Here is a 55,867-nt window from a genome sequence, read left to right as displayed (position 1 = left end):
AACGATTGTATTGGGAAAACTCTAAAACGGTGACCAATTTTTGTTGACCACTTCACAGATGAGGGTGCTAATGTCTTAGATAGGCAAGTCATGAAGGATTTAAGCTTTATTAATTCCATGTGGGATGGTGTGAGCTTTCATGTTGACCGCAAAACAACATCAAGTTTTACGATAGAAGATGGGCGTATTACGTTATCTGTGATGGTACAGAAAAAACCGTTTGATTTATATTTAAAGAGGCAAGGAGATAAGGCGAGGGGAATTGGTTTTTTTGCGCGTTGTTTGGTTGTGAATATTGATGAAAGTTTGACGACCCAAGGTGCACGCTTTATAAAAAATAACTTTAATCTAAATATGAATATTAATTATTTTCATTGTCGAATAAATGATTTATTAGCTGATAATAATTCAAAGAAAAAAATAGATGGAAAATTATGCTTGTCATTAGAACCATCAGCTAAATATGCATGGGAACAAATTCATAATAGCATAGAGAGGCGGCTTCTACCGGAGGAAGAATATGCTAGCATGAGAGATTTCGCATCTAAATTAGCAAATAATATCGCACGTTTAGCAGCTGTATTTAGTTATTTTCTTGATGGTGATTGCGATATAAAAAAGGAATATATTGATGGTTCATCAGTTATTTGTGAATGGTATATGCAACAAGCTATTCATTTATTTGGGCATGAGGACGGGTATTATGAAGCCTTATTATTATCATGGCTACACCGTGAGTATCATCAAAGTGGTAGAGTGCGGGGTAGTATAAGATTTAATGATATTCGACGATATGGGCCAAATGCATTACGAAAAGGGAAGTTACTGGAAACCGTTATTTCAAACCTAGAAAAAGAAAATGCAGTATATATAAATTATTCGCTACGCGGTGCAAAATTTGTATATGAAGGTGAAAAGCTCAATAACAATATTTTTACAAATCATCCCGCATATTTATTTTATCCATTAGCTACTGCTGCTACTGTAGCAACTAATCGCAGATATTAATGATAAAATTGCATAAAACTAATATCAGAGTGAAATTATCACCATTATAACATTTTAATGAGTTAATAAAGGTCTATGGCTTTTATTTTTATCCAATAATTAAGTTTTACCGTGTCGGTATAGTATTATATGTATTAATGATTATATATTGTTAATATCGGTTATTTTATATATCTAATTATAGATTATAGAGTATTGCTAGCTATATTATTATAAGTATTAAATTAAGATGCTTATCTAGTGTAACTAATGAGTAAGCTATGTCTAAATGATTAATTAATGGGTTGATGTATTATATACTTCATTAGTTTTTATCATAACAAAATTGATAATAAGATAATTGATGTAATCATATACCGATACTTCCTTAAAATTAGTGCTAAGGATTATCAAATTTAAAATGCAACATTACACGTACAATGCTCAATATCAGCAAGCCTTTTCGGATGTTATTAATTATGCCGTACGAGAGTTTCCTCGTACGCTTGCTTTACGCGTGGATCTCCGTTTCCCTTCTAATTATCAATACGGTGATTCAAATAAAGAGATAACACGTTTTATCGAATCATTGAAATGTATGATTCGGGTAGACTGTACAAGAAGAAATCGGCGCTGGAAACGCAAGTATCCTAATCGTTTGCGCTATATTTGGGTTCGTGAGATTGGTGAACGTAATCACCGTAAGCATTATCATGTTCTGCTATTACTGAATAAGGATTTTTATCATTCGGTTGGCCATTATAGTTCGGATACAAGTTTAGGCGCTCTTATTCAAAAAGCATGGTGTAGTGCGTTAAAACTACTTGTAAAGCAGTACGCTAGTTTAGCTCATTTCCCTAAGAATAAATTATTTTACTTAAACCCAAATAGTTCAATTTATATCCAACAGTTGTCTGCATTACAACACCGTATGGATTACTTAGCGAAAGATCATACGAAGCGTTATCACGATGGGTATCGTTCTATTGGAATGAGCCGGAGGTAGGGGGCTGTTTTTATCTTATAGGTAAAAGGGGTTATTTACCGATCGTTATGGTATATTTTTAAATTGAAATATTTAGTAACATAGTTTATTTCTATGTGCATTAGAACTTGCTGAGCTTGTTGTGTTTAGGTGTGTTTTTTGCTCGATGATTATTCTAATATAGTTGATTTTTGGTGCTTTTATTAGAATTATATAGCGATGTTTCAACTAATTTGCGCTAAGCCACTTATCCTGCGGGGATGGGATGAATGGGGTGGGTTTACAGTCCATTCATAAGCTTTTATTACCCTTAAGGCAAATACTACCGTGTGCACTGGTTGAGATGACTTAAATTAAAAGGTAATCATCTTTACTTAACTTAAATATTTTTCAATAAAATTAGTAAAATGCAGATATTAACTTTAAATTAATTTTATTATTAATTATAATTAGAAACAATGATAACTAAATATAGGCATTTTGAGGAAGATATGGTATTTGACACGCTAAATCCATTTTATTTAAAACGTCAAGAATTATTGCAAAAAAAAGTAGTTTTATTCCAAACTCTGGATGATATTCATCATAAAATCATGTGGTATGAAAGTTTCGAATTGAAAGAAAATCTTTTTTCTCTTGATTCTTTGAATACAGAAGTGAAAGTTCAAGAAGAGAAATTAAGTTTCCTTGTAAAAAGCATGAAGAAAAAAACAAAGCGAAGTCGACAGGCGGAGTCAGCAGGAGAAATCAAGTTTTTAGAACCATTAGGTATATTTTCAACGCAGAGAATGAAATACCAAGGTTTGTATGAACGATTGAAAGAACAAGTTGTTAATTTAAATTACGATATAAAAGAATTAGTGATAGATATTGATTCCAAAAAACAAAATGTAAATGTCATTGTTAATGAGTTAAATCAGTATCATAAAACATCAATTGCTAACGAGAATGAAAATAAATTAAATTTAGAAAAGGAAATCGATAGATTAGATAAGAAGATAATTATCAATAATGAGAGACTTGAGTTTATAGAACAAATTATTTTTGAACCAAAAAATAAATTAGTTGAAATCTAAAATAAGAAGAAAAAAATAGAAAATGATATTGCACAAGTGAATGAATTAAAAATGAGGCTTGCGAATGCTCATAGCGGCTATGCGAGGAAATTGATACATGAGGAGTGCGATAATTATTTTGACTGTTCAAGTCCTAATGAAATTATTAAAAACAAAAAAAGAGAATGCGAAAGCATAAGTAGGAATATGAAAAAACTAGAGAGTAGAATAAAAGAACTAGTTAATAGTTCTATGTTTGAAATAAGCACGCTTATCATTGATGGAAATAATTTGTGCTATGAACAAAGTGACTTCATTGGCTTATTAGCATTAAAACCGTTAGTGGAGAAATTATCTGAAAAATATAAAGTAGAATTAATTTTTGATAACGGTATTCAAGGGCTATTAAATAAAACAAACATAGAAATAGCTGATTTATTTTTTGGTTTTGCTAAAGTATATATAGTCAATAATTCTAGAGCAGCAGATGAAACTATCTTAGATCAAGCAAATAGTGGCGATAGCTTTATTATTAGTAATGATAGGTTTCATGATTTCCCAGAGAAAAACGCTTATATAGAAAAGCGTATTATTAATCATGAGATTATAGGTAATAAAGTAAGAATTAGAAATTTACATATAGAGATCACCTTTAAATAAAAATAATGTGTCATTCCAGTAGATTATCTTAAAAAGGAATGACTCATGATGTAATCCTTAGATTTTTATAAAGTATTTAAAAATACGTCAAAAAAAGCTGGCATTGATTAGTAAAGATGGTATCATTCGTTAATTAAGCAATTTACTACACCTATGTTATCCCTCATATCTCCAAAATTAGATTCGTATTGGGGATATTCAGCGGCTCAGACTTTTCTCGTTTCAGGCATTTATTGGGTTTTATATGTAAGTTAACGGTATAATTCGCAATATATATGATAAACCCGCTTGTGGTTTAATCCGCAGTCATTCACACACCGAAAATACAAGAAGCATAAGGCAAAGCCTTAGCGCTGTTACTTCATATTTAAAATAGCAGTTTTTCGCATAGTACCTAATCAATTTGATTTGAACGAGGAACGGACGTTATGCAAGGGCTAACGTCCGTAATAGTTAATACTAGCTGAATAAAGCCATCCTCATTAATACCAGTACAATGTGTTCAGGTAGTAGCTATCTCACGTTGAAGAAGCCATTCATCAAGTTTTGCTTCCATCCAGCCAACGGACTGTTTTCCCAACTTCAGTTGCTTTGGAAAAGTGGGATCGTAGCGCTTTGACTTTGGGTTGAGCCAGTCATATATCGTCGATCGTTTGACGCCAATTTTAGCCATAACAGCAGGGATACGCAGAATTTTCATAGTTTGAGTGTGGGATATCATATTTTTACCTCTTTAAATTCTTACAATTCAAGTTAACGATTGATAACGGCTCTCCGTCATTTCCTACCTGAGCCGATTGGCTGGTATGCGATGGATTGTAATGTAGATTAATAGTGTCTAAAATGGGTAATATCATATTACTTTTTTTGACACTAAATTATGCCATCTTTAACACCTCTACAAAAAGCAGCATTTGATGCGATCGACACGCTTCACTTCGGTCAAGTTGTGATGCATCACATATATAAATACCCTCTCAAAGTCTGGTATTCCCATATTCTTGACCGGCTCAATGAGATACTCCAAAAAGTAGGTGTGATAGGAAAGCAGGCTGAGATAACTAAGCACTATATACTGGCTGCCCTTGAAATATATTTGTCCGTTAATGACAAATATATTTCGGATTCTTTTGAGTTCTGTGAAAAACACAATACTGACGAAAAGACTATTGATCGGGATGACTATAAGAAAGTATTCGATTACGAAAGAAATTTTAGTATTGCTATGCTTATTATACTTGCCGAAAAGAATGGTGTTGACGAAGAATTCTTCTTGCAGATAGTTAATGACGTAATAGATGATAAGGCGCTAGATTTATCATCCATGCCGTACCCTGTTTGTTGTAGACTGACTGAAGGTTGTTATGCATTTGAGTATCCTGATGCACCTCTCGGTTTTTATCGCGAATTGGTTAGCTGCGATATTATTAAATGTGAAAAGTACTCACATAATATTGATAAATATGCGAAGAAACCCAACTCAGAGCTATCGTCGCTGTTCATTCGTGCTGGTTTACTTTTTGAACTTAGGATATTGCAAAGATCGTTGCAGTCAATGATACCTATCGAGCAGGAACAAAAAATTGATATCCTAAACTTTGATTTAAAGATGCCCCGCATAGACCGTAAAAATCTTGCCGATTACTATAAAAGGCTTATTGATGTAAACTTATTAGGGGAAAACCCAAATACATTTATAACTTTTAAATGTAAAGAACATGTTTCGAAAAAAGGTGCTGAAGATTTACTTAAAAGTATGAGCAAGCTTTATTTTCATAAAAGAATGTTTGGGGGCTCACAGGCAAGATGGCTAGGAACCTTAGGGGCCTTTGATATTGAAGCTAGTCTTTGTAAAGAGCCGAATAAGGCGATTTATTATGAGCTTGATAACAGTTTTACAATTTCAGAGAAAATCGAATTAAAGTTTTTGGATCATGGATTTAGTGTGGCGGCAAGAACTTTATATTTGCGACATAAAGAAATTAGAAAAAAAGGTTACCCTAAAATCAATTACTATTATCACTTACTGCTGTATAATTTGCACTCTCCTTGGTATCTTACTGGGGATTTTTATGATGATTTAGTTCTTAAATGTAAAGAAGATAAAAATGAATAGAGGACTTGTTTATTGATGTGACTGTCAAATAGGCTATATGATGGTGATAATTTATATACTCGCTATTCAAGCATCTTGACCTCTGGCTGGGGGCTCGCAAGAACCCAAGCGACTTTGGCTCTGGCGAATTTAGGCTTTGAGCGAAGAGCGGACATCGTGTTTACGGTAAGATCGCTGAACTCAAATGACCACTAAAAACCTATCGTTCAAGTAGGTGTGTGGCAATTCCCCACCTGAGCGCAATGCATTTTCCATCCAAAAAATCGAAAACGGAGTAACTCGCATTGGGGTGAGCGTACCGGGAAAAGTTATCGATAGTCCCTTCTTTAAGTATTGCCAGCCCCCCCTGACTGACATGCCCATGCGAGACGATACATACGCACTGATGTTCTTTGGTGCCTTGCAGGTTTTGTAAGAAACTTATTACTCGTTGAGTTGCCTGTGCTAATGACTCTCCCTCTGGCGGACAATACTCTGCATCAAGTTTGAATAACGCATTTGCATCGTTCGGATGGTGTTGCAGGAGCTGTGCCGTTAACATGCCTTCAAACTGACCAAATGCCTGTTCTTTAAGGGCAGTTTCAGCTACCAATGAGCAACCAAAGCACTCAGATAGGCTCTGTCCCATTTGCCAGGTACGACCAAGTGGAGAAGCGTAAACACGTTCAACCTGATAATCACTTGCGGCAAATGCTGCCAGTAAGGCTGATGTTTGGCGCTCCCCTCGGTGGGTCAACGTACTATCGCTCTGCCCCTGAATAACGCCTCTCACATTCCACTCTGTTTCAGCGTGTCGAACAAAAATCACTTTCATCGTTAGTGCACCATGCATGTTGTTGATTTAAATGTCTTGGACCAAACATACCAGCCTACTGTAGCGGAATGCAAACTGGGATGGCCTGTCTCACGAGGGATGCATCGAACGTAGATAATGTCAGCTCTTGGCACAGGCTGTGTAAAAACTATTGATCACCTTTTGGTCTAAGTGCGATGTACTTATGATCAATTGGTCTTAGCTACCGATCCAATTTCAAAGCAAAGTCCAGTATCATCAGATTGGTAAGCATAATCATGGAGATTCGGACATGTCTCACCATATTACGGGTCAATCAAGGCATCAATCTACGCTCTTTCCAGAACTCATGGACGACTTTGTTAACGAAGATAATCCAGTGCGTGTTATTGATGTCTTTGTTGAACATCTCGATTTACTCGACTTAGGTTTTGAAAGCGTGAATCCCAAGTCAACTGGCCGTCCTAGTTATCACCCTGCCATGATGCTCAAGCTCTATATTTACGGTTATTTAAATCGAATTCAATCATCACGGCGGTTGGAGAAGGAATGCAACCGCAATGTTGAGTTAATGTGGCTGCTTGAGCGTTTATCTCCCGACTTCAAAACGATTGCAAACTTCAGAAAGGATAATGGCAAGGGAATTAAAAACGTTTGCCGTAAATTCGTCGAGTTATGCAGACAACTCAACATGTTTGAAGATGCCGTGTTCGCTATCGATGGGAGTAAATTCAAAGCCGTCAATAATAAATCCAAAAATTATACCCCCAGTAAAGTGCAGTTTCATATCGAGCGAGTTGAAAAAAGCATCGATAAATATTTAAGCCAGATGGATGCCAAGGATGAGAACGAAAAAGAGTCTGATCCGACCGTCGCAGCATCGAAATTAGCTTGGTTAAAGCAGCGCTTAGTTGAACTAAAAGCACTCGAAAAACAAGTTAATGGGCATCCGGACAAACAGATATCACAGACAGATCCTGATGCCCGCTTGATGAAAACACACCACATGGAAAGACAAGTCTGCTATAACGTGCAAACAGCAGTCGATACAAAGCACCATCTCATCGTTTGCCACGATATCGTCATGACAACAGACCGAGGTCAACTGACATTAGTTGCTGAGCAAGTCCAAAAGGTTTTGGGAAAGAAATCTATTACAGTGTTAGCCGACAAAGGCTACTTCAGCCGAAATGATATCAAAAATGCATACGACCAAGGTATCACAGTGAATGTACCACAAACTGATACTTCAGGTTCAAAGAGCAAAGGCATTTTTAACAAATCTCTCTTCAAGAACGACAACGACAGTGATGTATACATTTGCCCTGCAGATAAAGATTTACAAAAGCGAATGAAGGTAATGGAGAAAGGCGTCGAACTGGATGTTTACTTAAATAATTTAGCGTGCAATGAATGTTCAATCCGATCTCAATGCACGACATCAAAGAAAGAGCCGCGCCGCATAAGACGATGGGTACATGAATCGATTATTGATGATATGCAAAAACGGTTGGACGAAAATCCGGAATTCCCAGTGACAAGGAAACAGAGTGTTGAGCATCCGTTTGGCACGATAAAAATGTGGATGGGAGCGACTCACTTTTTGACTAAACGCCTCAAAAATGTGAGCACTGAAATCAGCCTTAGCGTTCTTGCTTACAACCTGAAACGTATGATGACCATACTGGGAACTGTCGGTTTGATGACAGCTATCAATCTAAACTAAGTGATAAAGTCGCTTAGTTTAACCAAAATCTGCCCCTTAACATTCAAGGCACGCTGCTTTTAAAAGGCTTCATATTACAAGTCACCAATCTTAATCAGAATATTATGAATATAATGGGGGCTATTCGGATGCTTAAATGCAACTCAAATTGGTGTTTGTTGGGTGAAATCATGATTTTTACACAGTCTGGGCACAGAGCTGACGTTTGGATGAGGTATAGCTCTGTGCCCTTATAGTCCAGTTCAAATTCAAACCGGCATACATAAGTCGTCACCCAACTAGCGATATCCCTCTTATCCCACCTTTAATAATACTTCCTCTATCTGCTTCCTCAATAAAATCAGCCCACCATTGCATCATGGGGCGTCTTTGCTCTAGGTAATCACTGCGGTTGTATGCACGTCTAACTTCATTTTTATCAACGTGGGCTAGGGCGGCTTCGATAACATCAGGAGGGAAACCCTGTTCATTGAGAGCGGTGCTGGCAATCGAACGTAGGCCGTGTGAAACAAGCACACCACCAAACCCGGCGCGTTTTAATGCAGCATTGACGGTTTGGCTGTTCATTGGTTGGGTAGGCTTGATACGGCTAGGAAAGATAAATTCACGATTACCACTTAATGGCTTCATTAGTTCTAAAATAGCTAAAGCAGCGTCAGATAGCGGAACTATATGTTCACGGTTCATCTTCATTCTGGCAGCAGGTATCTTCCATTCATTGGTCTCAAAGTTGATTTCATCCCAATGGGCTTCAGCGGCTTCGGCAGGGCGGGATATGGTAAGCAGCTGCCACATGAACAAGCATCGAGTCGATAGACTAATACTAGCTGTACGCATTGTCTGCATGAGCTTTGGTAGCTGATCAGGGGAAATACTTGGCATATTCTTTTTCTTGGGCTTTTCAAACGCTTTACCAATATTGATACTTGGTACAGCATCAATTAATCCAGTATTTTGAGCATAGATCATGACTTCGTTAATGCGCTGACAAAGGCGACGAACGGTTTCTAATGCACCTCTAGCTTGAACGGGCTGTATTGCTTGAACCAATATATGGGCTTTGATATCGGTAATACTAATATCACCAATAGCCGGAAATACATCTCGTTCAAGTGAGCGCCAAATATCCTTGCCGTAGTTTTCAGTGACGGTGGACTTCTTCACTTCCCACCAACGTTCAGCGATAAGTTGAAAGGTATTTGACTTAGCTTCTAAGGTGTTACGGACTTGCTCTTTATGGTGATCTTGTGGGTCTATCTGTTTAGCGAGCAAGGTCCTTGCTTCTAGGCGATAGCTACGTGCATCAGCAAGGCTGACGGCAGGGTAAGAGCCAAGGCTCTTTTTAGCTCGCTTTTTAGTGAGAGGGCGAATGTAGCGAAATGACCACAGCTTGCTGCCATTGGATTTAACCAATAGCTCTAATCCATCGCCATCATAGAGGACATAATCACTCTGTTTCGGCTTTGCTGTATCGATCTCTTTTACTGATAAAGGTTTGGTTTGTCTTGCCATTTTGATGTTCCATTGTTTTTAGGCACCTCAAAAACTATAAAGGTTAACGAGGTGCCTATCAAGGTGCCTAAGATGATTGGATTTAATTAGGTGACATCAGACTGCGCAGGACATAAAAAAGCCCGCAACTCATTGAGTTAGCGGGCTTTTCAGTCTTCTTTGGACGTCCTTAGAAGATAATTTGGTGGAGCTGGCGGGAGTTGAACCCGCGTCCGAAATTTCTACATCCTCGGTACTACATGCTTAGTCTAGTCTTTAAATTCATTTGCCAGCTGCGGACAGACACGCCACTAACAAACTATCCTGATTAAGTTTAACGCTGCAACCCCAGGCAAGGCATTCACGCGATCTCTTTTGGTTTTGACCTCTCTTGATCCCCGTCCTAAGAGCGGAGGCTAGGGAGAGAGGGCTCTGAGCAGGTTATTAAGCTGCTAGTGCGTAGTTTTCGTCGTTTGCGACTATTTTTTTACGGCTTTTTACGAGGCCAACCGTCCCTCGGCATGCACCTTGGGTTTCGCAAATCCCGTCGAATCCAGAATCAGCCCCAAGTTGTTGAACGCAGTATAACAGAAAATTACGCTATAAAGCTAGAGGTTAGCGATTAGAATGTTTCATTATACGTGCTTTATCTAACTGCCATTCACGATCTTTGATGTCAGAACGCTTGTCATGTGCTTTTTTACCTTTGGCTACGCCAATTTTAACTTTGCACCACGCATTTTTCCAATATAAGGAAAGTGCGATGACGGTATAACCTTCGCGGTTAACTCTACCATATAGAGTGTCTAATTCACGTTGGTTTAATAATAATTTGCGGCTACGAGTTGGATCGCAAACAACGTGCGATGATGCAACCATTAGTGGTGTAAAGTTTGCACCAAACAAATAAGCTTCACCATCTCGAAGTAAGACGTAGCTATCACTAATGTTGGCTTTGCCCGCACGTAATGATTTAACTTCCCAACCTTGTAGGGACAAACCCGCCTCGAACTCCTCTTCGATAGAATATTCGTGGCGAGCACGTTTGTTCATAGCAATTGTTGCTGAACCGGGTTTATAGGATTTTTTCTTTGTCATAGTTCAATCATTATACTTTAAGCTGAGTTGAAATAAATCTTTCTGTACTTAAATTTTTTTAATTGTGCATTTATTGCCCTATATGGGTTTTGTTTTTTGTTTAACCAATCAATAGTGGTATTATATGCGCAGTTTTTGGGGATAGGAATTGATATGCCACAGATTAGTCGCTCTGCATTGGTCCCTTTTAGTGCAGAACAAATGTATAAACTCGTTAATGATGTTATTTCATACCCTAGTTTTTTACCTGGGTGCGTGGGTAGCCGTATTATTAGCCATCATGATGATGAAATGACTGCTGCTGTCGAGGTGTCGAAAGCGGGGATCAGTAAAACGTTTGTGACCAAAAATATATTGGAAGATAATAAATGTATCCATATGCAATTGGTTGAAGGGCCTTTTAGTAAGCTCTCTGGAGGGTGGCGTTTTATCCCCCTAAGTGCAGATGCCTGTAAAATTGAGTTTCATCTTGATTTTGAATTTACTAATAAATTAATTGAACTGGCTTTTGGTAAAGTTTTTAAGGAACTTGCTAATAATATGGTTCAGGCTTTTACATTAAGAGCTAAGGATGTTTATAGTGTCTGATCTTAATATTGAGGTGGCTTACGCCTTACCCGAAAAGCAGTTTTTATTGCCTGTTAAGGTAGCCAATGGTGCAACTATTGAAGATGTAATTATTGCATCAGGTATTTTATCTCTACGTGCTGATATAGATTTAAAAAAAAATAAAGTGGGTATTTATAGTCGGCCTGCCAAATTAGGTGATTTGGTGCAAGATGGGGATAGAATTGAAATTTATCGACCGTTACTTGCAGATCCGAAAGAATTACGTCGTAAACGCGCTGAAAAATCAAAAGAAACAAAAAAATAGTTCAATTTCAAATGTGTGATTGATAAGCCGAGTTAATGCTCGGTTTTTTTGTTTTTGTGCTTTTTAAACTGAATTGATTTTTTAAAAATCAGATGGATAGACGGAAAAAGCCTAATAGACAATGGAAAACGGGACGATAACGAAAATTTTTAGTTATTAGATATTTGTAACTACCTGCAAAATGCTAATTTTAAGCTTTAACAGGTAGTTACTTGTTCAGAATACGGAAAATAGGTATAGAACAGTATCAGAAGACAGATGACATTAATGTAATGTGTTATTCAGCTGCTTTTGTTTCTGATGCTTTAATTTCTTTATTTTCCATTGATTCTTGTGCTGCAAGATTTTTTTCATTTTTGATTTCGGTAAGGATACCATTACGATCAAAATTGAGAGTTAAAGTTTCTTGCTGAACAGGATCGTGACCAAGTTCTTGGCGGAAAACATAATACCAGGTCTGAGTACCAAACGGGTCGGATAACATTGGTGTGCCCAAAGTATAAGCGACCTGTTGCTGTGTCATTCCTTTTTGGATCTTAGCAACATCTTTCGCGGTTAAGTAGTTACCTTGGTTAATGTCAGGGTGATAGACAAGACGTTCCATCATTGAACAGCCCGTAGACATTAATGCGAGTGATAGTGCAGCAGCAGTTAACAATTTATAACGCATGGATATCTCATTCCTTTTGGAGTCAGAACATCAATGATAATCGACATTGATACAATTTAAAACCTTCCTGATTGACTCTAAGACCACATGAGCGCAAAAAAGTTGTCAAAAATTAGGCTGCAAGCAATTCTTTTGCATTCGCAAGGGTGTTTTTTGTCACTGAAGAACCCGCTAAAAGTCTTGCAAGCTCTTGTAATCTAGATTTTTTATCTAGTAGTTGCATATGTGTTTCAGTTTCGATGCCATTGGTTTCTTTACTGACATAAAAATGATGATGACCGCAACCTGCAACTTGAGGTAAGTGAGTAACGCACATAACTTGGGTCGATTCGCCGAGCTCACGTAATAATTTTCCGACAATTGCTGCAGTAGGGCCACTGATCCCTACATCGACTTCGTCAAAAATAAGTGCCGGCGTATCCATTTTTTTCGCTGTGATAACTTGGATAGCGAGTGCAATTCGTGATAGTTCGCCGCCAGATGCGACTTTTGCAAGAGCTTGGTGTGGCTGTCCTGGATTAGTTGTAACATTAAATTCAACTTTACAAGCACCATCAACTTGTAATTGTTCAGGAACAAATTTGATATCGATAGTAAATTTACCATGCGGCATCGAGAGCTGATGCATACTATCAGTGATTAGATGACTTAACTCTTGTGCATACTGCAAACGAATTTGATGTAAACGTTTTGCGTACTCTAAAGCGATTTGATGATTTGTGACAACTTGTTCATTTAAAGCGACGCAGTCTTCATTTTGGTTTGCTATTAATTCTTGTTCAGCTAAAAATTGTTGAAATAACTCTGGCAATGATTCTGCGGTAACATGATGTTTACGCGCAAGACTGATTTGTTTAGATATTCGTTTTTCAAGTTCAAATAAACGATTTGGGTCTAGTTCAAACTGATCACAATAATGTTTTAATTCATCACTGACTTCACTTACTTGAATCGAGGCCTCTTCAAGCATATCGAGCAACCCTGAGAATTTTGGATTAAGTGAGATTAATTCACTTAATTCATTTTTAGCGGTATTGAGTAAGCTAATAATATTGGTGTCATCATTATCAGACAATATTTGAGTTGTACTTTGACCAATAGAAAGAAATTGTCCGTGGTTAGCGAGTTGATTGTATTCTTGTTCTATTTCTTCAAATTCACCTTGTATTGGCATGAATTCATTTAACTCTTTCAAATGATAACTAAGTAACTGTTGGCGTGATTCACGTTCCTGCATTTGTTTTTGAAAAACAGCAAGTTGTTGGCATGAATTATGCCAGTTTTGCCATGTTTTTTTCATTTGGGCTAATAAATCTTGCTGGTTTGAATATGCATCAAGTAGAAATTTTTGATGGTTGTTATCAAGCAATAACTGGTGAGCGTGTTGACCGTGAATTTGGATGAGTAGGGTGCCCAGTTCTCTTAATTGTGATAAAGGAACTGAAACGCCGTTAATAAAGCCTCTAGAGCGACCGTCAGAGGTAATAGTACGACGTAATAGGCATTCGTTGTAGTTATCAAGTTGGTGTTCTGTGAGCCAATTGGAGGCCATTTGTGCATCAGTAAGTGAAAAGCGGGCGCATAAGTCAGCACGTTGTGCGCTAGGGCGAACCATATTGGCTTCCCCGCGATTACCTAAACACAGTCCAAGAGCATCAATTGCAATAGATTTACCAGCGCCAGTCTCACCTGTAATTGTGGTCATTCCGCTGCGAAAATCAATTTCTAACTCACGAACAATAGCAAAATTATTGATAGTTAATTGGGTTAGCATCTGCGCTCTCCTGTGAAAATTCACAACTGTGTTTTCATACAGTGTAAACTGTTTTTTTATACAGTAAAGAGCCAGAGCATAAAAATTAGAAAGTTTTTTTAGCCCAACCTAACTTTGAGCTTAATGTATTGAAATAGTTATAATCTTTTGGGTGTACTAAATTAAGGCTTTTATTACTACGTTTGATAATAACTTCTTCACCATCTTGAATAGGTAACATTATTTGGCTATCACAACTCACTTCGTAATCAATATTACTTCGTATGAATTTTAAGCGAATACTACTATCGCTACTGATAACGAGTGGTCGTGATGACAGTGTATGAGGAAACATAGGGACTAAAACAATCGCATCTAAATTTGGCATTAAAATAGGCCCACCAGCTGATAAAGAATATGCGGTTGAACCTGTTGGTGTAGCAATGATGAGTCCATCAGAGCGTTGAGAGAAGGCAAATTTATCATCAATGTAAACTTCAAACTCAATCATGTGTGCGACTTTGCCTGGGTGTAAAACTATTTCGTTTATTGCACTGCTTTTACGGGCTTTTTGGTTTGGTTTTATAACTTGGGCCTCTAATAAAAAGCGTTGTTCTTCATGGTATTCCCCTTCAAGTACACGAGAAAGTTGTTGCAGGGCATTATCGGGATCAAGATCAGTTAAAAAACCTAAATTTCCACGGTTAACACCAATAACTTTGTTGTTATAACGCGATAAAATGCGAGCAGCCCCAAGCATATTACCGTCACCACCAACGACAATGACTAAATCAGCTTGTTGTCCTATTTCTGTCAGATTACCAGTATTTGCATTTTTTAAGTTCAAGTCTTTTGCAACTTGCTTATCAATAATGGCATGATAATTTTTAGATATAAGCCAATGATAGATAACTTCATGTGTTGCTAATGCTTCAGGGTGTCTCGGATGTCCGACAATACCGATTGTTTTAAAGTGTGATTGTGGTTTCGTTTTATCCATTTGCATACTTTTTTGGCCTCTCATTGTATGACTTCCCTTGAATCCCTGTTTTAGATCCCCATAATACTCTCATATATGGGATTAATGCTAAATACGCGGAGATATTCATGAGTAGTAAAGAACAAAAGATGCATGAAGAGCAAGCTTCTGAGCAAAATGAATCACAAAAAGTTCAATCAGAGCAGGAAGTCGAAGTTCAACAAGCAGCCGATTTACAAGCAGATGAACAAGCGTTAGCAGCGCGTATTGCTGAGCTTGAGCTACAATTAGAGGCTTCAAAGAAAACAGAACGTGAAGCTATGCTACGTGCTCAGGCTGAGGTTGAAAACATTCGTCGCCGCACTGAGTTAGATATTGAAAAAGCACATAAATTCGCACTTGAGAAGTTTTCAAATGAATTATTGCCAGTGATTGATAACTTAGAGCGTGCAATTGAAGCTGCGGATCATGAAAGCGAAGAATCAAAAGCCATGCTTGAAGGATTAGATTTAACGCTAAAAGCTTTTGAAAGCGCGATTGCTAAATTTGGTATCGAAGTGGTTGGTGAGACAAATGTGCCATTTAACCCTGAAGTTCACCAAGCAATGACGATGATTGAATCTCCTGATCATCAATCAGGACAAGTGATTAATGTGATGCAAAAAGGTTATACGTTAAATAGTCGTTTATTAAGACCTGCAATGGTTATTGTGTCTAAATAAGCTACGTTTTAGACAGTATAGTTAAATAGTGCAAAATGGGATGTTTCGGCATCCCATTTCACGAAATGAAGTTATTCAGAAATGACGGGTTGCCAGTCAATCGGTTTTTGGCCTTGTTGTTTTAGTAATTCGTTAGTTTGTGAAAAATGACCACAACCTAAAAAACCACGATGAGCAGAAAGTGGGGATGGATGGGGGGCTTTTAACACATGATGGCGTTTTGTATCAATGATTTGCCCTTTTTTCTGCGCATGAGCGCCCCATAATAAAAAAACAACCCCTTCAGTATGTTCATTGATCGTCGCGATAATTTTATCGGTAAATGTCTCCCATCCTAAATGGGCATGAGAGTGCGCTTTACCTTGTTCGACAGTCAAAACAGTATTTAGTAATAATACGCCTTGTTGTGCCCAACTTAATAAATAGCCATGGGTAGGGCGTTCAAAACCTATAATATCTTTTTCTAACTCTTTATACATATTGACTAATGATGGTGGCGTTTTAATTCCAGGACGAACTGAAAAAGATAAACCATGAGCTTGACCAGGACCATGATAGGGATCTTGCCCAAGAATAACGACTTTAATATCAGCTAGTTCAGTGTAGTTAAAGGCATTAAATACATCTTCTTGTGGAGGGTAAATAACTTTACCTTTTTGGCGTTCGTTAGCGACATAAGTCAATGTATCTTTTAGGTAAGTTAACTCTTTTTCAGAATTAATAAAGTTGTGCCAAGTTGGGATTGTTGACATGAAATGTCCTATCGAATTGAGTTTATGAGGATTACTTATATCGTTAAGCTTACTGGTTCATGGGAGATAGATAAAGCATTGTTAGTGGTAATTATTTGCTATGTCGTTCAAATTAATTTGAAATATTCAAAAATACTATAAAAACAGCATTTGTTAATTTTGATTTAAATCATGAAGTTGAGGTGATGCGATTGCTTGTAAAACGAAATGATTGATAAATATCAAAGAATGCAGGCTTTTTAGCTGTTATATAATAGATATAAGCACTAGCAAGACTAAATATCTAATAGATAGTTAATGTAGATAGCTAATCTAGATGACAAAATAAATTCCAATCTGATTCGGACGTGGAGGTCGATATGATTACTGGTATTCAAATTACTAAAACTGATAATGCAGCGCTACTTAACTCTTTTTGGTTACTTGATAACGAAAAAAATGAAGCACGCTGTGTGTGCGCTAAAGCGGATTATGATGAAGGCCAAATTGTTGCTAAAGATGCATTAGGTGCTTTCGAGTATCGTGAGGTTCCTTTAGAAGTTAAACCAACAGTTCGTGTCGAAGGTGGACAGCATCTAAATGTTAACGTATTAAGTCGTGAAACATTAGAAGAGGCGGTTAAAAACCCAGAAAAATATCCTCAATTAACTATTCGTGTTTCAGGTTATGCGGTTCGTTTTAATTCATTAACACCAGAACAACAACGCGATGTTATTACGCGTACTTTTACTGAAAGTATGTAATGGATATTAAGTATTAAGTTCCATAGTTAATTTGTGATAAATTATAAAGGCCATTGATACTGATGGCCTTTTTGTTTCCTTCTAATAAATTCCAATATTTCCTCTCTGTGTTATTTGTATTTCAATATTCTTCCAACTTATAACGTTTATTAGGGAGAATCTATGCTTTCAACAAAAACAAAAATGCAGAGCTATTTTGGCCAAAGTGAACTTTCACTTATCAGAGCAAGCTTACAATTATATTTACAAAATAGCTTTATAGAGCCTTGTGGTAATGAAAGTGGTCATGAACATAATCCATGGTCGAATAATATATTAAGAGATGATTTTTTTGGCCGTGATGCGCAGCATCAAGATTATATCTTAGCGCTGTTATCTCACGGGGCGTATTTTAATAACTGGAGTGCAATTAAAGGGGTTAAGCGGCTTAATCGAAAAGAGATTAAGGCACTTGGTATTGACGCTGATTTATTAAAAGATAACTCCACTGGCTTTCAAGCTAATATTTGTCGCTTTAATGATCTGTATATTATTTGTTTTGCTGGCTCTAATGATTTTGTTGATTTTTATGCAAACGTAAGACAAGGTCTTGGATATTATGAGCCTCAGTATTTTCAGGCTGTTGGTTTAACTAATATGTTATTTAATGCGGTTAAAGGTAATGTTATTTGTACGGGACATTCCCTTGGCGGTGGCCTTGCATCAATAGCCGCTTTAGCAAGCCAGTCACCTTGTATCAGCTTCAGTCCAGCGGGACTAGCTCAAAATACAGTGAAACAAATTGGAATTGATTATCAAATTGCTAAAAAAATGGCAAATGATGGGTTGATACGCTTTTATTCTGTTCAATATGATTGGCTTGATACACTTCAAAATACGTTACCAATCCCTTCTGCGTTGGGAAATCAAATTAAAATGGCTTATAGCGAACACAGCTCATGGACGGATTGGCTACCACACCGCTTGTTAACCCGAAGTTTTATTGCACATTCCATGGTGAAAGTTGCGAGGATGATGTGCAAACATAAGCCTTGGAATAGTTGGAGTGCAATAACAGGTGAATTCGAAGATAAGCTAAATACGATGTTGACAGATCTTCCGTCAGTGGAAGAACATGAAGCAACTCATTGGCAGGCTTGTTGTAAGCGTGCGATTAAACACGGTAATGTCGCTGAATTTTCTGAATTACTTAACTCGGAGTATAAGCAGTCAGATATTATATTTGCTGCAAATCAATCAGCATTAGCAATGAATAGTCAGTTCATGCAAGCTTTAATAGAATCATCACATGGCAACTTGATTAAAACATTACAATTGATGGAGCAAGAAAATATCTTACATTTAGCGGCTCGAAGTGGGCGAGTTATTCAATCGCAACTTTTATTAAATAACGGGTTGGCTATTAATACGACGGATAATTTAGGCAATACACCATTACATGATGCATTAAATAGTCATGCATTAGAGGTTGCTGAATTATTATTAGTGAGTGGTGCTGATTGGCGTATGAAAAACAATCAAGGTTATGATTGCCGCGATATTTTGGATAACCATATGTTGAAAATCGATTTATTGACACAGGAAGGGAAAGCGATGCGTGAAAAAATTATTCATATGATGAATTAAGTAACGGGCCGAAGCCCGTTTGTTTACTCTGTTTTATCGCTAGTCGTAGACGCTAAAGGATTTACTGGTGCACGACGTTTACCAATATTTTTCTTATCGCGTTGGCGTACTTTTTCTTTCTTTTTAGCTTGTTCTTCTTTTTTCTTTTCTTTACGTTTTTCTAGCACTTTTTTTGACGGCTTTGGCTTATTTAGCATCGCATCTGAAGGTGCTTTAGTTGTTGGACGTAAAGAGTCTATTACGCGAACCTTAATTGATTCATCAATATAACGACTGATTTTACCAAATAATGGGTAGTCATGCGCTTCGATTAACGAAATTGCAGTACCTTTACGACCTGCACGACCAGTACGGCCAATACGGTGTAAATAAACATCTGCAGTGCGTGGCAAATCAAAGTTAAATACATGACTGACGTTATCAATATCAAGTCCACGAGAAGCGATATCAGTGGCAACTAAAACTTTAACTTGTCCACTAACTAATCTGCGAATAGCTTCAGTCCGCTTAGCTTGAACCATTTCACCTTCAAGATAACAAGGCTCGATACCTGCGCTACGTAGCCATTGAACGACTTCATGTACACGCTCACGCTTACGAACAAATACGATAGATTTAGTGACTTCGTCTTGCTTCAATAGGTGACATAATAGTGCTGTTTTATGCTCAAGTGAGTCAGCACGGTAATGAAATTGTTGGATTTTTTTGCGTTCACGACGAGATGGGTCGGAATCAACTTCAAAAGGATTGTCTAACAGACGTTCTGCAAAGTCACGAATGGCTTCGCCTTCAAGGGTTGCAGAAAATAGCATAGTTTGCTTGCGCCAGCGAGTTTCACCTGCAATGGTTTCAACATCGTTAGCAAACCCCATGTCTAACATGCGATCAGCTTCATCAAGAATTAAGATTTCAACTGCTCTACAGTCAAAATTTTCTTCTAGAATATATTGCAGCAAGCGACCCGTTGTCGCGACAACGATATCTTGATTTTCGCTGAAAACTTCAGCGTGATTCATATAAGCGACACCACCTGTGATGGTTGCAACGTCTAGGTTGTTGTGTGCGCAAAATTCTTTGGCTTGATCTGCAACCTGCATAGCAAGTTCACGAGTTGGTGTAATAATCAGAACGCGTGGCGGTCCTGATTTCTTTCTTGGGAAATCAAGTAAATGTTGGATTGCTGGCAGCAAGAATGCTGCTGTTTTACCTGTTCCCGTTGGTGCTGAACCTAAAACATCGCGTCCATCCATTGCTGGAGGGATAGTCGCTGCCTGAATCGCAGTTGGGCGCTCATAGCCTTTATTTGCTAGCGCTTCGATCAGGGTTTCATCAAGTTCAAGTTCAGAAAAAGTGGATGCAGTCATGATATACCTCTATTTGGGGCGCTGATTATAAACAGGTTAGCAAAAATGTTCACCAGAAAAATCAACTTTGGGTGAAGTGTACCTGTTTTCAAGGGTGACTGGCAGCGATATATCGATGAATTGGTGCTTTACGAGTAAGTAAAGCACCGACTCAAATTAGCTAAGCATATTAATTAGCCATGTGTGATATGGGATACCGACTAAATCAATTAATACCGCACCACTTAATGGCACGATCATAAAGGCTTTCATAGAAACTTGTTTGTAACGTTCGCATACGGATGACATATTTGCCATCGCATTTGGTGTTGCTCCTAAGCCATGGCCCATCAAGCCTGCACACATGACAGCTGCATCATAATTCTTACCGAGTAATCTAAAGATAACGAATACAACTAATAGAATTAAAATGATAACTTGTGCAATTAAAATGGTAAATAGTGGTAGTGCGACGGTTTTGAGTTCCCATATTTTAAGTGACATCATGGCCATAGTTAAAAACAAACCTAAGGACACTTCTGAAATTAAATCAACTGACTTTTGATTAATGCGAAATAGTTCAACTTGATCATTGATATTTCTGATGACGATAGCAATGATCATTGCGCCTACATAGCTTGGCAGTGAAAAACCGGTCGCTTTGGTAAATTGCGCAGAAGCAAACTGACCAATCACCATAATGCCTAAAATAAGGGCTAACATTTTTAAAAAGGCATGTGCGTCAATCGATTCAATTTTACCGGCGATGGTTTCTGGTACTTTAATATTGGTTACATTTTCATCCGCTTTAATCTGAACTTTAAATTTCTTAATTAAAAATGTCGCTACTGGACCACCAAGTAGACTTCCTGTTATCAAGCCAAAGGTTGCTGCTGCAATAGCAGCAACAGTTGCAGATTGGACACCAAGACCTTCAGCCATACCGCCGAACGCAGCTGCACCACCATGACCACCGGTTAATGAAACACCGCCAGCCATGATCCCAATAACGGGTTCAATACCGAGAAGATGAGCAAGCGCCGCACCAAAAGTATCTTGAAAAACAACCACGAACCAACAAATAATCAGGTACATAAAAAGCAAACGTCCGCCGCTTTTTAAAATTCGAAAGCTACCATCAATGCCAATAGTCGTAAAGAAAGCCACCATCAAAAAGGTTTGTAAGCTGGTATCGAAATTGATTTCAGCCAAATTAAACGATTTTAATCCCCAAATAATTAAACTAATCAAAAAACCACCAATAACAGGTGAAGGGATGCAAAAACGTTGAAGCCATTCAATACGTTTCTTTAAATGGATGCCCATGAGTAGGCAAATGACGGTTAGGAGGAGTGTTGTTAGTGTGTCTAGGTGTAAAGTCATATCTTTCCCTTTTTTAAACTTTGTCTTTCAAGCTGTAGCTTTGTTGGCTTCATTCAGTCACGCAAGTTACATACTGATGTCTGCTTCTCGGGATCTCTTCAATTGCCGGCTAGCTGTAACTTAGAGTTTTAACTATTATTTTTCTAAATTCATTCAGGTACTTAATACAACTAAAGTGTTGCTTTGAAATTTAGAAATAAGTTTTAGCCAGTTTGATATAACGCTTTGTGCATATTATTTTTTTTTACACTCGCAGTTATATCGCTACAGATTGGAATATAAAGTTATTGGTTATTAGTCGGTTTGGTGAATTTAAAATAAAAATTGGTAAATAATGTAAGCTGCTAGTTTTGACGTGTGATTATCAATATCAAATTCAGGATTACATTCAGCGATATCTAATAGGGCAATTTTTTTACTGTCTTTAATAATCGAAAATAGCTCGTCAAAAATTTCGGTTGAAATGCCTCTTGCGGCTGGTGCACTGACGCCAGGAGCAATCGCAGCGGAGAAAACATCAAGATCAACCGTGACATAGAGATAATCGACTTGGCTTATAAACTGTTTAATTTGTTCAATAGCCTTGGCTAATAGCGAATGGGTTAATGCCTTGTCACGAATATATTGGCAACCGAGTTTATCCGCGGTATCAAATAAAATTTTAGTATTACCGTGGTCAGCTATACCTAAACATAAATAATGAAAAGGGCGCTGATGCTGTTCGCAAAGTTTTGCTGATTGCAAAAATGGTGTTCCAGAAGTGGCTTCAGATGCTGCACGTAGATCAAAGTGGGCATCAAAATTGATGATACCAATTGATTTACCAGACTCATGCTTTTCTACATAATCAAATAATCCTTGAAAGCTGGCAAATGCGACTTCATGACCACCACCTAATACAATAGGAGTTTGTTTAGTGGCTAAAATAGCGATGAGTTCATCTGATAGACGACGTTGTGCACTTTCCAAATCACCGTCATCGCAGCTAATGGTGCCTGCATCTCTAATTGCTAAGGTTTGGTGCAGAGGAAGCCCTGCAAGTTGACGGCGAATAGCATCGGGTCCTGCTTTAGCACCTTGACGGCCTTTGTTACGCCTTACGCCTTCATCAGATGCAAAGCCCACAAGGGCAAATTGGGCTGGCGTGACTTTATTGATTACTTGATGGATGCGTAAATGCGCTTGTGCTTCGCCATCTATGCGACCTTGCCATTGAAAAGGTTGTGTCATAGTTACTCCAAGTTAATCAGTTTTGTGATGTCATGTGCGGTTTGACATGTATCAGAGATAAGTTCGTTTAGCCTATGGGTCGCACGAAACTCAGGTGCCATAACAGAAACAACTGCTAGTACTTCTTGCCCTTTAAATATGGGCGCTGCAACACCGAAAACGCCTTCATCGATTTCACTAATTGATGTGCCAAAACCTTGCTGACGGATTTGCATTAAATTTTGTTTGAGGTGCTGTATATTTTTAGGTTGTTGCAACTGCTTAGTGTAGATTTCAAAAACAAGCTCTTGGTATTGTTCATCGCGAAAGGCTAGAAGTGTTTTTGCACTTGCGCCTTTAATTAAAGTGTTACCACGGCCAATAATAAAAGAACAACGCAGTGCTTGTTCACTTTCAATCATATCAACACAAATAGTTTCGCTTAGATTTGAGGTGATAATTGCGGCAGTTTCTTGTGTTTTTTTGGCTAGAGATTGTAAGGATGATCGAGAGGCATTCATTAACAAACTATGGTGATAGTATTTTTCTTGAGTTTTGATACTCTGCGCACCAATGGTATAGGTTCCATACTGTTTTGCATAAGTAATAAATTCCCAATTTATGAGAATAGTTAGTAATCGATAAACTGTAGATAGAGGAATATCAAGCGCAGTTGATATCACTTGTGGAGTTACCGGAGATGTGCAACTTGTTATGTAAGATAAGATATCTAAGGTTCGATTAATACTATTCATTGCATCTCCTTTTTTTCGAACTTAGCAGTAAAAATTTTCAGCCTCAAACATTATTCTTATAATATGAGAATAATATTGTAGCAAATATGTGAAATTTACACTTCAACTTTATTAAACTTAAATAAGTTGGATGAATAACCGCAAATTAGAGTATTTAAATGAGTAACCAGCAAAAGAAATATCGTAAAGGTGGTTTTACCTTCAAAAATTTTTTTGTCGCTCATGATCGTTGTGCGATGAAAGTGGGCACTGATGGTGTGTTATTAGGGGCTTGGGCACCTATTGATGGCGTAAATAAAGCACTCGATATTGGTAGTGGGAGTGGCTTGATAGCGCTGATGTTAGCTCAACGAAATGAGAGCTTAACGGTAGATGCGGTTGAGCTAGATGTTGATGCCGCACAACAAGCACAAGACAATTTTGTTGAGTCAAAATGGGCTGCGCGATTGCAGGTAGTGAATCAAAATATTATACAATTTAGTGAACAGGCGAGAAATCAATATGACTTAATTGTTAGCAATCCGCCTTATTTTGAGCCAGCAGTATTATGCCGCGATGAAAAACGTGATCAAGCTCGCTACACTGGCACATTAACGCATGAAATTTTATTAAATTGTGCAAAAAAATGCTTAGCAAAGCAGGGGCTTTTTTGTTTGATATTACCTTATGAAATTGGCGAAAATGTTGAGACGATGGCGCAAAATAGTGGTTGGTTCACCGCTTTTCGAATAAATATTAGCGATAAAGCGAAAACACCGTGTCATCGAATATTGCTCGGGTTTAAGCGTGAACAGGTTGTTACAATGATATCGACGTTAGCGTTAAAAGAAGAAAATGGCCATGATTATACTGAAGATTTTCAACAGTTAATCAGACCATTTTATTTGAAATATTGAAGCCTACATCTGGAACGGAGAGTAGGCTGACAAATTTTGAGTATTAAGGTGTTAGAATGGTTGGGCCTGATAGTTCAAGTAAGTCGGGGTAATCTAAAGTATAGTGTAGACCTCGGCTTTCTTTACGATCTAATGCACAGCGCACCATTAATTCAGCAACTTGAACAAGATTTCTGAGCTCTAATAAATTATTAGAAATGCGGAAGTTTGCATAATAGTCATGAATTTCTTGCTGTAACAGATGAATACGGCGAAGAGCACGTTCAAGTCGTTTGGTACTTCTGACAATCCCCATGTAATCCCACATAAATAGCCTTAATTCGTGCCAGTTATGCTGAATAACAACTTGTTCATCTGAATTATGAACTTGGCTTTCATCCCATTCTGGGAGGATAGGGATCTCATCGATCTGACTGATCGTTTTAATAATATTTTCTGCCGCAGACCAACCATAAACGAGGCATTCTAATAATGAATTAGATGCCATACGATTTGCGCCGTGTAAACCGGTGTAACTTACTTCGCCGATAGCATAAAGGTTAGGGATATCGGTCATGCCAGTTTGGTCAACGATAACGCCGCCACAGGTATAGTGTGCCGCAGGAACAATCGGGATTGGCTCTTTAGTTAGGTCTAACCCAAGGGTCATTAATTTGGCATAAATAGTTGGAAAATGATGTTTAATGAAATCTTCGGGTTTATGACTAATATCGAGATTCATGCAATCGGCACCTAAGCGCTTCATTTCATGATCAATTGCTCTAGCGACAATATCTCGTGGAGCTAATTCATTTCGCTCATCATAATCAGGCATAAAGCGGCTACCATCAGGACGTTTTAAATGAGCGCCTTCACCACGTAGTGCTTCAGTTAGTAAAAAATTACGTGCTTGTGGGTGAAATAAGCACGTTGGATGGAATTGATTAAACTCTAGGTTAGCGACACGACAACCTGCACGCCATGCCATTGCAATACCATCTCCTGATGAAATATCTGGGTTGGTGGTGTATTGATAAACCTTAGCGGCTCCACCTGTTGCAAGAACAATGGTTTTTGCTTGAATAGTTTCAACTTGTTCTTTTTGTCGGTTCCAAACATAAGCACCTATAATACGAGAAGGCGCTGATGAGGTGGTTTCATCTGAAAGAATAAGGTCTACGGCATTATAGCGTTCTTTAATATGAATATTTGGATGTGCGAATGCTAAATCAACCAAGGTGGTTTCGACTTCTTTTCCTGTCGCATCGGCATGATGTAAAATACGTCGATGACTATGACCACCTTCTCGCGTTAAATGGTATTGCGTTTCACCGGTTTGAGTGATTTCTGTATCAAACAACACGCCTTGATCGATTAGCCATTGCACACAGTTTTTTGCGTTCGAAGCAATAAATTCAACTGCGTCTTTTTCGCAAATTCCTGCCCCTGCAATGAGAGTGTCGTTAACATGAGATTCAATACTGTCAGCGTCATCGAAAACAGCGGCAATACCGCCTTGAGCATAATAAGATGCGCCTTCACTGAGGTTACTTTTACTGAGAATAGTGACTTGATGAAATGGTGCGAGCCGTAATGCTGCCGAAAGTCCTGCTACACCACTGCCAATGATTAATATATCAGTGTAATGCTGTGTGGAATCGTTCATATTGTGTTTGCATGCATATAGTATTTATTGAACTTTTTATGTTAGCCTATCGGGCTGCCTAATGCCATTGGCGAATGGATGTTTTGCATTAACGAATCAGCCATTATTTTGTTGGGTTTAGATATAGCATTCATCAGGTGAAGCCCGTATGCTGTATTTATTCTACATGACTGTTTTATGTAAAGTATTAACTGGGATCGTTAGGATCGGTGAAGGGGCAAAACGGATACTTTTGTAAATTTTTGACGATTTTTTTGTATTAAATTGAACTTCGTCTGTTTCTGCTACTCAAAGTTTACGCTTGCTTTAGAAAGGAAGAACATGATCAACTTAATAAATTATCAGACTAAGTTCGGGAGATTGTTCCTAGAATGAGCGAGCAACTGACCGACCAGATATTGGTTGAAAAAGTACAAAAAGGCGATCAACAAGCCTTCAACTTACTGGTGATTAAATATCAGCATAAAGTTGCAAGCTTAGTATCTCGTTATGTACCACAGGCTGATGTGCCTGATGTTGCTCAAGAGTCTTTTATTAAGGCTTATCGAGCCATAGGTTCATTTCGTGGTGACAGTGCTTTTTATACTTGGCTTTATCGTATTGCTGTCAATACGGCAAAAAATTATCTAGTTGCACAAGATAGACGACCGCCCGCAACAGATTTAGAGGCGAGTGATGCAGAAAACTTTGAAAGCGCAGGTGCTTTAAAAGAAATATCGAACCCAGAGAACTTAATGTTGTCTGAAGAGTTAAGAAAGGTAGTTTTCCGGACCATTGAGTCATTGCCTGAAGATTTACGGATGGCAATTACACTTAGAGAGCTTGATGGTCTAAGCTATGAAGAAATCGCAGAAATTATGGATTGCCCTGTTGGCACCGTGCGGTCTCGAATTTTTAGAGCTAGGGAAGCTATTGATAATAAAGTGCAACCATTGATTCAAGAGTATTAATTCAATAGGTTGGCCTATAATTGTGATGCAATTAACTGAAGGTAATTAAGCATGCAAAGAGAGAAACTTTCCGCAATGATGGATGGCGAAGCTCTAGATTTAGAACTTATTAATGCCATTACATGTGATTCAACGTTAAAACAACGTTGGGAGAGCTATCATCTTATTCGTGATACTCTGCGTAATGATACTTCTGATGTCATTCATCTTGATATCGCCAGTAAAGTTGCGGCAGCATTAGAGAGTGAAGCAGTGCGTATTAATCCTCAGGTGGTTGTTGAGTCTCAGCCTGAACCGGCAACATGGGGTAGTTTTCCATTCTGGAATAAAATTCGCCCTTGGGCTAGCCAAATTACCCAAATTGGCGTAGCGGCTTGTGTATCGTTAGCGGTTATTGTTGGTGTACAGCAGTACAACCAAAGTAACTCAGTTGATTCCGTGATTGACGAGCCTGTATTTAATACTATTCCTGTCGGGAGTGGTGCGCCAGTGAGCTTAAATATTTCTGATAGTCAATTATTTGGAAATGAACAGCAAATTCAGCAGGTTGAACAGCAAAATCAGCGTATTAATGCGATGCTTCAACAATATGAACTAGAAAGACGCTCAACGCTTAATCAGCAATCTAATGACAGTAAAAAAGCAACGCCCCCCGCAGGAGCTAAGCTGCAATAATGAATAAATGGTTATCCGTCATCTGCCTGACGGGCAGCCTGATTATCTCTAATCAAGCTTCGGCATCTCAAAAGGATGCCGAAACTCTTTTTAAAGAAATGGGAAGTGCTGCCCAGAACCTATCCTATGAAATGTCTTTTATGACTTTCAGTCCGCAAGTTATCGTACCTGTACGTTATCGCCATGGAATTATTAACGGTGTATCTGTTTCACAAATGATCCAAATGGACTCTTCTCGACGTGAAATTGTGCAAAATGGCGATAAAATCAGCTATTTTGAGCCGGGTTTTGACGCTTTTAGTTTAAATGGCAAAAATATTGTTGATAATTTGCCTTCTGTTTTGTTTGCAGACTATGAAAAAATTCAGCCTTATTATAACTTTATTGATGCAGGGCGTACGCATATCGGTGATAAACCTGCATTAGTGATCCGTATTATCTCTAAAGATAATTCACGGTTTAATTATGTTATTTTAGTTGATGAAGAAACTAAGCTACCTTTGAGAGTTGATTTGCTTGATAGTAATAATCAGACATTAGAACAATTTCGAGTGATATCTACAGTACTTGATAGCAAAACGGTGAGTGATTCATTACTATCTTTGAGTAAGGTGAATCTTCCACCATTACTAATTTATCCTAAAAATACCAGCCCATCATTTAAGTGGCAGGTTGGTATGCTTCCACCTGGATTTGAAGAATCATCACGTTCTTTGCGCAAGCTGGGGGAAAATGATGTCGTTGAAACTGCGATGTTTAGTGATGGCTTATTTACATTCTCAGTCAATGTGACCAAAGCTGATCAAGGTTCACTTCTTGATCAACCACTACAAAATGGTCGCCGTACAATTTACACTACGACTCAGAAGCAAAATGTGATAACGATAATAGGCGAACTACCTTTGTCAGCAGCACAGCTAATTGCAAGCAGTATTCAGTTTCGGGAGTAATATATGGTAAAAGAATGGGCGACAGTTATCCGTTGGCAGAAAGGTAGAGCATTATTGCGCTATGGTTCTTCATCAGGATGTGGAAGCTGTGGTGCACGTGCGACTTGCGGCTCTTATGCACTAAGTAAAATAGGGCCAAATACGGAGCATGAATTAGAGATTGAAATTGAGCAGCCTTTAGTTGCAGGCCAAAAAATTGAGGTTGGTATACCCGAAGGCAGTTTATTGCGTTCAGCGATGTTGGTTTATTTAACACCTCTTTTGGGTTTATTTATTTTTGCAGCTTTTGCTCAGTTTTTCGATTTTGAACAGGTTTGGGTTGCTCTTTTCGGTGTCCTTGGTGGATTTTCTGGATTTTTTGTTGCTCGTAAAATAGCGAGTTATTTACGCTTCGAGACAGCATTCCAACCTGTAGTATTACAAATAGGTTTACCGCCTACTGAGTTTTCAGTCCAAGTTAATTGCTAAATGTACTCGATTTAACTTGATTTGAGTCGCCTGTTATTAACAGGCGATTTTGCTTTAGGTGGTTCTAAATTAATTGAATAACTCATTATACTTATGCAGGTTTACAGTTGTTTTACATTGAATCTTTGTGTTAGACGTATCTTCTATGTAAAATGCTGCTAATTAGCAATCTTGTAATAATCATAGCATTTTAGTTTTGTGGCAAAATTTGCTCAAAACTGATTTTGTAAGGCAATTTAAAAGAAGATATTACCTTGAAAATCAATAACATAAGAAACTTTTCTATCATTGCTCATATCGACCATGGCAAGTCTACTTTATCAGATCGTATTATTCAGATTTGTGGCGGTTTAACTGACCGTGAAATGGCGGCACAAGTTCTAGATTCTATGGATTTAGAACGTGAGCGTGGGATCACCATCAAAGCACAGAGCGTGACGCTTAATTATACAGCAGCAGATGGCGAGACATACTTATTAAACTTTATCGACACCCCAGGACACGTAGACTTCTCTTATGAAGTTTCTCGTTCATTAGCTGCCTGTGAAGGCGCTTTGTTGGTTGTTGATGCAGGTCAGGGGGTTGAAGCTCAAACGCTTGCTAACTGTTACACTGCAATAGAAATGAATTTGGAAGTTGTTCCAATCTTAAATAAAATCGATTTGCCTGCCGCTGACCCTGATCGCGTTGCTGATGAAATTGAAGATATTGTTGGATTAGATGCTCATGATGCTGTTCGTTGCTCAGCTAAAACGGGTATTGGCGTTCAAGATGTTATTGAACGACTAGTTAAAGAGATCCCACCACCAATTGGTGATGCAGATGCACCATTACAAGCACTAATTATTGACTCTTGGTTTGATAACTACTTAGGTGTTGTTTCACTTATCCGTGTTAAAAACGGCACACTGAGGAAAGGCGATAAAATCAAGGTAATGAGTACAGGGCAGGTCTACAACGCCGAGCGTCTGGGTATTTTTACGCCAAAACGAATTGATCGTGAAGTACTCAGTAGCGGAGAAGTAGGCTGGTTGGTCTGCGCAATTAAAGATATTACCGGTGCACCTGTTGGCGATACCTTAACCGGTGCGCGTAACCCGGCAGATAAAGCATTGCCAGGGTTTAAAAAAGTTAAACCACAGGTTTATGCAGGACTATTCCCAGTCAGCTCTGATGACTATGAAGCGTTTCGTGATGCGTTAGGGAAACTTAGTTTAAATGATGCTTCTTTGTTCTATGAACCCGAAACATCAACTGCACTTGGTTTTGGTTTCCGTTGTGGCTTCCTTGGTTTGCTGCACATGGAGATTATTCAAGAGCGTTTAGAGCGTGAATATGATCTTGACTTGATCACTACCGCACCAACAGTGGTATATGAAGTCCGACTGACTAATGGGGATATCGTGCTTGTTGATAGCCCATCTAAATTGCCAGCGCTGAATAATATTGAAGAATTGCGTGAGCCAATTGCAGAATGTCATATGCTAATGCCTAAAGAATATTTAGGTAACGTTATAACGCTGTGTATTGAGAAACGTGGTGTTCAGACCAATATGGTCTATCATGGTAATCAAGTATCATTGACGTATGAAATTCCGATGTCGGAAGTGGTTCTTGATTTCTTTGACCGTTTGAAATCAACTTCTCGTGGTTATGCATCTTTAGATTATGCTTTTAAACGTTTTGAGCCATCTGACATGGTTAGGGTTGATGTTCTTATCAATAATGAACGTGTTGACGCCTTAGCGTTAATCACTCACCGCGCTAACTCGCAGTATCGTGGTCGTGATTTAGTTGAAAAAATGAAAGAGCTTATTCCACGTCAGCAATTTGATATTGCGATCCAAGCGACAATTGGTAACCATATTATTGCTCGTTCTACAGTTAAACAGCTACGTAAAAACGTCCTTGCTAAGTGTTATGGTGGTGATGTTAGCCGTAAGAAAAAACTGTTGCAGAAGCAAAAGGATGGTAAGAAACGCATGAAACAAGTGGGTAATGTTGAATTACCACAAGAAGCGTTCCTTGCTATATTGCACGTCGGTAAAGACAACTAATTGCATGTCGCTAAGACAGCTACACTAACAAGGAGTCTCAATGGCTAACACTTTTGCCTTGATCTTAACACTGGCAACATTAATCACTGGGATTATTTGGTGTTTAGATAAGTTTAAGTTTGCACCAGCACGAAAAGCAAAGCTGAAAAAACTACAAGAAATGACTAGCGGCTCAATGAGTAACGACGAATTAGAAAAAGCGGTTCGTCGTCCTTCATGGCTTGAAACGGGAACTTCTATTTTTCCAGTATTGGCGATTGTGCTTATTGTTCGTTCATTTATTTATGAGCCATTTCAAATACCTTCAGGGTCGATGATGCCAACATTATTGGTTGGTGACTTCATGTTGGTCGAGAAATTTGCTTATGGATTAAAAGATCCAATTACGCAAACAACACTAATTGCAACGGGTAAGCCAAAACGTGGTGATATTGCGGTATTTAAATACCCAAAAGATACCAATGTTGACTTTGTGAAGCGTGTTATTGGCCTGCCTGGCGATAAATTGGTTTATAACCCTGATGCGAAAGAACTAACAATTTACCCTAATTGTGCAGATAACAAGTGCACAGAACAATTACCGATTACTTATGGTCCTTTAGCACCAAGTGAATGGACAATGTTCTTTGATGTGAGCTCTGTTGTTGATAGCCAAAAAGGTAATTTTGAAATTCCGGTTGATCAAGAACTACCACGTAATGCACTTCGTCAGTATCAAAGAAGTGAAACGTTGGGCACTGTTGAACATCAAATCTTAATTATTCGCCAAGCGGTGACTGAGGCTAAATATATTCAGCCAAATATGCCGCGTAATGAATGGATTGTGCCAGAAAAACAGTATTTCATGATGGGTGATAATAGAGACAATAGTTCAGATAGCCGTATGTGGGGCTTTGTTCCTGAGCAGAATTTAGTTGGTCGTGCCGTGTTTATTTGGTTAAGCCTAGATAAACAAGAAAATGAATGGCCAACGGGTATTCGCTTTAGCCGTCTTGGACCACTTTAATTAAGTCATACTAATATGGGTTTTCATTTGAAAACCCATATTATCCGAAGCATTATTATCTTACCCAGTGTACAATATAATTTAATTAATATTATTGGCTCCTCAATTGTTCACTCTTCCTTTTTAAGTCCTTATAACTAATGAAAATTTTTAGTTTTAGCTTTATGGTCTATAAAAAAACAGTGGTATAGGAGTCAGTGCAAACGCAACAGTTTTGTAAAATGATTTATATTACAGGTCTGTTGCGTGTGCTTTTTCTCAAACGAAAAATGGTTGGGCGCACATGAACCCCTCTTTATTAGAAAGATTGCAACGTAAGCTTGGTTATCAATTTCAACAATATGATTTATTGGTCCAAGCTTTGACACATAGAAGTGCAAGTAGCAAACATAATGAACGCTTAGAATTTCTAGGTGATTCAATTTTAAGTTTTGTTGTCGCGAACGATTTGTATCATCGATTCCCTAAAGTGGATGAAGGGGATATGAGCCGTATGCGAGCGACACTTGTACGCGGAAACACATTGGCTGAAATAGCCCGTGAATTTGAACTCGGCGAATGTTTACGTTTAGGCCCGGGTGAACTTAAAAGCGGCGGCTTTCGTCGTGAATCTATTCTTGCTGATACAGTCGAAGCGTTAATAGGCGGAATTTTTCTCGATAGTGATATTCAAACAATAGAGAGAATTATTTTAAGTTGGTATAAAAGCAGACTAGATGAAATCAGTCCGGGTGATAAACAAAAAGACCCGAAAACTAGATTACAAGAATATCTTCAAGGGCGCCATTTACCATTACCTAACTATTTAGTTGTGCTGGTAAAAGGTGAGGCCCATGACCAAGAATTTACGATCCACTGCGAAGTGAGTGGAATTGACCAACCGATAAATGGTATCGGTTCAAGTCGACGTAAAGCAGAGCAAGCCGCTGCAGAACAAGCATTGAAAATTTTGGAGCTTGAATGAGTGAATTACAATCCCACTGTGGCTTTGTTGCTATAGTTGGGCGACCAAATGTGGGTAAGTCTACGCTGTTAAATCAGCTATTAGGGCAAAAAATTTCTATTACCTCTAGAAAGCCGCAAACGACTCGCCACCGTATTATGGGGATCGATACAGAAGATAATTATCAAATTATTTATGTAGATACCCCAGGTTTACATATTGAAGAAAAAAGAGCGATTAACCGCTTAATGAACCGCGCAGCATCAAGCTCGATTGGTGATGTTGAGTTGGTGATTTTTGTAGTCGAAGGAACGAATTGGACTGCTGATGATGAAATGGTTGTCAATAAACTATCGAGCTTACGTTGCCCAGTGATTTTGGCAATTAATAAGATTGATAATGTTACAGATAAAACCATCTTATTACCTCATATTGGCATGATTAGTCAGAAAATGAATTTCTTGGATGTGGTCCCAATTAGTGCAGAAAAAGGCACTGGTGTGGATACAATTGCTAAGATTGTTAAAAAACATATTCCAGAAGCAACCCATCATTTCCCTGAAGATTATATTACTGACCGTTCTCAGCGTTTTATGGCTTCAGAAATTATTCGTGAAAAATTGATGCGTTTCCTTGGGGATGAGCTGCCATATTCTGTTACTGTCGAAATTGAACAGTTTAAAGTGACGGAAAAAGGCTTTCTCCATATCCATGGCTTAATTCTTGTTGAACGTGAAGGTCAAAAGAAAATGGTCATAGGTAACAAGGGCAGCAAATTGAAAACTATCGGTACTGAAGCGCGTATCGATATGGAAAGAATGTTTGAGAACAAAGTGCACCTTGAGCTTTGGGTTAAAGTTAAATCAGGTTGGGCAGATGATGAAAGAGCATTGCGTAGCCTGGGTTATGTTGACGACCTAAAATAGTAGGTGACAAGGTGAGTGGCTGGCAACGTGCATTTGTGCTCCATTCTAGACCCTTTAGTGAAACAAGTTTATTGCTTGATTTTTTCACTGAAGGAGAAGGGAAAATACGATTACTTGCCAAAGGCGCTAGACGTAACCGCTCACCATTAAGAGGCTGCTTGCAGCCTTTTACACCTTTGTTAATCCGTTGGGGAGGCAAAGGTGAAATCAAAACATTGATTAATGCTGATCCTGTATCACTTGCTCTTCCTCTTAGTGGTACAGTCCTCTACAGCGGTTTATATCTAAATGAACTCACGACCCGTGTGCTCGAATTTGGGACACCATACTCCGCTTTATTTTTTGATTATCTGACTTGTTTACAAGTATTGGCAGCAAGTGAAAATACCCCTGAATCGGCTTTACGTCAGTTTGAACTCGCTTTATTGTCATACCTCGGCTATGGGGTTGATTTTCTTCATTGTGCAGGAAGTGGGGAGCCAGTATCAGATACGATGACTTATCGTTATCGTGAAGAAAAAGGCTTCATTGGTAGTTTGGTTATCGACCAATTAAGTTTTACAGGTAAGCAGCTTAAAGCATTAGCCAGTCGTGAGTTTCCAGATGCAGATAGCCTGAAAGCTGCAAAACGTTTTACCCGAGTTGCATTGAAACCGTATTTAGGTGGAAAACCACTAAAAAGTCGTGAGTTATTTCGGCAGTTTACCTATTCGCCGACTGCCCTTAATCGAAAACCTTCCTAGATTTAATCTTAGATTTATACAATTCAATTATGTGCCCGATGATCATTTTTTCGAGCCGTTTCCCAAAATAAAAATTTTTAGACTGAAATACTAACGCCAATTTATAATCTGCTCGCAAGAGTGAGAGATATATTCCCATAACTGAATAAATTGCAGTAGGATATGGCTCATAAAAGAGTTCGTTACTATTTAATGATAGGGAGTTAAGAATGGCTGAGCTTTTGTTAGGTGTAAATATTGACCACATTGCAACAGTAAGAAATGCAAGAGGTACTCAATATCCAGATCCAGTACAAGCTGCATTTGTCGCAGAGCAAGCAGGCGCTGATGGCATTACTGTGCATCTACGAGAAGATCGCCGTCATATTACGGATAGAGACGTTGCTTTACTCAATGAGACTATTCAAACACGAATGAATCTTGAGATGGCCGTGACTGATGAAATGATTGATATAGCTTGTCGTATCAAACCTACTTTTTGTTGTTTAGTGCCTGAAAAACGTGAAGAAGTTACCACTGAAGGTGGGTTGGACGTTGCAGGTCAAAAACAAAAAGTGGCTTATGCTATCAAGCGGTTATCAGAAGCGGGTATTTTGGTTTCCTTATTCATTGATGCGGATCATACGCAAATCGATGCTGCTCAAGAGTGCGGGGCGCCTTTTATTGAAATACATACGGGTGCTTATGCGGATGCTAAAACAGAGCAGGAACAAGAATTAGAGTTTCGTCGTATTCGTGATGGTGTGGCTTATGCCGCGGGTAAAGGAATTAAAGTTAATGCGGGTCATGGCTTAACCTATCACAACGTTCAACGCATCGCACAATTACCAGAAATTTATGAACTCAATATTGGCCATGCCATTATTGGACGTGCACTATTTAGTGGTTTAGCTCAAGCAGTAGCAGATATGAAGAACTTACTGACGGAAGCACGTAAATAATGGCAATTGTAGGTCTAGGTACGGATATCGTTGAAATAGCACGCATTGAGTCAGTCATTGAGCGTACGGCAGACAGCCTAGCAAAAAGAATTTTGACTGATAATGAGTTTATGCAATATCAACAACAGACTAAACCAGCACGTTTTCTGGCAAAGCGGTTTGCAGTCAAAGAAGCCGCCGCTAAAGCTCTGGGAACAGGTATTCGTAATGGTCTTGCATTCAACCAATTTGAAGTCTCTAATGATAAACTCGGTAAACCATTGTTAACATTAAATGGCGAGGCATTAAAGTTAGCGACTAGTTTACATGCGACACATTTTCATGTTTCCATTACTGATGAGCGCCATTATGCATCAGCGACAGTGATTATTGAAAGCTTACAATAATTAAGATGTTTGATTATCAATGAAATAAATCAACATTACAGTTATTATTCATTTAACTGTAATGTTGATTAAAATGTGGGATTAGATTAATTTTCAGGTTAAATTTTGTCTGCGTGGTGGATGGCCACAAATTTATCCCAAAGTTGTTCTTGTGTCTCAACACGTTCAGGATCGGTAATGATAGTATTAGTGATAGGACATACGGATTGGCAAGTTGGCTTGTCATAGTGACCAATACATTCAGTGCATAAATCTGAATCTATCTCATAAATGTCATTGCCCATATAGATTGCATCATTAGGGCATTCGGGCTCACACATATCGCAATTGATACATTTTTTAGTAATTAATAGTGCCATTTTTATCAGTAAAATCTGTTTTTATATTGTCTTATGGCCGCTATTCTACACTGAAATAGAAAAGTTGAATACTTAATTATTAGAATGTAAACAAAAATTGATGGTTAGTAATTAATATTATTTTTCATAATTATATTAAATTGGATTTAACTAAATATTAAATAGTATTTGTAATAATATTATTATGATTATGTGAAAAATAAAGGTTAAGGTAATTCTCAACCTTTACTATTAATTTATTGTAAAAAAATATTATGCTTCAACAAAATTAACTTTATAAATATACCATTCTTTATTATTTTCAGCTTGAATAAAGATATGAAGGATACCACCTGATAGGAACATGGTTGTTGATTTTATAGTGTTTTCAACGGCGAACTCATCACTTAATAATAAAGTAATGCTTGCATTATCAGCTATTTGATAAAATTGAAAAACTTTAGTTTCTAAGTTGTAACCGTATAAAAACTGTTTATTTTGAGTCGTGTCATAAAAAGCTTGCAGATTACTCAAATAAGAAAGTAACTTTCCTTTTTGAATCGGTGCTTTATCATCAATTTTTCCATTATCTGCTAGGGAATAAACAGTATATGATTTATCTTTTGAATGACCTAAGAAGAAGTTTTTTTTAGCTGCCGAGAATGCGAGTGTTGTTGGGTAAAAATCTTCAAAGCCTGATTTTTGGACTGTTGATTTATAAACTACCATTTTATTTTCCTTATATTTAAAATGAATTAACATGATTTTAAAATCACGTTTATCATATTTAAATAATTATATTTTAAAAATAATTTTTATTATTAGCCTCTAATATGAACATTAATAATATAAAAATAATTAATATTATAAATATTCACAAATAATAGTAGTTGTGGTAATAATAACGAAAAAATCATAAGGGTGTTCTATGTTTGAGAATCTAGGGGTGTTAAATTTTTGGACTTACCTAGCAGGGTTAGTTCTTATCATTATTGTACCTGGTCCAAATTCTCTATATGTATTAAAAACAAGTACTTCACATGGTACTAAAGTGGGTTATCGCGCAGCGCTAGGTGTATTTACAGGGGATGCTATGTTGATTTTTCTCTCCTTTATTGGAGTCGCATCATTGATTAAAGCGTCTCCGACACTATTTACCATTGTGCGTTATCTTGGGGCTGCCTACCTTTTATACTTAGGCGGCAAAATTTTATATGCCACGTTTTTCCAAAAAAAGGCACTTACAGCCCACGTGGGTATGGTTGCGGTCAAAACTGAGAAAGTTTTTACTCGGGCATTGGTGCTAAGTTTGACCAACCCAAAAGCAATTTTATTTTATATTTCATTTTTTATTCAATTTATTGATTTTAATTATTCTCACGCTTGGGTTCCCTATCTCGTTTTAGCGACCATTTTAGAAATTGTCAGTTTTTTATATTTAAGCCTTCTTATTTTTAGTGGTTACTTAATTGCCCGCTTCTTACGTGAAAAGAAAGTTTTAGCTAAGTTAGGTAATTGTACTGTTGGCGCTTTTTTTATGGGTTTTGCCGCTAAATTGGCTATTTTTAGTAATTGATATTATAACCGATTAATTTATTAGCATAATTTATTTAAATAAGTCATGAAGAGCTATAATATTTCAAGTTGTGGGCACTCTGACATTTCGTGATAATCTAAGGCTAAATAAGTAGAGCATTGAGGTCAGAGTGACACAAATACAAATAGATGAATATTGGATGGAACAAGCGCTTGAGCTAGCTCAAAATGCACAACAAGCTGGAGAAATCCCTGTTGGCGCATTACTCGTTAAGGATAACCAACTTATAGCTTCAGGATGGAATTGCTCTATCCGCAATCATGATGCTACCGCTCATGCAGAAATGATAGCATTACAGCAAGCAGGACAAGTTCTTAGTAATTATCGTCTGCTTGATACCACGCTCTATGTTACTTTGGAACCTTGTATTATGTGTGCAGGGGCGATGATCCATAGCCGTATCGGGCGTGTCGTTTATGGTGCTAAAGATTTTAAAACAGGAGCTTGTGGCTCTTACATCGATATTATGGGACAGGTAGGTTTAAACCATTATGTGGAAGTCACTGGGGGGATTTTGGCAGAAAGATGCTCATCTATGCTAAGTGCTTTTTTTAAAATGCGCAGGGCGCAGAAAAAGCTGCAAAAGAATCAATCAATTTAGTTCCTTTTTGCACTTTTCTTATTTATTTCTATTTCTAGGTTTGTTTTGTTTACTCATTTTCAATTAGAAATTGCCTCAGTTGATGGGGCGGTTGCGCTATGGTTGGTATCAGTGGGCTGATAAGGGATAGTTGATGCAAATTGCGGTTTTAAAGGTAGTTTAATCTCAGGAGTAAAAAGAGGTGTCTTTTGTGTTGAGTTAACTGACTCAACGTAATGAAGACTGACTTTTTCTTCCGTAGGTATCTGTTTTTCATGTTGAACTGATTCAGTTTCCCCTGTTTTGTTGTTTTCAGATAACTCAGGTGAAATAATATAGGTTAATGATTTTTGTGCGATATCTAATGTACGCTGTTTTTTATCTTTATTTTCCAAGTATCCCACTAAGCTTTGATGATAACGCCTGATATTTTCCACGTATCGGTATGCTTCATGGCCTCGTGCATAACCGTAAGGGAGTTGAGAATAATATTTTTTCTGTGTAAGTAGTGGCAGCCTTGCTTTGACGTCCAGCCAGCGGTTAGGGTCTCCGCCTAACATTTCAGTGAGCTTTCTTACATCCTGCATATGGCCATATCCCATATTATAAGCCGATAAAGCAAACCAAATACGGTCGTCTTCCTCAATGGACTCAGGCAGACGCTCCATAATATATTCAAGATAGGCAGCCCCCCCTTTGATACTTTCTTCTGGATCTAATCTATCGGCGATCCCCATTGTCGCTGCGGTGGGCTTAGTTAGCATCATTAACCCTCTAACACCTGTGGGAGAGGTGGCTAGCGGATCCCAATGAGATTCTTGCCATGCAATGGCGGCAAGTAGCTTCCAATCTAGTGATGTTGCGTATCGTTCGAATAGAGGCTGATATTCAGGTAATTTATTATTGATTGCACTGATAAATGTTAGGGTATCAAAATAATCGAATGTTTTGACATGACTAAAATATTTTTCATTTAGACGAGCAAGTAAGTCAGTTTCGTGGCTTGAATTGAAAAAATCGAGTAATGCCGCATCTAGACTATCATCCTGATTACGGCTCATATACCAAGTGATGGCATGATCGTCGAGTAAATCAAAAGCGACAGCGATTTGCGGATGAATGCGTTGTTGCAGTGCAATGGCAATTGAATCTTCCAATACATAATCAATCTCACCCTCTGCTACCATTTCAAGTAATTGATTTGTAGTGTACTTTGAGCTTTCTTCCCATTTTAGGTTTGGGTATTCTTTAGCGAGCCTTTTTAAAGTACTTGCGTGAGCGGTACCTGACATAACCATCAGTTTGCCGTTGATATCATTAAAAGATCTAGGACGAGTTGAACCTTTGCGGTAAACCAGTTGCTGAGTTACATTTAAATAGCTCGGCCCCGTTTTCATTTTCTGTAGTCTATCTTTGTTATATAACAAGCCAGCTACTGCAATATCTGCGGTGCCATTGTCTAAATCATCAAAAATTTGTTCGAAAGTGGGTCTGATGGTGATTTTTAACTTCACTCCTAAGTACGCAGCAAAGCCTTGAGCAAGCTCATAGTCAAAACCACGAAGCTGTTTTTGCTCATCGATATAGATAAGTGGCGAGCTAACGGCACTAATACGCAATTCCCCTTGAGATAGAATTTTATTGACTTGAGAATCTTGCGTATTTGACCATCGAATGTTGAAGCCGATGATCATAGTAGCCAGTAAAGCAATGACCACGATAATTAAATAGTTAACTTTTAAGTTATTCAAATAGTTATTTCTCGTGCATTAACTGGTGTAGTTGCTGGTGTAGTGATTCAAAAAAAATTTAAAAAAGAAAAAATAATTAAGTAATGGTTATAATTCCAGTGGTTAGGTATTTTGCTCAACTATTATGATCGGTGCAACCTATATTATGCTATTTAGCACATAATAATATTTCACTAATCGCTTTTTTTTTAATCACGCAAACGGTTTCGTATTGATGAACATTGCTTTATAATAGTGTCGGTTTCCCTGCTTTCATGATCAGGGCTGGCGTTTAAAAGAGAGAAATAAAGACGATGGAAATTTTGCGTGGTTCACCTGCTCTATCAGCATTTCGTATTACCCGCCTTTTGGCACTGTTTACTGAAAAACAGCTCCCTGTAACGGATATCTATGCTGAATATATGCACTTTGCTGAATTATCAGCGCCGTTGAGTGATAGTGAGCAAGGAAAACTGAGCAGCCTATTAAATTATGGCCCCTCTCTTGCAGAGCATGAACCATTCGGTAAACTTATTTTAGTAACCCCGCGTCCGGGAACTATCTCTCCTTGGTCTTCAAAAGCGACGGATATTGCACATAACTGTGGCTTAGCGCAGGTCAAACGAATTGAGCGAGGTATTGCTTACTATGTTCAAGCTAATACGTTAACTGAAAAGCAATGGCAAGAAGTCACCGCAATATTGCATGATCGTATGATGGAAAGGGTGTTTACCTCTTTTGATCAAGCTTCTGCACTATTTGTACAGCATCAGCCAGCACCATTGAAAGTGATTGATATCATTAAAGGTGGGCGTTTAGCCTTAGATACTGCAAATAAAGAAATGGGCTTGGCACTTGCTGATGATGAAATTGATTATTTACTCAATGCATTTACGGGCTTAAAACGTAATCCAACCGATATTGAGCTTTATATGTTTGCGCAGGCAAACTCAGAACATTGCCGCCATAAAATCTTCAATGCAGATTGGGTGATTGATGGTGAAGAACAGCCGAAATCGCTGTTTAAAATGATTAAAAATACCTTCGAAAAAACACCTGATTACGTCTTGTCTGCATATAAAGACAATGCTGCTGTTATGGAAGGCTCTTCAGTAGGGCGTTTCTTCCCTGAACCGAATGGTCGTACATATCGTTATCATCAAGAAGATGCGCATATCTTGATGAAAGTTGAAACTCACAACCACCCAACGGCTATTTCACCTTGGCCGGGCGCTGCAACGGGCTCTGGTGGTGAAATTCGTGATGAAGGCGCAACAGGGCGTGGTGCTAAACCAAAAGCAGGCTTAGTTGGTTTTTCAGTCTCTAATCTACGGATTCCAGGTTTTGAACAACCATGGGAAGAGGATTTTGGTAAACCAGAACGTATCGTCACTGCACTTGATATCATGCTAGATGGCCCTTTGGGCGGCGCTGCATTTAATAATGAGTTTGGTCGTCCAGCCCTTTTGGGTTATTTCCGTACTTATGAAGAGAAAGTTAATAGTCATAATGGCGAGGAGTTACGGGGTTACCATAAACCGATTATGTTAGCAGGTGGTATTGGTAATATTCGTGCTAATCATGTGCAAAAAGGTGAAATTACCGTTGGTGCGAAATTAATTGTACTTGGCGGCCCCTCAATGAATATTGGCCTTGGCGGCGGCGCTGCATCATCAATGGCATCAGGGCAATCGGATGCTGATTTAGATTTTGCCTCTGTTCAACGTGATAATGCTGAAATGGAACGCCGTTGTCAGGAAGTCATAGACAGATGTTGGCAGCTAGGTGACGACAATCCAATTTTATTTATTCATGACGTAGGGGCTGGTGGCTTATCAAATGCCATGCCTGAACTGGTTAGTGACGGTGGTCGCGGTGGCCGTTTTGAATTGCGTAAAATTCTTAACGATGAACCGGGTATGAGCCCGTTAGAAGTTTGGTGTAATGAATCTCAAGAACGCTATGTAATGGCCGTCTCACCTGAACAATTACCTGTATTTACGGCGATTTGTGAACGCGAACGTGCGCCTTTTGCCGTTATTGGTGAAGCGACAGAAGAACGCCATTTAATATTAAATGATGAACATTTTGATAATCAACCAATTGATATGCCATTGGATGTTTTATTAGGTAAAGCGCCTAAAATGTTAAGGGATGTCACTACATTAAAAGCGGAGCCACAGCCCTTAGATAGAACTGCGATAAGCTTAAATGAAGCAATAAAACGCGTTTTGCATCTTCCTGCTGTTGCTGAAAAAACTTTTTTAATCACTATTGGTGACCGTACTGTAACCGGCATGGTTGCACGTGATCAGATGGTAGGGCCTTGGCAGATTCCAGTATCAGATTGTGCGGTAACGGCTGCGAGTCTTGATAGTTATTATGGCGAGTCGATGTCAATTGGCGAAAGAACCCCAGTTGCGTTGATTGATTTTGCAGCTTCTGCTCGAATGGCGGTTGGTGAAGCATTAACGAATCTTGCTTGTTCATATGTTCAAAATCTAAAACGCGTTAAGCTATCAGCTAACTGGATGTCTGCAGCGGGCCATCCCGGTGAAGACGCCGGTTTATACGCAGCAGTTAAAGCGATTGGCGAAGAACTTTGCCCTGCACTCGGTATTGCCATTCCTGTAGGTAAAGACTCGATGTCGATGAAGACCCGTTGGAAGCAAAATGGTGAAGAGCGTGAGATGACATCGCCACTATCATTAGTGATAACGGCATTTGGTCGCGTTGAAGATGTACGTTTAACCGCAACGCCAGAGTTAAAAACTACGGCTGACAATGCATTATTATTGATAGATCTTGGTCAAGGTCATAACGCATTAGGCGGCTCAGCTTTAGCACAGGTTTATCGTCAGTTAGGTAACAAAGCCCCTGACGTTCGTCATCCTGAGCTACTCGCGGGCTTCTTTAATACGATTCAACAGCTACTATCAGAGCAGAAATTATTAGCCTATCACGATCGTTCTGATGGTGGATTATTTGTGACATTAGCTGAAATGGCCTTTGCTGGGCATTGTGGTATTAATGTTGATATCAGTTCATTTGATGAGGATACGCTCGCAGCGTTGTTTAATGAAGAGCTGGGCGCTGTTATTCAAATTGAAGGTAAAGATCGTCAGTATGTAGAGGACTGTTTTACACAGGCAGGACTTGTAGATTGTGTTCATTACTTGGGTACTGCAATTAATGATGATGCGATAATTATCAATAGTCGCGATACTGTTGTTTATAATGAGTCTCGTAGTTTATTGCGTCAATGGTGGGCTGAAACTACATGGCAGATGCAGCGTTTGCGCGATAACGAAGTTTGTGCTGACGAAGAGCATGCCGCGAAACTGGAAACTAAAGATCCTGGGTTGAATGCTCATCTCACATTTGATATTGCTGATGATATTGCAGCTCCGTATATTTTATCGGGTGTTCGTCCAAAAGTTGCCGTATTACGCGAACAAGGGGTTAACTCCCACGTAGAAATGGCTGCTGCATTTGATCGTGCCGGTTTTGATGCGGTTGACGTGCACATGAGTGATTTACTGGCTGGTAATTTATCTCTCGAGCAATTCCAAACGTTAGTGGCTTGTGGTGGTTTCTCTTATGGGGATGTACTCGGTGCAGGGGAAGGTTGGGCTAAATCTATCTTATTTAATACTAAAGTACGTGATGAATTTGCCACTTTCTTTAATCGGCCAGACACGTTGTCATTAGGCGTTTGTAATGGTTGCCAGATGATGTCTAACTTGCATAGTTTGATCCCCGGTGCTGAATATTGGCCTCGCTTTGTTCGTAACCGGTCAGAACGTTTTGAAGCGCGTTTTAGCCTTGTTGAGATTACAAAAAGCCCATCGTTGTTATTACAAGATATGGCAGGCTCTCGTATGGCAATTGCTGTTTCTCATGGGGAAGGGCAAATTGAAACTCGAGCTCAAGATCATTTACAACAGCTAGAAAATGGCAAGCTGGTGGCGATGCGTTTTGTGAACAATCATGGACAAGTCACAGAGCAATATCCAGCGAATCCAAATGGCTCTGTCAACGGTATTACATCAGTGACCTCGATTGATGGCCGCGCAACAATTATGATGCCACATCCTGAGCGAGTATTCCGTACAGTGAGTAACTCATGGCATCCAGATAATTGGGGTGAAGATAGCCCATGGATGCGTATTTTCCGTAATGCGCGTAAGCAATTAGGTTGATATTGAAAAATTAATAAGAAATAAAAAGCACTCATTATGGGTGCTTTTTTTATTGAGGGTCGATTATATCGATGATTTTGCCTAAAACTTCCTCAAATACACTTTCTTCAAGTGTGGCTGAGTAGTTAGCTTTTCGCGCTAATAAATCTAATGAACGTAATTGGTAGCATAGAACACAGCCTGTAATTTTTCCGGTATCTGTACTTGAGCCATCTAAATAGACTGTAACGCTTTGAGTTCGTGATGTCCTGCCTCCACTCGTAATAGGAGCGCATAGTGTTGTACCAAGTGCATTGTTGAGTTGCGAGTCAGTTATAACTAAATAATAGTGTGGACCTTTAAATTCTTTACCATTAACAGGATCGCCATTGATATGCCAGATTTGGCCTTTATGTGGTTTTTTAGTTTTAGCCATTAGATAATCTCATGGCCAATAGGATCTGAATTATCTAACTGGCTATTTAAGGCTTTAATTTCATTTTCATCAATACCAGAAAGTAGCTCTGATAATGATTTACGTCCTCTTGCAACCCGTTTAGTTGGTTTGATACAAACGGATTCACCAAATGCATCTATATCTAACTTCATTCCGACAACCCAACCCGCCATATTTGCGACATCACTTGGGATTGTTAATACAACCGCTCCACCTTGTTGCCTTAATCTTGTAGTTGACATGTTTTCTCCTTCAAAATCTAATTGTGACTCTGTAATACTATAGCACTAAGTTACACAAAGTCACACTATCCTTTACCTAAAAAAAACCGCCTAATTTTCATTAGACGGCTGTTGGTATTCACAATACTTATTATTAATTATTCAAGGACAAACATACCGTAAGGGTGAATTTGTAAGTACAGATTTTCCCCGACAGACGGCTGTAATTGTGTGGCATTAATTTGTAATAACATTGATTGACCATGCCAATCTACAGTTACCTCATATTGAGGTCCCATATAAGCAACATAGGTAATTGTACAGCGCTGGCTCTCATCACCTTGTAAACTGAGGGTAATAGCCTCAGGGCGAACACCCAAGGTAACTTGATTTTTATCTGTTACAATCTGAACGGGACGCGGCAGGCGATAGTTAAAAATATCAACCGTATCATGGGTCAATGTGGCTGGGAAAATATTTGCATCTCCCATGAAACTTGCCATGAACTTGGATGCAGGCTGGCGGTAAAGTTCTTGCGGTGAGCCAAGTTGCATAATTTTACCCTTATTCATTACCAATACCATATCAGAAACTGCAAAAGCTTCACTTTGGTCATGAGTAACATACAAAGAAGTAATATTAAATTGTTGCTGCAATTCACGAATTTTTTCACGCATACTGCGGCGCAAATTGGCGTCCAAGTTACTTAACGGCTCATCAAATAACAGTACTTTAGGTTTTAGAATAAGGGCGCGAGCTAAGGCAACACGCTGTTGTTGCCCTCCTGAAATTTGATCAACAAATCGCTCAGCAAAACCAGCTAAATCAACGATCTCTAATGCTTCATCGACACGTTTCTTAATTTCTGCTTTTGGTAAACCAAGCATTTTAAGACCATATCCAACGTTTTCCCCTAAAGACATATGTGGGAACAGTGCATAAGATTGGAATACCATACAGATATCACGCTGCTGGATTGATCTGTCGGTAACATCTTCTCCATCGATAAACATACGTCCTTCTGTGGGCTTTTCAAGACCTGCCACGAGGCGTAATACGGTTGTTTTACCACAACCCGATGGTCCTAATAGCGTCACCATACTGCCTTGCGGAATGGAAAGGCTTAAATCATCGATGACCGTGTTGTCGCCAAAACGCTTAGTGATATTTTTTAATTCAACAAAACTGGTTGTTTTTACAGAACTTGATTGCGTCATGTTAATTACTCCGTGATTACTGTGCATTTTTGGCTTTGGAACGTGAAACACGGGCTTCGCCAATCAAATAGTCAAACAAGAAAATAATGGCTAGCATGACCACTATCAAAATAGAACCGTAAGCTATTGCAACACCATATTCGCCATCTTCTACTCGATTAAGAATATAAGCCGTAGCGACACGGGTGTCTGGTGTGACTAAGAAAACAATGGCGCTGACAGTTGTAATAGCTCGAACGAAACTGTAAATCAGCGCGGATAAGATAGCAGGGCGCAATAATGGCAACAGAATGTGGAAAATAGTGCGCATTGAACCTGCTCGTAAGCTGAGTGAGGCTTCATCAAGTGATTTATCGATTTGTCCAAGTCCTGCAATACCGGCTCGAATACCAACAGGCACATTACGCATCGTCATTGAAATAATGATAATGGCAGCAGTACCCGTGAGATAAAACGGTGAGTCATTAAAGGCTAAGATATAAGACACCCCAGCAACTGTGCCAGGTACAGCAAAGCAAAGCATGGTGGTGAATTCAATTGTTTTTTTACCGCGGAACTCTTGGCGTACGACAATATATGCGATCAATAGACCGAGTATGGCGGTTATTGGCGCTGCGATAGCGGCATAAAGTAAAGTATCTAGTAATGAAGGCCATGCACCATCACTCATACCTTGACCAAACAATTTAATGAAGTTATCTAAGGTTAAGGTGTAATCCACACCCCAGTTAACTGTGAAGCTTCCGTAGAAAATGCTGCCATACAGCAACACATTGAATGCGACCCAGATAGCTAAGAAAGTTGTGACAATGGTAACTAATGAGTTTGGTAATGGTTGCACATCACCACGGTAAGATTTGCCGGACACCGTGACATAAGAGCGTTTGCCAATCCACATATACTGTACGCAAAATACCAGTAATGAGAATACTAATAATGAGGCGCCTAAGGTACTTGCGGCTTGATAGTCAAGTTGGGAACCCGTGATGTAGAAGTAAATTTGCGTCGCTAAAACGTCAAAGTTACCGCCTAAAACTAGTGGGTTACTAAAGTCAGCTAATGATTGAACGATAACAATCAAAAAGGCATTTGCCAGTGCGGGTTTTAATAACGGCATAAAGACGTTGAAGAAAGTCTGATAGCGATTTGCACGTAATGTATAAGACGCTTCTTCCAATGATGGGTGAATAGTTTTAATCGCCCCATCTAAAATCATAAACGACATCGGGGTAAACGCTAATACTTGCGCTAACCAAATACCGGTAAAACCATATAGCCAGTTAGTGTTTTCTAACCCCATATAAGCGGCCATAAATTCAGTAATGTAACCTGAACGTCCCATCATTAAGGTAACGCCTAAGCCAACAACAAAAGGTGGCGTTACAATGGGTAAAATTGAGAAAACACGACCAATAATGGCTGATCGTTTCGCAATTCTTGAAGTATAAATAGCTAATATTAAACCGAAGAAGGTACAGCCTGCACCTACTGCCAGTGATAAAAATACTGAATTAATAATAACTTGAATAATGTGTGACTGTGTGAGAATAGCGACAAAAGCAAATGGAGCAAAATTTCCATTACCATCGGTAAACATCGGAACGAAAATCGCAATGCTTGGGAACACGATAAAGAGTGCGATTAACACAACAACGGTTATCAAAGAGCCAATGACAAATTGGTCACCACCAAGCCACTCTAATCGAGTCAGCGCAAGCGTCATCACCATACCAAGGGCAATGAACAGAATAATAGTGGAATACCCGAGTCCTTTACCTTCAAAATAAGAGGTTAAAATAACCACCGCAGCGGTGATAACGGCAACGGCAATATCAAAATAATGGCGTTTTTTATGATGGCGATCCGCCGGTGTTAATGGGCGAATAAATAAAATAGAAGGCAATAAGAACCAAAGCCAACTAATATTCACATTACTCCAGCCGTAAGCGGACAATATTTCATCTTGTGTCGAATCAAGTAAGCCATAGTCGAGGCTCCAAGATGGCAATAAAGCGAAGCCAAGCCAAGCGATTAGCAGCCAAAGGAATGTCGTATCCTTTTTATTTGAGGCTGATAAAGTTAGGGTTTGAGGCATTGTTTTTCCCTCTGTCCGTCATATTTCATGTTGCAATGGTATTGGCTGCTTCCGCGACCTAATCGATCGCTTCCCTTACCGTTTTATTGCCACTCAAACTATTTAGGACGTAATTAAATTATTATTTAAATATATTTATCAATTAACTACTTAGGTAGTGATTAAAGATAATAAGCTACCCGCACCTAAAATTAATTTAGATGTAATTATTGTATTTATTATTTAGTAAGTGCTCAGTGCGGTGTATTAACACCGCACTTTGGTCGTTATTTGCTCATTTTGACTTCAGTAACCCATTTGTTGATAAGATTTTTACGGATTTCAGCATCGCCGTATTTATCCATATCATAATTGATTAAATTCAGGTCATTGAGTTTTAATGAAATAGGTGAAGATTCTGCGGTTGTATTGGTTAAGATTTGGTAGGATTTACCTTCTTTCCAGCTCAACTCTTGTGCTTCTTTAGATAAAACAAAATCAACGAACAATTTGGCGTTATCCATATTACGTGCATTTTTCAAAATACTAATGCCACCAATTTCATAGCCAGTACCTTCACATGGGGCGATAAGTTCCAACGGTGCGCCATTTTCAACTTCTAATGAGTAATCATGTAAGAAGCCGATGCCAATTGCAGATTCGCCACGGGCGGCGTTACGTGCAGGGGCAATACCTGATTTGGTGTATTGTGAAATATTGCTATTCAATTTTTTAAGGTAATCAAACGCTTGCTCATTTCCCCAAAGTTGGTCGAAAGTGGCAAGAGCGGTATAAGCTGTACCTGAACTTTGTGGATCTGCAATTTGAATTTCACCTTTATATTCAGGTTTAATCAAATCTTTCCAGCACGTTGGGATTGGTAAACCTTTTTCTTTTAAACGATCTTTATTAACGCCAAAACCTAAGATTCCAATGTAAACCGCAGAGGAGTAGTTTCCTTTACGTTTAGCCGGATCTTGGAATTGTGGCATGATTTGGCTAAGATTTGGTGATTTATAGGCTGCTAAAAGATCCATTTCGCCCGCTTGCGAATGTGGGTCTAACGTACCGCCATACCAAACGTCTGCTTGTGGATTACGTTTTTCTGCTTCAATTTTAGCCAGTGTGCTGCCTGAACCATTACGTATAAATGTTGTTTTAACATCATATTTTTTAGCGAAAGCTTGAGTTTCAGTTTCACACATTGCATTGGTCGCACTACAGTAAACAACCAGTCGTCCTGCTGCATTTGCCGTGGTAGAAATTGCTGCCAGTGATAAGCCCGCAGCGATAAGTGTAGAGAGAGTTTTCAGTTTCATTGTCAGTCCTTTATTTAGGTTCTAGTATCGGATCAGAATAAATATAAAAAACAATTTAGGTCTTATTGTTAGAGAGTGAAACAGTGCCTGCTAAATGCTCCCGCTTGCTAACATTTGCAATCAAAAGAGGCATTAGCAGTAGCCCCATCAACGCCGCCGCACTGGCAAGTAGGGCAAACATTCCCGACCAACCGTAATTTGCGATGACTTGAGAGAGCGGCCACCCTGCGATTGCAGCGCCTAAATAGGCATACAACCCAAGATAGCCAGTTACCGTTCCGGCTGCTTGTTTGTGACAGTATTCTGTAGCAGCCAGACCGATCAACATTTGTGGTCCAAAAACAAAAAAGCCAATAGCGAAAAAACATACAGCTAATAATGCGTAGTGATGAATTGGCGTTAACCATAAGGCACTAACCGAAACAACGAGGCCTAAGGAGAAAAGCAAAATCATCGGGGCGCGTTGCCCTTTAAATAAAATATCAGAACCCCAACCTGAACATACCGCGCCGAGTAGCCCGCCTAATTCAAATAAAGATAAAGTGGCATTCGCACTCAGTAAGTTTGTACCGTGGGTTTCGGTTAACCATAGATTTCCCCAATCGTTTATCGCCATGCGGATCAGATAAACTAAAATGTAAGAAAAACCTAATAACCAAATCATACGGTTAAATAAAATCGTTTCTTTCAAGATGGACAACATTGGTAAGGGCGGCGATAAACGTTCTTGTCGTAGTTCTAAAACATCGTGACGCCACTGCCCAACGGTCGGTAATTGCTCTTCTTGGGGTGTTCCTTTTAGCTGGCGACATAACCAGAGTCCAATGACAACACCAATAATTCCAGGGACGATTAATGCCATTTGCCAACTATAGTGAGTAGCGAGCAATGCGGTTAATAGTGGAAGTAACATGCCACCGAGGTTGATAGATATATTCCACAATCCCCACCAAAATCCGCGTTCGTTACGAGAGTACCAATGTGTCAAAATTCGAGCGCAAGGTGGCCATCCCCAACCTTGAAAAAAACCATTCAATGTCCAAACAATCAGTAATGCAGGAAAAGAAAGGCAATAAGCAAATACGATATTGAGAACTCCCGTCATGACAAGACCAACACCCATAAACCAGCGATAGCCTGTGATATCATGAAAAATCCCCGATAAGAATTTCGAGAACCCATAAGTTAAATAAAAGGCAGTTGCTATCCAACCAATATCACTTTTGTCTAAAAATAACTCGGCCTGCATGACGGGCATGACGAAATTAAAACTTTTTCGTGTCAAATAAAAAGTGGCATAACCAATAATCATCGATAGCATCAATTTACGACGCCAAAAATGGTATGAATTATCGATATCGGTGGTATTTTTGCCTGTCATGGTGGCATTTCTCCCGTTTGGCAAAATGTAATCAAATTTTTAACAAAATGGATGAGATAAGGTATTAGGAGACTAGGAATTATTCTTAGTTTTTAGCTTTTTAGTTTCAAAGTGTGGGCAAGTTAACAATTATTTTTGTACCGCCTTGAGTTGTCAGTGTCCAGTCGCCGCCTAGCGCTCGAATGCGTTCTTCTATTCCACGTAAACCAAACCCGCTGGTTCGCTTGCTAAATGGAATGCCAACTCCATTATCATTAACAATTAGCTGTATCGAGTCACCATACTGTTCTAGTGAGATTTGGATTTGTGTCGCTTTGGCATGCTTACTAATATTATTTAATAACTCTTGGACTAAACGATAAAGGGTAAACAAAATGGTTTCATTTGCAGGGGTTTCTTGTAAACCATAATGAAAATCACATTGAATATTATTTTCCTCAAATGAAAATTCAGCAATAAGGTGTGTTAGCGCTTTTTCAAGTGACATCTCATTGAGTACGGGAGGGCGGAGTTGACGTAAAAGTTGACGAGTAGATTGATGGATTTGTTGAGCGAGTTCATTAATTTGGCTTGCAGCTTGGTTACTGAGAGTGTCTGTTGCTGTTTTTTTGACAAGCATTGACTGAATCTGAATCGCAGTAATATTTTGTCCAATTTCATCGTGTAACTCACGGGCAATGGCTTTTTTAATATCTTCTTCGGTATGTACTAGCTGGCGCATTAGGTCACGGCGAGCTTTTAATTCTTGCTCTAAACGTTGTCTGTATTGTTGTAAGTTACCCGCTAGCTGTTTTTGACGACTAATCGCTATTCCAAGGCCAATACCAATGAGTGCTTGAGTACTTAAAAACATTTCAAGCTCTTGTAAATCGGCAAAGGCACCATGAAATTGACGTGCAAAAGTAATAATTAAGCTACCAAGTAAGGCAGACAGCACGCCACCTTGCCAACCATAGCGATAAGCCATAAAAACATTGGGAATGAAAACAAGTAAAATAATGAGCCGTTCAATTTCGGGTGCAAAAAAAACTTGGGCGCTGAGGCCAACAACAAAAAAGAGAAAGCACCAAACAATCAAAGAGGTGCGTAGTTGTTTATCTGATGTCCCGTAATCAAGTAACATTTGATAATGCTGTTCATGGAGATATTCATAAATGAGATAAACAAATGGTGATAAAAGTATTCCACCCGTAAATGTCGTTAAGAATAACTGGCTGATAGAAAATTGAGAGAGCCAACTGAATAAAAGGGCGTGGAGTACGCTATTTGCAGCAACTCCCGCTAATAGTAGCAGCAGACGTTGCCAATATAGTGTGTAACGCCACCAAATATGCTGAATGATGAATGCAACACATAAGCTCAGTAAAGGGGATAGCAAGAGTATAGGTTGCGTTAACAATTGTTCTTCTGCTAGCCAATAATTTAGCAAACCCTCACAAAGCAGTAATGTTGGCCAATAGCGGCGCCATAGAATAATCATCAGGGCCAGTCTCAGGCCTTGAGGTAAAAATAAGGTTGCTTGAAAGCTATTTTGACTCAGGTAAAAGCCAATAATCCACAACCCAATCCAAATTAATGAGTAGGTGAAAAGTAGAAAAATCGACTGTAATAGCAAACGAGTGCTTTTAGTCATCAATAGCGACCTTCAGGGGTGATTTACCGTGAAATGAGATTATGTTCTAAGGCATAGTGAACAAGATCAATCGTATTTTCACATTGTAATTTTCCTAGCACATTGGCACGGTGCACATGTATTGTTTTATGGCTGAGATTTAACTGTTCCGCAATTGCTTTGACGCTCAACCCTGCAATTAATAAATTAAAAACTTCTTTTTCCCTTGGCGTGAGTTCTTGCATTCCTTGCTTTTGTTGTGGTGAATGTCGTAGGGCTTTCATTGCATCGGAGCACAGGTAGCACCCCCCTTGATGAACTGAGCGAACGGCTTGAACTAATTCTTCTGGGCCACAGCGTTTGGTTAAATATGCGCTTGCGCCGGCATCTAATGCGCTTTGCACAAAGGCTGGTGTGTCATAGATACTGAGTATGATGGTTCGAAAATCAGGTTTTTTTTGACGTAGGCGTGTTAGCAGTTGTAATCCGTTTTCATCAGGCATTGAAATATCCATAATCGCGACATCAATATCAAGACTAATCAAGTTAGGCCAAGCTTCTTGCGCATTGGCATATTGTCCAACAATGGCGATATCAGATTCTAAGGTTAATAACTGTGCGAAACCGGAACGTACAACAACATGGTCATCAATAAGTGCTATTTTTATCATTTATTATTGTCTGATGAATAAGGTATTTATTAAATCTTATATCAATATAAGAAGAGATAAGCTAGAGAGATAGTTTAGAATTCTGACCTGTATCTGCTAAATATATTTTGCTTTCAATCGGCTAGGGGAATGGGGTATGTATTGGGTTGATGCTAACAATAGAGTTAGACATGACACCCTCATGATGATGAGGGTGAGGGGCTATTTAATTAAAGTGGTAATACTTCAATAATATAATGGTGTGCATTTGTATTGATAATACGATTGATTTTAAGACTGGCTAAGGTAAGTAATTGGCTAAATTCTATCGCAGTACGTTCCCCTGCATCTGCAGATAGATTTGTACAAATTAACCCCAGTTCATGGCCAAAATAAGGTTGGTCATCTTCAGTGATAATATTTTCAATCAATAACAGTTTGGAAGAGGGGGACATGGCTTGGCGAATTGTTTTAAAAATTTGTACTGTTTGTTCATCTGACCAGTTATGACTAATGTACTTTAACAAGTAAATATCGGCTTCAGGACATTCTTCAAAAAATGAGCCGGGTTGAACGCGCCAGCGAGTATTATTACCAAGTAAATGAAGTATATTTTTAGCGAGTACGTGCTCTCTATCAAATAAAATACCGTTAGTTGTTGGATTTGTTTTTAACACTTCAAGTAATAGCCCTCCAAATCCACCAGCAATATCAGCAATGGTTATGTTTTCTGGGAAATCATAGCTTTTTACGATGTAATTATTTTCTATCTTTGAAAGCGAGGACATACCTTCATGAAATCCGTTGGGGTTATCATCATTTTTTTCCCAATAATCGTAGAAAGATTCTTTAAATCGATTTGTAAAAACGGGTTTGCCGGCTGCCATGTCGCTTAATTCATACAATGTCATCCAAAATGTTTTATCAGTCATCATTAAAATAGCTTGGCGAACAGAGTAAGGGTGGTCGCTGAGTAAAAATTCAGCGGAAGGGGTTAATGCAAAACCTTCACCTTTTATCGTTTTAAATATGTTTCGTGTGGCTAATAAACGTAATATTTGTTTAATGATAGGAGCTTGAGTATTTGTTTCTAAAGCTATCTGCTGAGCCGTTTTGGGACCTGTCTTTAAGATATCGGCAAGATTTAAAATCACGGCGGCACGTAAAGCTGCCTGATATGTATACCCCGTCGCTTGTTCTATAACATGTAGCCCTGCATCAATATTGCCAGGATTAGCCTCTATCGCTAATGAATTATTCATCGTTTTACCTATTGGTGGGTTTTAGTGAGGTGTTATATTTAAGTATCTGTATCTATTTTTAATTTTCAAATTAATATTTATTACTGTTAAATATTAAATAATATATTCAATACATTGATTTTTAATTAAAATTTCAATTTATTTTTATTTCACTTTAAATGATAACTATTAAAATTAATTAATTTTATTTACACTTAATGCTTGAGGTAGCATCAGTAATCTGTATGTTGGGGGGGATTATTTTGATAGCTGTATAAAATTAGCGACAAACACGATATTCCTTGTCTCTAAAAGGCGACATTTATCTTATTGATAAGTAAGAGTTTTAAAAATGAGTAATATGAGTGTCTTTAATAAGAGACAGTTAATCAGGATTTGAGGGGGCCTTTATCAAAAGAGATATAGGTTTAAATTAGGATTAAATTAAAAATCGTTATTTATCAGCGAAATAAAATTTATATTGAAAAGTTGGCACGGGTTGTGCATAATAATATTCAGTTGCTCATTCAATTTATTATGTAGGTCCAAGATTAGTTGGGTACATACCACATAAAGCAAGAATGATGCCGAAGTAAGGTGCCTACCGTCCAACACTACAGATATTTGTCTTCGGGCTTTATCAAACACAGGACGACACGTTGAGTGAGGCGCCACCTATCTAACTATAGATAATTATATCTAAATAGGTAGATAGCAAGTTAGATAAGACGTCGCTGGCGGAATAGGGGTAATGCTCTATTCCGCCTTCCTATTTTGTTGTCCGTCATACTTCAAGCTATAGCTGTGTTGGCTTCATTCAGCTATCCGAGTCACATACTTGTGTATGCTCCTCGGCTATCATCATTTGCCGCCTTGCTATAACTTGAATTATTTAGGACAACTATATTATTCAAAATCATTCAAAATCATTCAAAATCATTCAAAATCATTCAAAATCATTCA

Annotated in this window: 51 protein-coding genes, 1 other RNA gene and 1 pseudogene; 26 read left to right on the top strand and 27 right to left on the bottom strand. The window is 38.6% G+C overall.

All coding sequences use genetic code 11. The annotated features are described in order from the left end of the window. Positions 1 to 36: 36 nt before the first annotated feature. From ACTH6U_RS11070 to ACTH6U_RS11055, 4 genes are all read left to right on the top strand, one after another. Entirely contained in the window at positions 37 to 1,008 is a 972-nt protein-coding gene (locus tag ACTH6U_RS11070; protein ID WP_441832201.1) for a DUF3987 domain-containing protein, read from the top strand. A gap of 400 nt (positions 1,009 to 1,408) precedes the next feature. Beyond that, positions 1,409 to 1,993 carry an inovirus Gp2 family protein gene (locus ACTH6U_RS11065; RefSeq protein ID WP_441832197.1) on the top strand — a complete coding sequence of 195 codons (585 nt, stop codon included), beginning with the start codon at positions 1,409 to 1,411 and terminating at the stop codon, positions 1,991 to 1,993. A 470-nt stretch (positions 1,994 to 2,463) separates the two neighbouring features. Further along, positions 2,464 to 3,048, top strand: coding sequence for a hypothetical protein (locus ACTH6U_RS11060; protein ID WP_441832196.1), 585 nt, complete (start codon positions 2,464 to 2,466; stop codon positions 3,046 to 3,048). 36 nt (positions 3,049 to 3,084) lie between these two features. Further along, positions 3,085 to 3,687 carry a hypothetical protein gene (locus tag ACTH6U_RS11055; protein WP_441832195.1) on the top strand — a complete coding sequence of 201 codons (603 nt, stop codon included), beginning with the start codon at positions 3,085 to 3,087 and terminating at the stop codon, positions 3,685 to 3,687. Between the two features lie 187 nt (positions 3,688 to 3,874). Here the strand turns inward: ACTH6U_RS11055 and ACTH6U_RS11050 are convergent. Both ACTH6U_RS11050 and ACTH6U_RS11045 read right to left on the bottom strand, forming a co-directional pair. Then, positions 3,875 to 4,034 (bottom strand): annotated as a pseudogene (locus ACTH6U_RS11050) (IS3 family transposase); the annotation flags it as partial. Between the two features lie 155 nt (positions 4,035 to 4,189). Next, the gene (locus ACTH6U_RS11045; protein ID WP_441832194.1) at positions 4,190 to 4,408 is read right to left on the bottom strand and encodes an AlpA family phage regulatory protein; all 219 of its coding nucleotides are present in this window, start codon (positions 4,406 to 4,408) and stop codon (positions 4,190 to 4,192) included. A gap of 159 nt (positions 4,409 to 4,567) precedes the next feature. On the opposite strand from ACTH6U_RS11045, the gene ACTH6U_RS11040 reads away from it, so the two are divergent. Beyond that, complete coding sequence (locus ACTH6U_RS11040; protein WP_441832193.1) at positions 4,568 to 5,803, top strand: hypothetical protein; 1,236 nt, start codon at positions 4,568 to 4,570, stop codon at positions 5,801 to 5,803. Between the two features lie 199 nt (positions 5,804 to 6,002). On the opposite strand, the gene ACTH6U_RS11035 is transcribed toward ACTH6U_RS11040, so the two are convergent. Beyond that, the gene (locus ACTH6U_RS11035) at positions 6,003 to 6,617 is read right to left on the bottom strand and encodes a histidine phosphatase family protein (RefSeq protein WP_441832192.1); all 615 of its coding nucleotides are present in this window, start codon (positions 6,615 to 6,617) and stop codon (positions 6,003 to 6,005) included. 271 nt (positions 6,618 to 6,888) lie between these two features. Here ACTH6U_RS11035 and ACTH6U_RS11030 point away from each other — a divergent pair, with 271 nt between their 5' ends. Next, on the top strand, positions 6,889 to 8,322 hold the full coding sequence (locus tag ACTH6U_RS11030) for an IS1182 family transposase (protein WP_441832191.1): 1,434 nt from the start codon (positions 6,889 to 6,891) through the stop codon (positions 8,320 to 8,322). A 270-nt stretch (positions 8,323 to 8,592) separates the two neighbouring features. Here ACTH6U_RS11030 and ACTH6U_RS11025 read toward each other — a convergent pair whose 3' ends face one another. The 3 genes from ACTH6U_RS11025 to smpB form a co-directional block, all read right to left on the bottom strand. Then, complete coding sequence (locus tag ACTH6U_RS11025) at positions 8,593 to 9,834, bottom strand: integrase domain-containing protein (RefSeq protein WP_441832190.1); 1,242 nt, start codon at positions 9,832 to 9,834, stop codon at positions 8,593 to 8,595. A 182-nt stretch (positions 9,835 to 10,016) separates the two neighbouring features. After that, positions 10,017 to 10,380, bottom strand: a transfer-messenger RNA (tmRNA) gene (ssrA, locus tag ACTH6U_RS11020). Positions 10,381 to 10,428: 48 nt separating this feature from the next. Then, positions 10,429 to 10,911: an SsrA-binding protein SmpB gene (smpB, locus tag ACTH6U_RS11015; RefSeq protein ID WP_441832189.1), complete on the bottom strand. Its 483-nt coding sequence runs from the start codon at positions 10,909 to 10,911 to the stop codon at positions 10,429 to 10,431. A 153-nt stretch (positions 10,912 to 11,064) separates the two neighbouring features. On the opposite strand from smpB, the gene ACTH6U_RS11010 reads away from it, so the two are divergent. Further along, positions 11,065 to 11,499 carry a type II toxin-antitoxin system RatA family toxin gene (locus ACTH6U_RS11010; protein ID WP_336431039.1) on the top strand — a complete coding sequence of 145 codons (435 nt, stop codon included), beginning with the start codon at positions 11,065 to 11,067 and terminating at the stop codon, positions 11,497 to 11,499. Beyond that, entirely contained in the window at positions 11,492 to 11,785 is a 294-nt protein-coding gene (locus ACTH6U_RS11005) for an RnfH family protein (protein ID WP_294110498.1), read from the top strand. The genes ACTH6U_RS11010 and ACTH6U_RS11005 overlap by 8 nt, the downstream gene beginning before the upstream one ends. 277 nt (positions 11,786 to 12,062) lie before the next feature. Here ACTH6U_RS11005 and bamE read toward each other — a convergent pair whose 3' ends face one another. The 3 genes from bamE to nadK form a co-directional block, all read right to left on the bottom strand. Next, positions 12,063 to 12,455 carry an outer membrane protein assembly factor BamE gene (gene bamE / locus ACTH6U_RS11000; RefSeq protein ID WP_294110501.1) on the bottom strand — a complete coding sequence of 131 codons (393 nt, stop codon included), beginning with the start codon at positions 12,453 to 12,455 and terminating at the stop codon, positions 12,063 to 12,065. A 112-nt stretch (positions 12,456 to 12,567) separates the two neighbouring features. Continuing rightward, the gene (recN, locus tag ACTH6U_RS10995; protein WP_441832188.1) at positions 12,568 to 14,229 is read right to left on the bottom strand and encodes a DNA repair protein RecN; all 1,662 of its coding nucleotides are present in this window, start codon (positions 14,227 to 14,229) and stop codon (positions 12,568 to 12,570) included. Positions 14,230 to 14,314: 85 nt separating this feature from the next. Further along, positions 14,315 to 15,208 carry an NAD(+) kinase gene (gene nadK, locus ACTH6U_RS10990; protein WP_294110690.1) on the bottom strand — a complete coding sequence of 298 codons (894 nt, stop codon included), beginning with the start codon at positions 15,206 to 15,208 and terminating at the stop codon, positions 14,315 to 14,317. A 107-nt stretch (positions 15,209 to 15,315) separates the two neighbouring features. Here nadK and grpE point away from each other — a divergent pair, with 107 nt between their 5' ends. Continuing rightward, the gene (gene grpE / locus ACTH6U_RS10985) at positions 15,316 to 15,909 is read left to right on the top strand and encodes a nucleotide exchange factor GrpE (protein ID WP_441832187.1); all 594 of its coding nucleotides are present in this window, start codon (positions 15,316 to 15,318) and stop codon (positions 15,907 to 15,909) included. Positions 15,910 to 15,980: 71 nt separating this feature from the next. Here the strand turns inward: grpE and ung are convergent, their stop codons facing one another. Continuing rightward, on the bottom strand, positions 15,981 to 16,661 hold the full coding sequence (gene ung / locus ACTH6U_RS10980) for a uracil-DNA glycosylase (RefSeq protein WP_294110509.1): 681 nt from the start codon (positions 16,659 to 16,661) through the stop codon (positions 15,981 to 15,983). A 359-nt stretch (positions 16,662 to 17,020) separates the two neighbouring features. Here ung and grcA point away from each other — a divergent pair, with 359 nt between their 5' ends. Then, a complete protein-coding gene (grcA, locus tag ACTH6U_RS10975) occupies positions 17,021 to 17,404 on the top strand; it encodes an autonomous glycyl radical cofactor GrcA (protein ID WP_294110512.1) in 384 nt (127 codons plus the stop codon). A 162-nt stretch (positions 17,405 to 17,566) separates the two neighbouring features. Next, positions 17,567 to 19,030, top strand: coding sequence for an ankyrin repeat domain-containing protein (locus tag ACTH6U_RS10970; protein ID WP_441832186.1), 1,464 nt, complete (start codon positions 17,567 to 17,569; stop codon positions 19,028 to 19,030). Between the two features lie 23 nt (positions 19,031 to 19,053). On the opposite strand, the gene srmB is transcribed toward ACTH6U_RS10970, so the two are convergent. The 4 genes from srmB to ACTH6U_RS10950 all read right to left on the bottom strand — a co-directional run bounded on the left by srmB (position 19,054) and on the right by ACTH6U_RS10950 (position 23,720). Beyond that, entirely contained in the window at positions 19,054 to 20,394 is a 1,341-nt protein-coding gene (gene srmB, locus ACTH6U_RS10965; RefSeq protein ID WP_434719278.1) for an ATP-dependent RNA helicase SrmB, read from the bottom strand. Positions 20,395 to 20,550: 156 nt separating this feature from the next. Further along, positions 20,551 to 21,756: a sodium/glutamate symporter gene (gltS, locus tag ACTH6U_RS10960; RefSeq protein WP_294110518.1), complete on the bottom strand. Its 1,206-nt coding sequence runs from the start codon at positions 21,754 to 21,756 to the stop codon at positions 20,551 to 20,553. Positions 21,757 to 22,068: 312 nt separating this feature from the next. After that, on the bottom strand, positions 22,069 to 22,986 hold the full coding sequence (gene hutG / locus ACTH6U_RS10955; RefSeq protein ID WP_441832185.1) for a formimidoylglutamase: 918 nt from the start codon (positions 22,984 to 22,986) through the stop codon (positions 22,069 to 22,071). Positions 22,987 to 22,988: 2 nt separating this feature from the next. Beyond that, complete coding sequence (locus ACTH6U_RS10950) at positions 22,989 to 23,720, bottom strand: IclR family transcriptional regulator (protein ID WP_441832184.1); 732 nt, start codon at positions 23,718 to 23,720, stop codon at positions 22,989 to 22,991. Between the two features lie 158 nt (positions 23,721 to 23,878). On the opposite strand from ACTH6U_RS10950, the gene trmN reads away from it, so the two are divergent. Beyond that, entirely contained in the window at positions 23,879 to 24,616 is a 738-nt protein-coding gene (gene trmN / locus ACTH6U_RS10945; protein WP_441832183.1) for a tRNA(1)(Val) (adenine(37)-N(6))-methyltransferase TrmN, read from the top strand. Between the two features lie 43 nt (positions 24,617 to 24,659). Here the strand turns inward: trmN and nadB are convergent, their stop codons facing one another. Continuing rightward, entirely contained in the window at positions 24,660 to 26,261 is a 1,602-nt protein-coding gene (nadB, locus tag ACTH6U_RS10940; protein ID WP_441832182.1) for an L-aspartate oxidase, read from the bottom strand. A 371-nt stretch (positions 26,262 to 26,632) separates the two neighbouring features. On the opposite strand from nadB, the gene rpoE reads away from it, so the two are divergent. From rpoE to acpS, 11 genes are all read left to right on the top strand, one after another. Further along, positions 26,633 to 27,211 carry an RNA polymerase sigma factor RpoE gene (rpoE, locus tag ACTH6U_RS10935; RefSeq protein WP_294110524.1) on the top strand — a complete coding sequence of 193 codons (579 nt, stop codon included), beginning with the start codon at positions 26,633 to 26,635 and terminating at the stop codon, positions 27,209 to 27,211. Between the two features lie 51 nt (positions 27,212 to 27,262). Then, the gene (rseA, locus tag ACTH6U_RS10930) at positions 27,263 to 27,886 is read left to right on the top strand and encodes an anti-sigma-E factor RseA (protein ID WP_294110526.1); all 624 of its coding nucleotides are present in this window, start codon (positions 27,263 to 27,265) and stop codon (positions 27,884 to 27,886) included. Then, complete coding sequence (gene rseB / locus ACTH6U_RS10925; RefSeq protein WP_294110528.1) at positions 27,886 to 28,836, top strand: sigma-E factor regulatory protein RseB; 951 nt, start codon at positions 27,886 to 27,888, stop codon at positions 28,834 to 28,836. Before rseA ends, rseB begins: the two co-directional genes overlap by 1 nt. 3 nt (positions 28,837 to 28,839) lie before the next feature. Further along, complete coding sequence (gene rseC, locus ACTH6U_RS10920; protein ID WP_441832181.1) at positions 28,840 to 29,304, top strand: SoxR-reducing system protein RseC; 465 nt, start codon at positions 28,840 to 28,842, stop codon at positions 29,302 to 29,304. Between the two features lie 260 nt (positions 29,305 to 29,564). Further along, on the top strand, positions 29,565 to 31,361 hold the full coding sequence (lepA, locus tag ACTH6U_RS10915) for a translation elongation factor 4 (RefSeq protein WP_441832200.1): 1,797 nt from the start codon (positions 29,565 to 29,567) through the stop codon (positions 31,359 to 31,361). Positions 31,362 to 31,401: 40 nt separating this feature from the next. Then, entirely contained in the window at positions 31,402 to 32,367 is a 966-nt protein-coding gene (gene lepB, locus ACTH6U_RS10910) for a signal peptidase I (protein ID WP_294110534.1), read from the top strand. A 283-nt stretch (positions 32,368 to 32,650) separates the two neighbouring features. Continuing rightward, entirely contained in the window at positions 32,651 to 33,331 is a 681-nt protein-coding gene (gene rnc / locus ACTH6U_RS10905; protein WP_336431042.1) for a ribonuclease III, read from the top strand. Then, on the top strand, positions 33,328 to 34,236 hold the full coding sequence (era, locus tag ACTH6U_RS10900; RefSeq protein ID WP_294110538.1) for a GTPase Era: 909 nt from the start codon (positions 33,328 to 33,330) through the stop codon (positions 34,234 to 34,236). The genes rnc and era overlap by 4 nt, the downstream gene beginning before the upstream one ends. Before the next feature lie 11 nt (positions 34,237 to 34,247). Continuing rightward, complete coding sequence (gene recO, locus ACTH6U_RS10895) at positions 34,248 to 34,979, top strand: DNA repair protein RecO (protein ID WP_294110540.1); 732 nt, start codon at positions 34,248 to 34,250, stop codon at positions 34,977 to 34,979. Positions 34,980 to 35,188: 209 nt separating this feature from the next. Further along, a complete protein-coding gene (gene pdxJ, locus ACTH6U_RS10890; RefSeq protein WP_434719270.1) occupies positions 35,189 to 35,920 on the top strand; it encodes a pyridoxine 5'-phosphate synthase in 732 nt (243 codons plus the stop codon). Continuing rightward, complete coding sequence (gene acpS / locus ACTH6U_RS10885) at positions 35,920 to 36,306, top strand: holo-ACP synthase (protein ID WP_294110544.1); 387 nt, start codon at positions 35,920 to 35,922, stop codon at positions 36,304 to 36,306. The genes pdxJ and acpS overlap by 1 nt, the downstream gene beginning before the upstream one ends. 98 nt (positions 36,307 to 36,404) lie before the next feature. On the opposite strand, the gene ACTH6U_RS10880 is transcribed toward acpS, so the two are convergent. Together ACTH6U_RS10880 and ACTH6U_RS10875 are read right to left on the bottom strand one after the other, a co-directional pair. Continuing rightward, positions 36,405 to 36,665, bottom strand: coding sequence for a YfhL family 4Fe-4S dicluster ferredoxin (locus ACTH6U_RS10880; RefSeq protein WP_294110546.1), 261 nt, complete (start codon positions 36,663 to 36,665; stop codon positions 36,405 to 36,407). A gap of 252 nt (positions 36,666 to 36,917) precedes the next feature. After that, on the bottom strand, positions 36,918 to 37,373 hold the full coding sequence (locus tag ACTH6U_RS10875) for an XRE family transcriptional regulator (protein WP_294110548.1): 456 nt from the start codon (positions 37,371 to 37,373) through the stop codon (positions 36,918 to 36,920). Positions 37,374 to 37,572: 199 nt separating this feature from the next. On the opposite strand from ACTH6U_RS10875, the gene leuE reads away from it, so the two are divergent. Further along, positions 37,573 to 38,220 carry a leucine efflux protein LeuE gene (gene leuE / locus ACTH6U_RS10870; protein ID WP_441832180.1) on the top strand — a complete coding sequence of 216 codons (648 nt, stop codon included), beginning with the start codon at positions 37,573 to 37,575 and terminating at the stop codon, positions 38,218 to 38,220. 130 nt (positions 38,221 to 38,350) lie between these two features. Beyond that, positions 38,351 to 38,842 (top strand): tRNA adenosine(34) deaminase TadA, encoded by a 492-nt coding sequence (gene tadA / locus ACTH6U_RS10865; protein WP_441832179.1) that lies wholly within the window; start codon positions 38,351 to 38,353, stop codon positions 38,840 to 38,842. Between the two features lie 59 nt (positions 38,843 to 38,901). Here tadA and mltF read toward each other — a convergent pair whose 3' ends face one another. Beyond that, on the bottom strand, positions 38,902 to 40,572 hold the full coding sequence (gene mltF / locus ACTH6U_RS10860) for a membrane-bound lytic murein transglycosylase MltF (protein ID WP_441832178.1): 1,671 nt from the start codon (positions 40,570 to 40,572) through the stop codon (positions 38,902 to 38,904). 293 nt (positions 40,573 to 40,865) lie between these two features. Between mltF and purL the strand changes: the two genes are divergently transcribed. Next, entirely contained in the window at positions 40,866 to 44,753 is a 3,888-nt protein-coding gene (gene purL, locus ACTH6U_RS10855) for a phosphoribosylformylglycinamidine synthase (protein WP_441832177.1), read from the top strand. 49 nt (positions 44,754 to 44,802) lie between these two features. On the opposite strand, the gene ACTH6U_RS10850 is transcribed toward purL, so the two are convergent. The 9 genes from ACTH6U_RS10850 to ACTH6U_RS10810 form a co-directional block, all read right to left on the bottom strand. Beyond that, complete coding sequence (locus tag ACTH6U_RS10850) at positions 44,803 to 45,168, bottom strand: type II toxin-antitoxin system PemK/MazF family toxin (protein WP_294110556.1); 366 nt, start codon at positions 45,166 to 45,168, stop codon at positions 44,803 to 44,805. Next, positions 45,168 to 45,431, bottom strand: coding sequence for an AbrB/MazE/SpoVT family DNA-binding domain-containing protein (locus ACTH6U_RS10845; RefSeq protein WP_294110558.1), 264 nt, complete (start codon positions 45,429 to 45,431; stop codon positions 45,168 to 45,170). The genes ACTH6U_RS10850 and ACTH6U_RS10845 overlap by 1 nt, the downstream gene beginning before the upstream one ends. Before the next feature lie 137 nt (positions 45,432 to 45,568). Further along, positions 45,569 to 46,654, bottom strand: coding sequence for a ferric ABC transporter ATP-binding protein (gene fbpC / locus ACTH6U_RS10840; protein WP_441832199.1), 1,086 nt, complete (start codon positions 46,652 to 46,654; stop codon positions 45,569 to 45,571). Next, positions 46,644 to 48,722: an ABC transporter permease gene (locus ACTH6U_RS10835; protein ID WP_294110562.1), complete on the bottom strand. Its 2,079-nt coding sequence runs from the start codon at positions 48,720 to 48,722 to the stop codon at positions 46,644 to 46,646. The genes fbpC and ACTH6U_RS10835 overlap by 11 nt, the downstream gene beginning before the upstream one ends. Positions 48,723 to 48,988: 266 nt before the next feature. Continuing rightward, positions 48,989 to 50,020 (bottom strand): ABC transporter substrate-binding protein, encoded by a 1,032-nt coding sequence (locus tag ACTH6U_RS10830; RefSeq protein WP_294110564.1) that lies wholly within the window; start codon positions 50,018 to 50,020, stop codon positions 48,989 to 48,991. 55 nt (positions 50,021 to 50,075) lie between these two features. Further along, positions 50,076 to 51,401 carry an MFS transporter family glucose-6-phosphate receptor UhpC gene (gene uhpC / locus ACTH6U_RS10825; RefSeq protein ID WP_441832176.1) on the bottom strand — a complete coding sequence of 442 codons (1,326 nt, stop codon included), beginning with the start codon at positions 51,399 to 51,401 and terminating at the stop codon, positions 50,076 to 50,078. Positions 51,402 to 51,507: 106 nt separating this feature from the next. Beyond that, on the bottom strand, positions 51,508 to 53,034 hold the full coding sequence (locus tag ACTH6U_RS10820) for an MASE1 domain-containing sensor histidine kinase (protein ID WP_336431046.1): 1,527 nt from the start codon (positions 53,032 to 53,034) through the stop codon (positions 51,508 to 51,510). A 23-nt stretch (positions 53,035 to 53,057) separates the two neighbouring features. Continuing rightward, a complete protein-coding gene (locus ACTH6U_RS10815; RefSeq protein ID WP_434719265.1) occupies positions 53,058 to 53,684 on the bottom strand; it encodes a response regulator in 627 nt (208 codons plus the stop codon). Positions 53,685 to 53,893: 209 nt separating this feature from the next. Then, a complete protein-coding gene (locus ACTH6U_RS10810; protein ID WP_441832175.1) occupies positions 53,894 to 54,925 on the bottom strand; it encodes a methyltransferase in 1,032 nt (343 codons plus the stop codon). Between the last annotated feature and the right edge of the window lie 942 nt (positions 54,926 to 55,867).

Origin of the sequence: Providencia sp., from assembly GCF_052096715.1 — a bacterium.
Lineage (GTDB): Bacteria > Pseudomonadota > Gammaproteobacteria > Enterobacterales > Enterobacteriaceae > Providencia.
This window is presented reverse-complemented; position numbering and strand designations above follow the sequence as displayed.

Coding starts and splice junctions, on each gene's coding strand:
- ACTH6U_RS11065 (WP_441832197.1), top strand. CDS start 1,409: ATGCAACATTACACGTACAATGCTCAATATCAGCAAGCCTTTTCGGAT.
- ACTH6U_RS11060 (WP_441832196.1), top strand. CDS start 2,464: ATGGTATTTGACACGCTAAATCCATTTTATTTAAAACGTCAAGAATTA.
- ACTH6U_RS11045 (WP_441832194.1), bottom strand. CDS start 4,408: ATGATATCCCACACTCAAACTATGAAAATTCTGCGTATCCCTGCTGTT.
- ACTH6U_RS11040 (WP_441832193.1), top strand. CDS start 4,568: ATGCCATCTTTAACACCTCTACAAAAAGCAGCATTTGATGCGATCGAC.
- ACTH6U_RS11035 (WP_441832192.1), bottom strand. CDS start 6,617: ATGAAAGTGATTTTTGTTCGACACGCTGAAACAGAGTGGAATGTGAGA.
- ACTH6U_RS11030 (WP_441832191.1), top strand. CDS start 6,889: ATGTCTCACCATATTACGGGTCAATCAAGGCATCAATCTACGCTCTTT.
- ACTH6U_RS11025 (WP_441832190.1), bottom strand. CDS start 9,834: ATGGCAAGACAAACCAAACCTTTATCAGTAAAAGAGATCGATACAGCA.
- smpB (WP_441832189.1), bottom strand. CDS start 10,911: ATGACAAAGAAAAAATCCTATAAACCCGGTTCAGCAACAATTGCTATG.
- ACTH6U_RS11010 (WP_336431039.1), top strand. CDS start 11,065: ATGCCACAGATTAGTCGCTCTGCATTGGTCCCTTTTAGTGCAGAACAA.
- bamE (WP_294110501.1), bottom strand. CDS start 12,455: ATGCGTTATAAATTGTTAACTGCTGCTGCACTATCACTCGCATTAATG.
- recN (WP_441832188.1), bottom strand. CDS start 14,229: ATGCTAACCCAATTAACTATCAATAATTTTGCTATTGTTCGTGAGTTA.
- nadK (WP_294110690.1), bottom strand. CDS start 15,208: ATGGATAAAACGAAACCACAATCACACTTTAAAACAATCGGTATTGTC.
- grpE (WP_441832187.1), top strand. CDS start 15,316: ATGAGTAGTAAAGAACAAAAGATGCATGAAGAGCAAGCTTCTGAGCAA.
- ung (WP_294110509.1), bottom strand. CDS start 16,661: ATGTCAACAATCCCAACTTGGCACAACTTTATTAATTCTGAAAAAGAG.
- grcA (WP_294110512.1), top strand. CDS start 17,021: ATGATTACTGGTATTCAAATTACTAAAACTGATAATGCAGCGCTACTT.
- ACTH6U_RS10970 (WP_441832186.1), top strand. CDS start 17,567: ATGCTTTCAACAAAAACAAAAATGCAGAGCTATTTTGGCCAAAGTGAA.
- srmB (WP_434719278.1), bottom strand. CDS start 20,394: ATGACTGCATCCACTTTTTCTGAACTTGAACTTGATGAAACCCTGATC.
- gltS (WP_294110518.1), bottom strand. CDS start 21,756: ATGACTTTACACCTAGACACACTAACAACACTCCTCCTAACCGTCATT.
- hutG (WP_441832185.1), bottom strand. CDS start 22,986: ATGACACAACCTTTTCAATGGCAAGGTCGCATAGATGGCGAAGCACAA.
- ACTH6U_RS10950 (WP_441832184.1), bottom strand. CDS start 23,720: ATGAATAGTATTAATCGAACCTTAGATATCTTATCTTACATAACAAGT.
- trmN (WP_441832183.1), top strand. CDS start 23,879: ATGAGTAACCAGCAAAAGAAATATCGTAAAGGTGGTTTTACCTTCAAA.
- nadB (WP_441832182.1), bottom strand. CDS start 26,261: ATGAACGATTCCACACAGCATTACACTGATATATTAATCATTGGCAGT.
- rpoE (WP_294110524.1), top strand. CDS start 26,633: ATGAGCGAGCAACTGACCGACCAGATATTGGTTGAAAAAGTACAAAAA.
- rseA (WP_294110526.1), top strand. CDS start 27,263: ATGCAAAGAGAGAAACTTTCCGCAATGATGGATGGCGAAGCTCTAGAT.
- rseB (WP_294110528.1), top strand. CDS start 27,886: ATGAATAAATGGTTATCCGTCATCTGCCTGACGGGCAGCCTGATTATC.
- rseC (WP_441832181.1), top strand. CDS start 28,840: ATGGTAAAAGAATGGGCGACAGTTATCCGTTGGCAGAAAGGTAGAGCA.
- lepB (WP_294110534.1), top strand. CDS start 31,402: ATGGCTAACACTTTTGCCTTGATCTTAACACTGGCAACATTAATCACT.
- rnc (WP_336431042.1), top strand. CDS start 32,651: ATGAACCCCTCTTTATTAGAAAGATTGCAACGTAAGCTTGGTTATCAA.
- era (WP_294110538.1), top strand. CDS start 33,328: ATGAGTGAATTACAATCCCACTGTGGCTTTGTTGCTATAGTTGGGCGA.
- pdxJ (WP_434719270.1), top strand. CDS start 35,189: ATGGCTGAGCTTTTGTTAGGTGTAAATATTGACCACATTGCAACAGTA.
- acpS (WP_294110544.1), top strand. CDS start 35,920: ATGGCAATTGTAGGTCTAGGTACGGATATCGTTGAAATAGCACGCATT.
- ACTH6U_RS10880 (WP_294110546.1), bottom strand. CDS start 36,665: ATGGCACTATTAATTACTAAAAAATGTATCAATTGCGATATGTGTGAG.
- ACTH6U_RS10875 (WP_294110548.1), bottom strand. CDS start 37,373: ATGGTAGTTTATAAATCAACAGTCCAAAAATCAGGCTTTGAAGATTTT.
- leuE (WP_441832180.1), top strand. CDS start 37,573: ATGTTTGAGAATCTAGGGGTGTTAAATTTTTGGACTTACCTAGCAGGG.
- purL (WP_441832177.1), top strand. CDS start 40,866: ATGGAAATTTTGCGTGGTTCACCTGCTCTATCAGCATTTCGTATTACC.
- ACTH6U_RS10850 (WP_294110556.1), bottom strand. CDS start 45,168: ATGGCTAAAACTAAAAAACCACATAAAGGCCAAATCTGGCATATCAAT.
- ACTH6U_RS10845 (WP_294110558.1), bottom strand. CDS start 45,431: ATGTCAACTACAAGATTAAGGCAACAAGGTGGAGCGGTTGTATTAACA.
- fbpC (WP_441832199.1), bottom strand. CDS start 46,654: ATGCACAGTAATCACGGAGTAATTAACATGACGCAATCAAGTTCTGTA.
- ACTH6U_RS10835 (WP_294110562.1), bottom strand. CDS start 48,722: ATGCCTCAAACCCTAACTTTATCAGCCTCAAATAAAAAGGATACGACA.
- ACTH6U_RS10830 (WP_294110564.1), bottom strand. CDS start 50,020: ATGAAACTGAAAACTCTCTCTACACTTATCGCTGCGGGCTTATCACTG.
- uhpC (WP_441832176.1), bottom strand. CDS start 51,401: ATGACAGGCAAAAATACCACCGATATCGATAATTCATACCATTTTTGG.
- ACTH6U_RS10820 (WP_336431046.1), bottom strand. CDS start 53,034: ATGACTAAAAGCACTCGTTTGCTATTACAGTCGATTTTTCTACTTTTC.
- ACTH6U_RS10815 (WP_434719265.1), bottom strand. CDS start 53,684: ATGATAAAAATAGCACTTATTGATGACCATGTTGTTGTACGTTCCGGT.
- ACTH6U_RS10810 (WP_441832175.1), bottom strand. CDS start 54,925: ATGAATAATTCATTAGCGATAGAGGCTAATCCTGGCAATATTGATGCA.